This is a genomic window from Dactylosporangium sp. NPDC050588, from assembly GCF_040654975.1.
Lineage (GTDB): Bacteria > Actinomycetota > Actinomycetes > Mycobacteriales > Micromonosporaceae > Dactylosporangium > Dactylosporangium maewongense.
On the sequence record NZ_JBFAJA010000019.1, the window covers coordinates 57,448 to 114,252 of the forward strand.

The window sequence follows — 56,805 nt, forward strand, 5'->3', positions numbered from 1 at the left end:
GTGCAGGGCGGTGTCGGCCACCTGGTCGCGCACGGACGGGCCGCCGGGGACCAGGACGAGATCGGGGTCGCGGCAGTCCGCGAGGGCCCGGTCGGCGACGAGCGAGAGCGCCCCGGTGTCGGTGCGGACGGGCCCGGCCTGCACCCCGGCGAACGTGACCCGCGCGCCGGGCAGCCGCGACAGGATCTCGTAGGGGCCGATGGCGTCCAGGGCCGTCATTCCGTCGTACACCACGAAAATCAGCTGCATGAGAACCGCTCCTTGTAGTCGGTCGGTGTGACACCGAGCGTCCGGATGAACGCGCGGCGCATGGCCTCGCCGGTGCCGTAGCCACAGGCCCGCGCCGTGTCCTCCACGAACGCGCCCTCCTCGAGGTGCCGGCGGGCGGTCTCCAGGCGGACCCGGTCGACGTAGCGGCCGGGCGGCGTGCCGACCTCCGCCGTGAACGCCCGGCTGAACTGGCGCGGGGACAGGTTGGCCCGCCTCGCGAGGGCCTCGACGGTGAGGTCGCCGCCGGGGTGCTCGGCGATGTGGCGCTGCACCTCCCGCAGCGGGTCGCGGTCGGCGACCTGCGCCTCCAGTTGCGCGCTGAACTGCCGCTGCCCGCCGGGCCGGCGGACGAACATCACGAGGTGCCGGGCGATCTCGAGCGCGAGATCCCGGCCGTGGTCCTGCTCGACGACCGCGAGGGCCAGGTCGATGCCGGCGGTGACCCCGGCGGAGGTCCAGACGCCCCGGTCGTGGACGAAGATCGGCTCGGTGTCGACGGTGACGCCGGGGAAGCGGCGGGCGAGCGCCGGGGCGTAGCGCCAGTGGGTCGTGGCGCGGCGCCCGTCGAGCAGGCCCGCCTCGGCGAGCAGGAACGCCCCCGTGCACACCGACGCCACCCGCCCGGCCCGGGGCGCGGCGCCGCGGAGCCAGTCGACGAGCCGCGGGTCGCTCGTCCGGGTGCCGACGCCGCCGGGCACGACCAGCACGTCCGCCGGGTCAGCGTGGACCAGGTCGTCGTCCGGCAGCATCCGGAGTCCGCTGGACGTCCGGACGCCGAGGCCGCCGACGCTGCCGGTGCGGACGCTGTACGACCCGCTCCTGGCCTGCTCGGCGCCCGCGAACACCTCGACCGGTCCGGTCACGTCGAGGCTCTGCACCCCGTCGAACAGCACCACCAGTACCCGCCGAGCCGCCATGCCTCAGATCCTGGCTGCGTCGCGGGGATGTCCGCAACGACGCCGACCCCACCTTTCATGCCACGCTGTTCGGATCATGAGGACATGCGGAAACGCCGGCCGACCTGAGGCGGTCGACCGGCGCTGGTGGTGCTGGAGTGGTGCCGGGGCTCAGCCCGCGCGGCGGCGGGCCCGGCGCATGGCCAGCTCGTCACCGCCGGCCTGGGCGAAGTCGTCGGCGGAGACCGGGGCCTCCTCGGCGGGGGTGGCCGCCTCGGCGGGCAGGTGCGACAGCGTGCCCTCGATCTCCTTGAACGCGCCGGAGATCGCGATGCCGAACACGCCCTGACCGCCCTGCAGCAGGTCGACGACCTCTTCGGGGGAGCGGCACTCGTAGACGGTGGTGCCGTCGGAGATCAGGGTGATGCCGGCCAGGTCGGCGACGCCGCGGGAGCGCAGGGTCTCGATCGCCTTGCGGATGTTCTGCAGGGAGACGCCCGCGTCCAGGAGGCGCTTGACGACCTTGAGCACGACGATGTCGCGGAACGAGTAGAGCCGCTGGCTGCCGGAGCCCGCCGCGTCGCGCACGCTCGGCACGACCAGCGCGGTGCGGGCCCAGTAGTCGAGCTGCCGGTAGCTGATCCCGGCGGCGTGGCAGGCGGTCGGACCGCGGTAGCCGACGTCGTCGGACTTGGCGATCGTACTCACCGAAACCGTGTCAGCAGCATGACCGGATATCCCGGGATCGGGCGGCTGTTGCATTGCGACCCACCTCCAGCGTCAACACCCGCAACCCTATAGCGCACCTTGAGGGTCAGCGGGGAGGTAACGCCGCGACACGCCGCGTGCCGGTGCGTCAAATTTTCCGCGCGTCGCCATCGTAGCCATTTGTCCGATATGTCGGCGGTACGAGGAGACCCTTCGGAACCGAACCTACTACCCGGCGAAGTCCTCCGGGCGGACCTGCTCCAGGAACTCGCGGAACTTCTCCACCTCGTCCTCCTGCTCGTCCGGGATGACGATGGCGGCCTCGGTGAGCACCTGGTCCGCGCAGCGGATCGGCGCGCCCACCCGCAGCGCCAGAGCGATCGAGTCACTCGGCCGGGCGGAGACCCGCACGTTGTCGCCGATGACCAGCTCGGCATAGAAGATGTTGTCGCGCATCTCGACGATCTCGACCGCCTTCAGCGGTGCCTTGAGCGCCGCCAGCATGTCGCGCATCAGGTCGTGGGTGAGCGGCCGCGCAGGCTTGACCCCCTGCTGCTCATAGGCGATCGCGGTCGCCTCCACCGCACCGATCCAGATCGGCAGGTAGCGGTCGCCGTCGACCTCCTTGAGCAACACGATGGGCTGATTGGTAGGCAGCTCCACGCGAACACCGACCACATTCAGCTCTCGCACTGCCCGCCTCCGTGTCGACTTGCCACTCCCTGCACGGTACACGGACCAAGGGGCGGTCGTGCCACTCGCGCCACCGGCCAAGTGCGCTCAGTGGCGAAGATCGCTCCGGTCGAGGGTGCGAAGGAGGGTCTCACTTACCCAGGATCTCGCGCAGGCCCGCTCGCACCAAGGCGGCATGCACCCGCTGGGTCAGTGCGGCCAGCTCGTGGACGGTGTCCGCGGCCCGCGCCCGGGCAGCCGGCCCGCTCTGCCGGGTCATGGGCGTCACCAGCTGGCTGAACAGGCCGATCTCGCGGTCCGCGGCGGCCCGGTAGGCCCGCAGGTGGCGCGCCTCGATGCCGAACTCGGCCAGCCGCGCCGCCGCCGTCGCCACCTCGAGCGCGTCGGCGTCGAACCCGCCGCCCGGCCGGGGCTTCACCAGGCCGTGCCCCTCCAGGGCGCGCAGCGTGTCGTCGCTCAGGCCGGCCTTGTCGAGCAGCTCCTGGCGGTTGAGCCGCACCTCGGGGGTGGCCTCGACCGGCAGCGCGGACTGCGACACGTCGGTGAGCGGGTCGCCCATCGTCGCGAGATGCTCGCGGATCACCCGAAGCGGGAGATATTGGTCACGCTGGGCGGTCAGTACGTAGCGCAGCCGGGAGATGTCGGTCCAGGTGTACTTGCGATAGCCGGCCGGCGTCCGCCGCGGCTCCACGAGACCCTCGGTCTCCAGGAACCGCAGCTTCGAGATCGTCACGTCCGGGAAGTCGGCGCGCAGCTGCGCGAGCACCTCGCCGATGCTCATCAGGCGCTCACCCCGGGCAGCACCTTGAGGACCGCCACGGTCGTGCCCGTCGCGGTCCTGCGGTGTGTCCCAGGCGGCTGCCGACGCCGTCATCGCCTCAGCTCTCGTCGGGGCGCGGTCCTGCCACGAACACGAGGCGGAACTTGCCGATCTGGACCTCGTCGCCGTTGCTGAGGGTCGCGGCCTCGACCCGCTCGCGGTTCACATACGTGCCGTTGAGGCTGCCGACGTCGCGGACCGTGAACGTGCCACCCTCGCGGTGGAACTCGGCGTGGCGACGCGACACCGTGACGTCGTCGAGGAAGATGTCACTGTCGGGGTGCCGACCGCTGGTCGTCACGTCGTGGTCGAGCAGGAAGCGGGCACCGGCGTTGGGCCCGCGGCGGACCGCCAGCAGGGCCGTGCCGGGTGGCAGTGAGCCCGACACGCGGGTGGGGACCACGTCGTCGTCCTGCCCGGCGATGGCATCCTCAATGGCGCCAAGGTTAAGCGTGGACGTGACGTCGAGCGGGGGGAACTCGTCGTCTGGGCGCGTCATGGAACCACCTCACGGTCGTCTGTTCGGGTGTCCTCCGATGCGACAGGCCGATGCATACGGTTGACTGAGCGAGCCTAGTCACGCCCGAAATCACGGGTCAACCAGACGCGCGGCAGCCAATTGCCGTATTTCCTGTCAGTCTCTTCGGACGTTGTCTGCTGGTGCGCTGTTTCAGTTCGCGGTGCTGCTCAGCTGTTCTCGGTCAGTTCCCGGTACGCCGCGGCGTCGAGCAGCGCGTCGACGGCCGCCGGGTCGTCTGCCTTGAGCTCGACCAGCCAGCCGGCGCCGTACGGGTCGGAGTTGAGCACCTCGGGCGTGGCGTCCAGGGCGGCGTTGACCGCGACGATCTCACCCGACACCGGAGCGTAGATCTCCGACACGCTCTTGGTCGACTCGACCTCGCCGAACGACTCGCCGGCCTGCACCTTCGCGCCGACCTCCGGCAGCTGCACGAACACGATGTCGCCCAGCGCTTCCTGGGCGAAGTCGGTGATGCCGACCTTGAAGGCGCCGGCGTCCGCCGGTGCGAGCCACTCGTGCTCCGCCGTGTAACGCAGATCCTCGGGAATCACGTCGGTCCTTCGCTCGTGCTGGCCGGTCCGTCGTCGGGTGCCGGGTCAAGCTGGCTTTGCGTATCGCAACTCACCGGCGGCGTGCAACGCTGTCACGCGCACCGGGTCCGCTTCGCGCACCAGAACCGTACCGCCGTGCTGCCGCACGCTGTCCACCACCCCTCCGGGGATGTTCAGCGCAGTGCGCATGGTGTCAGGCCCTCCGATGACCATGATCGTATACGGCGCCGTGAGACTCGACCCGGCGACCACCAGCCGGTCGTTGTCCCCGTCCACGAAGTAGGTCGCGGCGACGACGCGGACCGTGCCGCCCTCGCGCCCGCTGATCTGCATCGCCTCGGCGCCGGCGCCGCGCAGCTCCTCGATCGCGTCGAGGATGACCTCGGCCTTGACCTTCTCCGTGCCCGGGGTGATCTCGATCGACAGCCCGGGCCCCTCCGCCGGCAGCGTCCCGGCCAGGATCCCCAGCTCGTCGGCCCGTTTCCGGGCCTCGGCGAGCGCCGCGTCGCGCCCCTGCGCCCCCGAGTCCAGCTGCCGCCGCGTCTCCTCCAGGTCGCTGATCTCCCGCCGCAGCCGATCCTGCTGCGCGTCGAGATCCGACAGGATCCGCACCAGGTCCTCGGGCCTGGCGGCGGCCAGCTCGGCGTCGGAGTTGCCCGCCTTGAACTGCACCGAGATCCCGAACCCGAGCAGCCCCAGCAGCAGCGCGATGACCAGCCCGGTCCCGCCCCACCGCCGCCTGCCGCCGGCATCCGTCGCCTCACCCGGCGGGGGAGTGCCCTCGGACTCACCCGGAACTGCTTCCGCGGGGGTCGTCCCGTGTGCAGTTTCGGGTTCTTCGCTTCCGGCCCGTTCCGCCGATTCCCCTCTTCCGGACATTTCCGAAATGTCGCCCGTACGGGGGAGCTGGCGGGGTGATGGAGGGCGCCGGCGGGGAGGCGTCGAAGGGGAGCGCCCGGCATCGCCCTCGCCCGTGAGGGAGGGACGGTCACCCTCGGCCGGCGAGGAGGGCTGCGCACCGTCCTCAGGTGTGAGGTGGAGGTGGTCGCCGTCGGCCGGCGGGGTGTCGTCGGTGGGGGTCATGCGCGGAAGAGGTGACGGCGGATGGCGGCGGCGTTGCTGAAGATGCGCACGCCCAGGACGACGACGACACCGGTGGAGAGCTGGCCGCCGACGCCGAGCTGGTCACCGAGGTAGACGATGAGGGCGGCGACCAGCACGTTGGAGATGAACGAGATGGTGAACTGCTTGTCGTCGAAGATGCCGTCGAGCTTCGCCCGCACGCCCCCGAACACGGCGTCCAGGGCGGCGACGACGGCGATCGGCAGGTACGGCTGCAGACCCAGCGGCACGGTCGGCTCGAGGAAGATTCCCGCCGCGACGCCGATGGCGAGTGCGAGCACCGCGATCACCGGTGACCTCCAGTGGGTGATGGCGACACCGAGGGTGCCGGCGGGTGGGCGTACCGCAGCGGGGGCTCGGGGGCGGCGGCGAGGACGAGCCCCTTGCGGGCCTTGACGGTGAACTGCATGCGGTAGTTGTCGACGTACCGGCGGAACCGGCGGGCGGTCGTGGACGAGGAGAACCGGTCGGCGATGTCGGGGGAGCCGATGGCGGCGACGTCGTACGGGCCGGTGACGGGCTTGAAGTCGACGAGGATCACGCCGCCGGCGGCGCGGATGGTGCTGGTGGCGGTGAGGCGCTGGCCGTTGACGGCGATGGCCTCCGCCCCGGCCTGCCAGAGGCCGTTGGCGACGTCCTGCAGGTCGCGGTCCAGCACGATGCCCAGGTTCTCCTCGGCGGTGTGGCCGGTGACCGGGTCGACCTGCGGGGGAGCGTCGACGACGCGGACGACGACCCCGTCGCCGGTGACCTTCGCGGTGCCGGCGCCGGCGGCGAGGCCGCGCAGCGTGGCGGCGCCGGAGGCGTCGGCGAGGGCGTCGTCGCGGGCCTGGTCGACCTGGGTGCGGAGCACGTCGACCTGGCGCTGCAGGTCCTCCGCCGTGCGCTGCCGCGAACGGACGTCGGCGACCAGGTCGTCGCGCGCCCGGCTCGCCGACGGCGCCTCGGCGACCACCTGGTGGTATGCCACGGCCAGCAGGAACCCGACGGCCGCGAGCGTCACGGCCCGGGCGGCCGGCCCCCACCGGGGCGGCGGCGTGCCCTCCCGGCGGCGGGCGGCGGCCTGCGCGTAGCCCGGGTCGAGCGGCGTGCGGAACAGGTCGCCGAGCAGGTCGTCGCGGCGAGCGAACGTCACGACGCGAGCCGGCCGGCCCGCACGTGGATCGCGGCCTGGATGAAGTAGAAGACGGCGGCCACCCAGTACAGGACGATCCCCCACCACAGGAGCGCCCAGCCGCTCGGCAGCGCCCACGGCCGGGCGGCCTCGCTGAACTTGGCGAGCAGCATCATCGGGAAGCCCATCAGCAGCACCGCGGTGGCGGTCTTGCCGACATAGTGCACGGGCGGCGGGCCGTGCCCGAGGACGCGCAGGACGACGAGGCACAGGATCATGACGGCCTCGCGGGCCAGCAGCGCGATCGTGAACCACCACGGCACGACGTCCTTGAACGTCAGCGCGAACAGCGTCGCCAGGATGTACAGGCGGTCGGCGAGGGGGTCGAGCAGCTCGCCGAGGCGGCTGACCTGCTTGAGGCGGCGGGCGGCGAAGCCGTCGACCCAGTCGCTGAGCCCGCCGACGACGAGCACGCCGATCGCCCAGCCGGTCGCGTCGGTGGCGAGGAACAGGTACAGGAACAGCGGCACGCCGAGCAGGCGGGCGAAGCTGATCAGGTTCGGCACCGTGAGCACCGGACCCAAGCTCTGCCGCTGGTCCACCGTCCGCCCGCTCTCCCCGATCAGCTGTACGACGACCGGAATGCTAGCAGCACCCGATCGCGTGCTCGCGCAGGCGCGGCGGGAGGTGGGACGATCGTGCGATGGTGGAGGCTTCCGGGGTACGCATCGGCTGGGACGACCTGCCGCCGTCGGTGCACGCGGCGGTCACCGCGATCCTGGGCGGGCCGGTCGTGGAGGCCGTGTCGCAGGTCGGCGGGTTCTCGCCCGGCACCGCGGACAGGGTGCGCCTGGCCGACGGCTCGCGGGCGTTCGTCAAGGCGGTCAGCGCCGCGCACAACGAGCACAGCGTCGCCCTGCACCGCGCCGAGGCCCGGGTCACCGCGGCGCTGCCGGCGGACGTGCCGGCGCCCCGCCTGCTCGGGTTCCACGACGACGGCACCTGGGTGGCGCTCGTGTTCGCCGACGTGGAGGGCCGGCAGCCGCTCGTACCGTGGCAGCAACCGGACCTCGAGGCCGTTCTGGACGCGCTGCGGCGGCTCGCGGTGCCGGCGACGGGGCTGCCGGCGCTGCCCTCGCTGCTCGCCCACAACTTCGCCGGCTGGCGGCGGCTGGCGGCCGATCCGCCGCCGTCGCTGGATCCGTGGGCGGCGGCCAACCTGGACCTGCTCGTCGAGCTCGCCGACCGGGGGACCGCGGCCCTGGCCGGGGACCGTCTGGTGCATGTCGACATCCGCGCCGACAATCTGCTGATCCGCCCGGACGGTTCGGTGATGGTCGTCGACTGGCCGGGCGCCGCGGTGGGTGTCTCCTGGTTCGACACCCTCTCGCTGCTGCTCAATGTCCGTCTGTACGGCGGGGAGATCTCCGACGATGTGCTGGACTGCTTCTCGCCCGACCCCGGTGACGTGACCGCGGTGGTGGCGGGCCTGGCGGCGTTCTTCACCGACGGGGCCCGGCAGCCCGCGCCGCCGGGGCTGCCGACGCTGCGCCGCTTCCAGCAGGACCAGGCCGACGTCATGCTGCCCTGGCTGCGGGCCCGGCTCGACGCCGGGCTGCGCTAGCTTCCGGGCCGGCTTTCCGGTCTTGCTTTCCGGGCCGGCTTTCCGGGCCGGCTTTCTGGTCTAGCTTTCGGGGCGCTCCTCGCGGCGGCGCAGTTCCTCCTCGCGGCGGCGGAGGTCGGCCTCCCACTTGCTGAACATCTCCTCGTCGTCGCGGCGCGAGCGGGCGAGCTCGCGCAGGAACGCGGGGTCGTCGTCGGGCGCGACGGACCGGGGCCGCTCGCTCTCCGGGAAGCCGCTGCCCGGCCGCCACGTGCCGCCCGCCCGGACGGCCTGCGGGCGCCCGGCGGCGTACCAGGCGATCCACCCGACCGGGGAGAACAGCAGGATGATGAAGACCCAGGCGACCTTCGGCAGGTTACGCACCCGGTCCTCGTCGGAGGACAGGCAGTCGATGAGCGCGACGACCAGCATCACCAAGTCGATCAGGAACAGCAGTCCATAGAGGCGAATCACGCCGGACATCATGGCAGCCCCCGGCGCCGTTGTCTGTCCCCGCCGATGGGATCCTTCAACCTTGTGGAAACCGCTGACCTCGCCGCGATCATCGCCGAGCGCTGCCGCCTGACCGGCTCGTTCGTCCTGCGATCGGGGCGCACCGCGACGCACTACTTCGACAAGTACCAGTTCGAGGCCGATCCGGTCCTGCTCGACGCCGTCGGCGCCGGGCTCGCCCGGCTCGTGCCCGCCGGCACGGAGGTCCTCGCCGGGCTGGAGATGGGCGGGATCGCGGTCGTCGTCGCGCTCGCCCGGCACGCGGGGCTGCCGTGCGCGTTCGTCCGCAAGGCCGCGAAGCCCTACGGCACCGGCCGCCTCGCCGAGGGCGCCGACCTCACCGGCCGCCAGGTCCTGCTGGTCGAGGACGTCGTCACCTCGGGCGGCCAGATCGCCCTGTCGGCCGCGGCGCTGCGGTCGGCCGGGGCGATCGTCTCCGACGCCGTGTGTGTCATCGACCGTCAGGAGGGCGGGACCGAGGCGCTGGCGGCCGAGGGCATCACCCTGCACCCGCTGTTGCGTTTTTGATCTGCTGCGCTCTCGTCGCTAGATGCCGGACTCGGCGGCGATGGTGGTGTCCGTGCCGTGGCCGGTGTGGACGACCGTGTCGCCCGGGAGGGTGAGCAGGCGGGTCCGGATCGACTCCAGGATCGTCGGCTTGTCCGAAAATGATCGGCCGGTGGCGCCGGGGCCGCCCTGGAAGAGGGTGTCGCCGGTGAAGACGACGCCGAGCTCCGGCGCCGACAGGGACACGGCGCCGGGGCTGTGGCCGGGCGTGTGCAGGACCGTCAGGTCGGTGCCGGCGACCGTGATGACCTGACCGTCGGCCAGGGTCGCGGACGGTTCGAGGTCGGGGTGGCGCATGTGCCACAGCGGCAGATCCTCCGGGTGCAGCAGGATCGGCGCGCCGGTGCGCAGCGCCACCTCCGGGGCGGCGTCGATGTGGTCGTCATGGCCGTGCGTGCAGACGATCGCCAGCAACCGCCGGGAGCCGACGGCGTGCAGGATCGCGGCGGCGTCGTGGGCGGCGTCGATGACGATCGCCTCCTCGTCGTCGCCGACGATCCACACGTTGTTGTCGACGTCGAACGTCTCGCCGTCCAGCGAGAACGTGCCTTCGGTGACGATTCGTTCGATTCGCGCGGCCATACTCGTATCTTTACAGGCCCGGGAACTTCCCGTTGTCTACAGGCCCGGGAACTTCCCGTTGTCTACAGGCCCGGGAACTTCCCGTTGTCTTACAGGCCTGGGAACTTCCCGTTGCGGAAGAGGTCGACGAAGATCTGGTGGTCTGCGCGGGCGCGGGCGCCGTACTCGTGCGCGAAGTCGGCGATCGAGGCGACGAACCCTTCCTCGTCGCGGTCGATCGCGGCGACGATCGCCTCCTCGGTGGAGAAGTTCACCAGATCGTGGCTGGACTCGTCGTCGGCGACCGAGTGCATCCTGGCCGTCGCCCGGCCCAGGTACTCGACCACGCTCGTCAGGTCCGCCAGCTCGTTGACGTCGCTCCAGTCGAGGTCCGCGGCGTACGGCGACACCTCCGCGACGACCTGCCCGACGCCGCGCAGCTCCGTGTAGCCCGCCCACGAGTCCGCGTGCGCCTGCAGGGCGTGCTGCGACTCGCTCGTGCGGTGGCCCTGGTGCTTGAAGTACGCCTTGACCTTCGGGTCGGTGATCCACCGCGACACCGCCGGCGTCTGGCCCTGCTTCATGTAGATGATGACGTCGTTCTCCAGCGCCTGGGTGTGGCCCTCGAGCAGCACGTTGTAGGACGGCAGGCCGGCCGAGCCGATCCCGACGCCCTTGCGCATCACGACGTCCTTGATCGTGTACTTGGGCGACCGCGACCCGTCCCACGACGGCAGCGTGTGCAGGTACGCCGCGAACGCCGCCTCGACCTCCGCGCGGGTGTCGGCGTCCACCGCGTACACCCCGTCGCCCATCGCGAACCGGCGGTCGTAGTCCTCGATCACCGTCTGCTCGTCGAGCAGCGCGACCCGCGTGTTGAGCCGGGCCCGCTGCAGCACGTCGCGCAGCACGCCCTCGGTCGTGTCCAGGGTCAGCGAGCCGATCGCCTCCTCGCCACCGGCGGCGATCGCGCGCAGCTCCGACACGTACGTGCGGCTGTACTGCTTGACGAGATCGCTGATCACCGCGTCGGACAGGGCCTTCGCATAGCCGATGAGCGCGATGCTGGCGGCGAACCGCTTCAGGTCCCAGATGAACGGCCCGACGTACGCCTCGTCGAAGTCGTTGACGTTGAACACCAGGATGCCCTCGGAGTTCAGGTACGTGCCGAAGTTCTCGGCGTGCAGGTCGCCGTGGATCCACACCGACGAGGTCCGCTCGTCGAGGAACGGGTCGGCGACGCCGTTGAGGTCGGCGTAGTAGACACAGGCGCTGCCCCGGTAGAACGCGAACGGCGTCGCCGCCATCTTGCGGAACTTCCGGCGGAACGCGGCGGGGTCCTGGGCCATCAGCTCACCGAACTCGGTGACGAGCACGTCGACCAGCTGATCGGCGCGCTGCTGGGAGTCGTTCATTGATCAACCGTATGCACACCCGACCTCCGGCGGACACGCATTGGCGCAATCACGACAGCCTGTCGCCCTGCGCATCCGGTACGTTCGGCGGTCGGCACACCACGCACCCATCGTCTACGCTGCCGCTCTTGTGACCGCCGTGCCGATGCCCTGTGCGCGCTGCGACCTGCCCGGTTACCCCACCGGCGCCGAACTGCTCTGCGCCACCCACGGCGCCGTCCCAGACGCGGCGGCGGTCGAGTCCCTCGTCACCGCCGGCGGCACGCAGTCTCTTCCCGGCGGCGCTTCGCTGAGCCCCTTCCTCGGCGGCGCTCCACGCTCCTCCGGCGACACCCGCCCCGCGGCCGGCGGTGCCCCACCATCTCCCTCCGCCCCTCCCCCTTCTCCAGGTCTGGCTGGCGACACTTCGCTGGGGCCTGTCCCTGGCGGCGCTGGCCCGTTGCCTGGCGGCGCTGGCCCGTTGCCTGGCGGCGCTGGCCCGTTGCCTGGCGGCGCTGGCCCGTTGCCTGGCGGCGCTTCGTCTTCTCCTTCTCCGGGCGGCGTTCGGCCGCTGGCCGGCGGTGGTTCGCCGGTCGCCGGCAGTGGTTCGCCGGTCGCCGGCGGTGCTTCGCTGTGGCCTGTCGCTGGTGGCGGATCGCACTGGCCGGTCGTCACTGGTGCATTCATCGCCGCCGGCCTCGCGCACGCCGCCCTGCAGGCCTTCTCGATCTGGGCCCTCCTGCGCGCGGACGCGGCGCTCGACGACCCGGCAATCACCCCGCCTCTCGATGACGCCCTCCGGACTGCCGCCGACGCCGTGTCGCTCGCGCGGACCGGCCTCTGGTCGTACCTGGCCTGCTTCCTGCTCTGGCTCCTCCTCACCGGCGCCACCGCCACCCGTCTCGGCCTGGACCGGCGCGCCGCCCTCCGCCACTGGACGATCCTCGTGTGGCGCGTCGCCCTCGTGCCGACGCTGACGCTCGCGATCCTGAACGACCACCTGTCGCCCACCTGGCCGGCCGCCCACGCGGCGCTCGCCTTCGCCGTCTTCCACCTTCTGACGACGGCCCTCCTGCTCGCCTACACCATCGTCGTCCGCCGGCGCCTCCGGCCGTTCTTCCCGGGCCCTTCGTGACTCCTGTCGCTCGCTGGCTGCTGTACGTCGTCGCCGCCTACCTGGGCCTGCTCGGCCTCACCTACGGCATGGGCGTCGCCTCCACCTGGCACCAGCCGCCCGCGGTTGCCCTGGACGGCTTCCCCGCCCGAGTCGACGCACCGTGGCCGTGGACACCGACACTCGACTCGGCGCCCGTCACCGCGGTGCCGGTCGCGATCGGCGGCAGCACACCCGGCCTGCACAACATCCTGACCGACACCGAGGGCAGCGTGTCGTTCGTCGACGCCCGCGGCGGCCAGCACATCCTCGACGTGGCCTCCGAGGGCGCCGCAACCCCCGGCGAGTCGCTGCTCCTGTCTCCCGACGGCACCATGGTCGCGTACCCCACCGACGCCCTGGACTTCTCCCAGGACTCCTCGATTGCGGTGCGCACACTCGGCGACGGCCACATCCGCCGGCTCCCAGTCCCCGCACCGGCCGGCGGACACGCCACGCCGCTCGCCTGGTCGCCGCACCAGGACCGCCTCGCCGTATACATCGAAGGCTCCTCCATCGGCGTCCTCACGCTCGACACCGGCACGTACCGCACAGTCCTCCCCTTCCCCGCAGGCCTCGCCGCCACGCCCCGGACGCCGATCGCCGCCGCCTTCTCCTCCGACGGCGACCTCGCCGTCCAGCTCGACACCACGGTGTGCGTCAAGCAGGGCTGCTTCCCCCTCCCCGCCGGCCAACGCCTCGCAGGCAAGGGCGCCTACACGCCCGCTAACAACTCCCTCGCCGTCGTCACCGACGCAGGCCGCGACTCCACCATCACCTTCATCTCCGAAACCAACGGATCCCCCCTTCCAGGCACCATCCACCTGTACGGCGTGACCACCCTCCGCCTCATCGGCTGGTGGGCCGGCCGCGCCCTGGTCGTCGCCTTCCGCCCCGAGCCCGTGACCGACCTAGGCCCCCTCGATGACGAACGCAACTACCCCCCGACCGCCTACGCCCTGGTCCAACGCCTGTCGATCCTTGCCATCGCCCCCTCTCTGACGACGCCCCCGCCGCCCTCGCCGCAGTCCCAGCCCTCGCCGCAGCCTTCGTCACCCGCCCAGGTCACGTCCCTGCCGCCCCCTCCATCCCAAGCCTCGCCTTCGCCGCAGGTCTCGCCTCTGGCTGCGTCGCGGTTCTCGGCTCAGGCTTCGGCCTCGTCGCAGGTCTCACCTCCGACTCCGTCGCAGTTCTCGGTCCAGGCTTGGGTCTCCTCGCAGGTCTCACCTCTGGCGGCGTCGCAGCTGTTGGCTCAGGCTTCGGTCTCGTCGCAGGTCTCGCCTCTGGCTGCGTCGCAGCTGTCAGCCCAGGCTTCGGCCTCGCCGCAAACGTCGCCCCAGGCGCAAGTCGCACCCCCGTCCTCGTCGCGGTCCCAGCCCCCGTCGTACCCCGCGGCCCAGGTCCCTGCTTCGGCGTCGTCGCAGGTCTCACCTCCGACTCAGTCGCAGTTCTCGGTCCAGGCTTCGACTTCGGCGTCGCCGCAGCCCTCGGCACGGGCCGCTGTCTCGATGCAGGTTCAAGAGCTGATGGTCCTGCCCGATCAGATCCTGTCCATCGATATCGCGGATCGTGCCCTCCTCGCCGGACACACCAGCCCCGGCCGCCCGGCACCCGCCTGGCCGGCCCGCCCTGGTGTGCTCACCGCGCTGGTCGGTCTTCCCGCCGCCCCGGTCGCGTTCATCGTCTTCCTCGTCGGCGCGGTCAGGCGCGAGCTGGCTGCTGCATCCACCACTCGGTGAACTCCCGGCACTGTCCCACGGTGTCGAGCCGGATCAGCCACAGGTTGCTGAACACCCGTTTCGGATACACGGTCACGCCCTGCACAACGCTTAACTCAGACCCGACCGTCACCGGATGCCACGTGAACGTGGTCTCGCCCGGCCGGTCCCGGCGAGCCAGCCACTGCTTCACGATCGTCCCCCGCCCCCGCCACGGCTCCTCGAACGGCGCCGGGTAGTACGCGGCATCCTCGGCGAACAGCCCGCCGATCTCGGCGGGATCGTTGCTGTTCCAGGCCCTGACGTAGCCCGAAACCCAGTCGGTCACAGCCTCCAGATCCGTCATGCCCTCTTCCTACTCCTTCCCCGCGCGGCGTGCTCCGCTCATCACCGAGAGTCGACGATGTGTAGCGAATCGGTGTCTCTTCGTAGATGTTGGCACTCGCGGCTGGACGTCGATCGGTGCACCCACGACGATGGGTTCAAGCCGCTTTCGGGCGGCGCAAGCCACCGGGACGGGGGTCGGGTGTGCGCCATCAACAGCTCTGTTTCGCCTTTCCACGAACCACTTCGAGTGCCGACCGGTCACCGGCGGCCGCGGTGGCCGTCGAGCCCACCGAGGGACGCGCCCGGCCTGCTGCGACTCTCGCTGTCACTGGCCGGCGGTGGGCGCAAGACGGGCGCGCCCAGGCCCGGGCGGAGTTCGCGGAGGCCCGCCGTCACGGCCTGGCTGCCCGGCATGCGACCAAGCTCACCCGGCTCCGCAACGCCAGGCTGATCGCCGAGCTGGACCAGGCCGCCGCCCACACGCCCGAGGCAAGCAAGGCAACTGTCCACGCGCCCGAGGTGGACGAGTCCACTGTCCATGCACCCGAGGTGGACGAGTCTACTGTCCGAGCGCCCGAGGTGAACTCGGCAACTGTGCGAGCGTCGGAGGTGGACAAGTCCACTGTGCTGGCGTCGGAGGTGGACAAGTCCACTGCGCTGGCGTCGGAGGTGACGGTTGTGTCGGAGCCGCGACCCGCGTCCGCCCCTGATCGGTGCGGGGTCGAGGGGGAGCGACGGGGTGGTGCGGTCGAGAAGGAGTGTTTCGAAGGGCGGCCTGCGTCGGGCGGGCCGGGCGCTGGTAGTGGGAAGGGCAATGGCCGATCGCCGCGTCGGCTTGGCAGGGGGACGGGACCGAGGGTCTGCGGTTGGGTTCGGTGTGGGGTGGGGCAGCGGTCTGCGAGTCGGGTCGCGGCGGTAGTGGGTCGTGGCGCCGTTCAAGATCGGCAGGGGGCAGTGTCGGGCGAGGTCGGCAGGGGGCGCAGTGTCGGGCGAGGGCCGCCGGGGTGTTGTGTCGGGCGAGGTCCGCTGGGGCATTGTGGCGGGATCGTGCGGTGATGTTGCGGTGAGCCGTCTGCGGGTGTCCGCGGTGCGGGTGCGCTGTAGGTGGCGGCGGGAGCTCGGCCGCGTACGCTCTGGTCGTGGCCAGATTCCTCGACGTGCATCCCGACAATCCGCAGCCGCGGCTGCTGCAGCAGGTTGTCACGGTGTTGCGGGATGACGGGTTGATCGCGTACCCGACGGATTCCTGCTTTGCGCTGGGGTGCCAGCTGGGCAGCCGGCCGGGGCTGGAGCGGATCCGGGACATCCGGAAGCTGGATGACCGGCACCACTTCACGCTGATGTGCCGGGACTTCGCGCAGCTGGGGCAGTTCGTGCAGATCAGCAACTCGGTGTTCCGGCTGGTGAAGGGGGTGACGCCGGGCAGCTACACGTTCATCCTGCCGGCGAGCCCCGAGGTGCCGCGGCGGTTGCTGCACCCCAAGAAGCGGACCGTGGGGGTGCGCATCCCAGAGCACACGGTCACGCAGGCGCTGCTGGCGGAGCTCGGCGAGCCGCTGCTGTCCAGCACGCTGCTGCTGCCAGACCAGGACGAGCCGATGACGCAGGGATGGGAGATCAAGGAGCTGCTCGACCACCAGGTCGACGCGGTCATCGACGGCGAGTGCGGCGTCGAGCCGACGACCGTCGTGGACCTGTCCGGCGACGAGCCCGAGATCCTGCGGGTCGGCGCCGGCGATCCAAGCCGCTTCGAGTAGGTCGCGGCGGGCGAGGGCGTCGAGTCGGAGATTCTGCGGGTCGGTGCTGGCGATCCAGGCTGTCGCGGTCGGGTTGCGGTGGTGGGCGGCCGGCTGGAGGTCGGTCGGGCGATTGTCTGGCGGGCGGGTGCTGCGGGCCTGGAATAAAGGGCCCTGCGGGTAAGGGTTGCGGGCTCGGCATGGTGCCGCGGGGTGGGGTCTGGCAGTAGTGCTGCGGATGGGATTGCGGCTCTGCGATCTGGTCCAGCGGCACGTCCTTGCGGTTCTCGTGGCGTGGGGATTGCGGCCCTGGCATAAGTCCTGTGGCCCTGGGGTGGGGTCCTGCGGGCGTGGCGTGGGTGCGGCTGGGAGGGCTGGGCCTGATGGGCGCTGCGGGTGGGTGCTGGGAGTTGAGGGTTGTGGGTCTGGCTTGAGCGTTGCAAGGGGAGGGGTTGCGGGTTGCGGTTCTGGCGGTGGGGGCGGTCGGCTAGGGGTTGCGGTTCTGGCGGTGGGGGCGGTCGGTTAGGGGTTGTGGGCCTGGCGGGTGGGGCGGTCGGTGGGAGGTTGTGGGCTGGTGGGTGCTGTGGGGTGAGGGGCTGCTGGTTGCGAGCGGTGGTCGACGGATGGGGAGGGGTGTGCGGTGTTGCATCACGTTGAGGTTTGGGTGCCGGATCTGGGGCGGGCTGTGCGGAGTTGGGGGTGGTTGCTGGAGGAGCTTGGGTGGGAGGTGTACCAGGAGTGGGAGGTCGGGCGGAGTTGGCGATTCGAGCGGACGTACATCGTCTTCGAGCAGTCGCCGGGGTTGACGGGGGAGAAGCATGAGCGGTGCAGGCCTGGGGTGAACCATCTGGCGTTGTGGGTGGACAGTCGGGAGCGGGTGGAGGCGATCGTCGCCGAAGCGGGGGCGCACGGGTGGGTGTTGATGTTTCCCGAGCGGCATCCGTATGCGGGTGGGGCTGGACACTACGCGGCGTATCTCGAGGATGCGGACGGGTTTGAGGTGGAGCTCGTCAGTGGTCGGTGAACTGTCGGGGACCCGACAGTTGCGGGTGGTGGAAAGCGCTGCACGAAAAGAAGAACGGCGCTAGCGGTATTGGTCGAAAAATGGCTGACCATTTTTGGTTTATCGCCCGTTCGGCCAGGTGCGGCGGCATACTTGAACCGTTCGCAAGGATGGCGGAGTTGCCGGGCCCGCTTGCGATCAATCCCCTTTCTGAACGTCGCCGCCGCCGAATGCAGTCGGGTGGCGGTTCAACCGTGTCAATCGGCGCCGAATGCGTGATTGGAAGCAAACAAATGACCCTGCTGGAATCCATCGGATCGAATGCGCAAGGCAATGACGAGCAGGAGCAGCGCAGGCTGAGCCTGAGCACCGGTGCGGCGCGGAACCTCGCGACGACCACCAAGTCGGTGCCGCAGATGCAGGAGATCACCTCGCGGTGGCTGTTGAAGATGCTGCCCTGGGTGCAGGCGGGCGGCGGCGCGTACCGGGTCAACCGCCGGCTCAGCTACGCGGTCGGCGACGGGCGGGTCACGTTCGTCTCCACCGGCTCGCAGGTGCAGGTCATCCCGCAGGAGCTGTGCGAGCTGCCGGCGCTGCGCGGGTTCGAGGACGTCAACGCGCTGCGGAGCCTCGCGGACCGGTTCGTGCAGCAGGAGTTCGCGCCCGGGGACGTGATCGTCACCAAGGGGCAGCCGGCGGACCGGGTGTTCCTCATCGCGCACGGGAAGATCAACAAGATCGGCGCGGGGGAGTACGGCGACGAGACCGTCCTCGGGGTCATGGCCGACGGCGACTACTTCGGCGCCGAGGTGCTCACCGGCGTCGCGACGAACTGGGAGTTCACCGCCAAGGCGCTGACCAGCTGCACCGTGCTCGCGCTGTCGTGGCAGGCGATGCAGCAGCTCAACGGGCAGGCCGACGCGTTGCGCGAGCACATCCGCCGGATGCGGGACCAGCCGCAGAAGCCGCAGAACAAGCACGGCGAGGCGGCGATCGAGATGGCGTCGGGGCACGAGGGCGAGCCGGCCCTGCCGGGCACGTACGTCGACTATGAGACAAAGCCGAGGGAGTACGAGCTCAGCGTCGCGCAGACCGTCCTGCGCGTGCACACCCGCGTGGCGGACCTCTACAACAAGCCGATGGACCAGGTCGAGCAGCAGCTGCGGCTGACGATCGAGGCGCTGCGCGAGCGGCAGGAGCACGAGCTGGTCAACAACCGCGACTTCGGCCTGCTCCACAACGCGGCGTACGACCAGCGCATCTACACCCGCACCGGCCCGCCGACCCCGGACGACATGGACGAGCTGCTGTCGCTGGTGTGGAAGGAGCCGACGTTCTTCCTCGCCCACCCGCGCGCGATCGCCGCGTTCGGCCGTGAGTGCAGCCGGCGCGGCGTCTACCCCGGCAACATCGACTTCGGCGGGCACCAGGTCCCGGCGTGGCGCGGCGTGCCGATCTTCCCGAGCAATAAGATCGAGGTCAGCGACACCCGCACCACGTCCATCATGTTGATGCGCGTCGGCGAGCAGCAGCAGGGTGTCGTCGGCCTGCACCAGACCGGCATTCCCGACGAGTACGAGCCCGGCCTTTCCGTGCGTTTCATGGGCATCAGCGAGCAGGCCATCATTTCGTATCTGGTGAGCGCCTACTATTCCGCCGCGGTATTGGTGCCGGACGCGCTCGGCATTCTCGAGAATGTGGAAATCGGCCGTGAGAACTGAAACCGCGCAGGAGCAACCAAGGAGTCTCAGTACCCGCGCCGCACGTACCATTGCGACCACCACCAAATCCGTCCCGCAGATGCAGGGCGTCTCGCCCCGCTGGCTGCTGCGGATGCTCCCGTGGGTCGAGGCCGAGGGCGGCACGTACCGCGTCAACCGCAGGCTTACCTACACCGTCGGCGACGGCCGGGTCACGTTCACCAACCAGGGCGCCGACGTGAAGGTGATCCCGCAGGAGTTGCGCGAGCTGCCGGCGCTGCGCGAGTTCCCGGACGACTCGGTCCTGCACCAGATGGCCGAGCGGTTCGAGCAGCTGGAGCTCGGCCCCGACGAGACGGTTGTGACCGCCGGGCAGCCCGCCGACCGGGTGTACCTGCTGGTCAAGGGCAAGGTCCGGCAGCTCGGCGTCGGCGAGTACGGCGACGAGACCCTCCTCGGCGTGCTCACCGACGGCGACTTCTTCGGCGACGGCGTCTTCGAGGGCACGCACCACAGCTGGGGCTTCACGATCCGCACCAGCACCCCGACGACGCTGCTCGCGCTGCGCCGGCAGGAGATCGACCGGTTCAGTGACACGATCGGCGCACACATCACGAAATATCAGCAAAAAGCGGACAAAAAGCAGAACAAGCACGGCGAAGCGGCGATCGAATTGGCGGCCGGGCACGAGGGTGAGCCAGTCCTGCCGGGCACCTTCGTCGACTACGAAACCACGCCGCGCGAGTACGAGCTCAGTGTCGCCCAGACGATCCTGCGCCTCCATACGCGCGTCGCGGACCTCTACAACCAGCCGATGAACCAGTTCGAGCAGCAGCTGCGGCTGACGATCGAGGCGCTGCGCGAGCGGCAGGAGCACGAGCTGATCAACAACCGCGACTTCGGGCTGCTCCACAACGCGGACCTGAAGCAGCGTATCGCCACCCGCACCGGCCCGCCGACCCCCGACGACCTCGACGAGCTGCTCTCCAGACGGCGCAAGTCGCGGCTGCTGCTCGCCCACCCGAAGGCGATCGCCGCGTTCGGCCGGCAGTGCAACAGCCGCGGCCTGTACCCGCCGACGATCGCCATCGAGGACCGCCAGGTCCAGTCGTGGCGCGGGGTGCCGCTGCTGCCGTGCGACAAGATCCCGATCAGCGACCGGGGGACCAGCTCGATCCTGGTCCTGCGGACCGGCGCCGACGACCAGGGCGTGATCGGGCTGCGCCGCACCGGCATCCCCGACGAGGTCGAGCCGGGGCTCAACGTGCGGTTCATGGGCATCGACGAGCACGCGGTCAGCTCGTACCTCGTCAGCACGTACTACTCCGCCGCCGTGCTCGTCCCGGACGCGCTCGGCATCCTCGAACACGTCGAGATCGGAGGCTGACCGGATGGTCGCCGCCCACGTCGTCAGTCCCAGCGCCATCCAGCCCAGATCCGCGGGCGCGGTCCTCGCGCAGAGCCGGGACGCCGTCATGCCGGCGCTGCGGGCCGCCGTCGACACGTTGCCGGCGTCGATGCGGCACGTCGCGGGGTACCACTTCGGCTGGTGGGACGAGCACGGCCGGCCCGTCGAGGCGGACCCCGGCAAGGCGCTGCGGCCCGCCCTGGTGCTGCTCAGCGCTGCCGCCGTCGGCGGCGCCGGCCAGGCCGTAAGCGGCGCCGGCCAGGCCGTAGGCGGCGCCTACGGCCAGGTCGTGACGGGCGCCGTCGCCGTCGAGCTGGTGCACAACTTCTCGCTCCTGCACGACGACGTCATGGACGGCGACGCCACCCGCCGGCACCGGCCGACGGCGTGGAGCGTGTTCGGCACCAGCGCCGCGATCCTCGCCGGCGACGCGCTGCTCACCCTCGCGATGGACACGCTGCTCGCGAGCGGGCACCCGGCCGCGACCAGGGCCACCGGCATGCTCGGCGCCGCGGTACAGCGGCTCATCGACGGCCAGAGCGCGGACCTCGACTTCGAGCGCCGCGCGGACGTCGACGTCGAGGCGTGCCTGGCCATGGCGCAGGCGAAGACCGGGGCGCTGCTGGGCTCGGCGTGCGCGATCGGCGCCCTGCTCGGCGGCGGCCGGCCCGCGCAGGTGCTGCGGCTGGCGCAGTTCGGCGAGGACCTGGGCCTGGCGTTCCAGTTCGCCGACGACCTGCTCGGCATCTGGGGCGACCCGGCGACGACCGGGAAGCCGGTCCACTCGGACCTCCGCAGCCGCAAGAAGTCCCTGCCGGTGGTCGCTGCCCTGACCTCCGGCACCCCGGCCGGCCTGGAGCTCGCGGCGTTCTACACGGGTGCCAGCGCGCTGCCGGAGCCCCAGGTCGGCCGGGCCGCGACCCTCGTGGAGGCGGCCGGGGCGCGGATGTGGAGCCAGGCGCAGGCCGACCAGCTCCTCGTCCGTGCCCTCGACGCCCTCGCCGCCGCCGAGGCCGACCCGCTCGTCGAGGCGGAGCTGTGCGAGCTCGCCCGGTTCGCGACGCGGCGGGACCGGTGACGGTGGCGGCGATGCGACGGACGGTCCTGCTGGCCGCCCCGAGGTCCTTCTGCGCGGGCGTCGAGCGGGCGATCGAGGTTGTGGAGCGGGTCCTCGACGCTGCCGATCGTCCGGTGTACGTGCGGAAGCAGATCGTCCACAACCGTCACGTCGTGGCCGATCTGGAAGCCCGGGGCGCCGTCTTCGTCGAGGAGCTCGACGAGGTGCCGGACGGGGCGACCGTCGTGTTCTCCGCGCACGGCGTCGCCCCGCAGGTCAGGGCCGAGGCCGAGGCCAGGTCGCTGCGCGTGGTCGACGCGACCTGCCCGCTCGTCACCAAGGTCCACGCCGAGGCCCGCCGGTTCGCCGCCCGGGGCGACACGGTCGTGCTCGTCGGGCACGCCGGCCACGAGGAGGTCGACGGGACCCTCGGCGAGGCCCCCGAGCGGACGGTCCTCGTCGAGTCCGCCGGCGACGTCGCGCGGCTGCGGGTCGAGGATCCGTCGCGGGTGTCGTACCTGACGCAGACCACGCTCGCCGCGGACGAGGTCGGCGAGGTGGTCGACGCGCTGCGGGCACGGTTCCCGGCCTTGCGGGGGCCCGGATCCGACGACATCTGCTACGCCACGACCAACCGGCAGGAGGCGGTGGCGGCGGTCGCCCGCGACGCCGACCTGGTCCTGGTCGTCGGCTCCGCGAACTCGTCCAACTCGCTGCGCCTGGTCGAGCTGGCCCGCCGCCTCGGCACGCCGGCCCACCTCATCGACGACGCGTCGGAGATCGACCCGGCGTGGCTGGCCGGAGCCCGCGTCATCGGCCTGTCCGCGGGCGCCTCGGCCCCGCCGCACCTGGTCGACGAGGTCATCGCCGCCCTGCGTGCCCTCGGCCCGCTGACCGTCGAGGAGCGCCGCGTCGCCGTGGAGCAGCTGCAGTTCTCCCTCCCGTCGACGGTCCGCTCATGAACCGGCGGACGGCGGCCCGCACCGCCGCGGGCGAGGACCCGCAGCGGCGGACGGCGGCCGAGGGCCAGGGTCAGCGGCGGTGGACGTCGGCCGAGGGCCAGGGTCAGCGGCGGCGGCGGAACAGGCGGGTCATCGCCACGGCGGCGATCATGAACCCGGCGGCGACGGGGATGAACCGCTTGCCGACCGGTGACGACGCCGAGGCCGGGACGGCGACGGGCTCGGCGGGACGCACGTTGGACCGGTGGGCCGGCGTCGACGGCGGCGGGGGTAGGGACGCCGGTCGGGGCGAGGACGCCGGCGGGGCCGGGGTCGCCTTGCGCACCTGGGGCCGCGGCGGCGCCGTCGTCACCACCGGGGGCGGCGCCTCCGCGACCACGGCCGGCGGCGCCGTCGTCACCACCGGCGCCGGCACCTCAGCGATCGCGGGGGACGGCGTGGGCGACGGCACCACCGGATCCGGCTCTCCGGCGATGGCAGGGAGCGGCGGGGCCGGGCACGCCGTGGCGTCCGACGACGCGACCGAGCCGAGGTCCGCGAGCTTCACCGCCCGCGACGGGTCCGACAGCGGGATCCGGAACAGGGCGCTGCCACCCGGCGCGTGCCCCGTCCCCGGACCCGCGCCCGGGCCGGACGCCTGGTTGAACAGCGCGGTCAGCGTGCCGTCCGGGTGCAGGGCCACGCCGCCGTACGCGGACCGGCCCGGCAGCACCGCCGGCAGCGGCGTGAACGACACGCGCGAGCCCAGCCGCACGAGCTGCGCCCGGCCGCCGCGGGCCGCGACCGTGAGCAGGTCACCGCTGGACGGCTCGACCGTCCAGTCCCCGGCGTACGGCAGCGACGGCAGCGGACGCGACGGCAGCAGCCGGGGCGCGCCCGGCGAGACCTGCACGGACCGCACCGAGGACGCCGTCCCGACCAGCAGCCGGACGCCACCGCCAGCGGCGACGACCGTGCCGCCGTACGCGTCGGCGAGCGGGTATCCGGACGCGCGCCGGGTGCCGGGGACCGCGCCCAGGTCGGTGACGCGGCCGTCGCCGCCGATGCGGACCACGTGCGGGCCGGCGCGCAGCTTCCGCCCGGCGCGGGCCGTGGCGAGCGCGAAGAGTGTGCCGTCGCCGGCGCAGCCGATGGCGTTGACCGCGTACCCGAGCGGCGTGCGGGCCACGGTGCCGCCGGCGGTGACCCGGTGCAGCGTCGAACCGGCGTCGCCGGGCCCCCGCGACACCCACACGAGCCCCTCGGGCAGCGCGGCCGCGGGTGCACCGACCGCCGGAGGCGCCGGCAGTGCGGCCCAGCACGTCAGGAGCGCGGCGCCGGCCGTACACCAGCGGAAACGACGCATCGCAACCTTCTCCTCAAATGCCGTGAAACGCAAAAATCACCCTAGCCGAGGGAGGGGTCGGTGAACGCCGAGATCCTCATCGGCGGCCTGATCGTCACGGTCGTCGCGGTGGCCGTCGCGCTCGCCGCAGGCCTTGCGGTGCAACGGTTCGTGCCGGTCGAGGACCGGCAGGAGAACAACGACGTGGCCGGCATCGCATTCGCGATCATCGGTGTCCTGTACGCCATCCTCATGACGTTCGTGATCGTGAGCGTCTGGGAGGCGGGCGACGGCGCGCAGGACAGCAGCCGCGCCGAGGCCCGCGCCGTCGTCGACCTCAACCACTACGCCGACACGCTGCCCGCCGCCGAAGCCGCCGCGATGCGGGAGCTGACCGGGGAGTACATCCACATCGTCGAGCAGCAGGAGTGGCCGGCGATGGCGGGCGGGCAGCCGGTCGGCAGGGCGGGCAGCGCCGTGATCTCCAAGCTGTGGAAGTGCGTCGACGCGCCGCTGCCCGACGGCGCCGACGCCGCCGCGAACCGGCAGTCCGAGGCCCGCGCCGACCTGCGCGCCCTCACCCTCAACCGGGACGCCCGCCTCGCCGCCGCCGACGCCGGCCTGCCGAAGGTCATGTGGCTCGCCCTGATCGTCGGCGACGTGCTCACCCTCGCCAACGCCCTGATGTTCGGGGTCAAGGGCAGCGGCGAGTACCTCACGATCATCGCCCTGCTCGCCGCCATGTCGGCGCTGATGCTCTTCGCGGTCTACGAGCTGGAGTTCCCGTTCCAGCGCGGGGAGAGCGTCACCGTCGACGTGTTCACCGATGTCGTCGACGACGGCACAGCACGATAGGACAACAGTGAGCCCGTTTACGCTTCCCGACTTCTACCAGCCGTACCCGGCCCGCCTGAACCCGAACCTGGAGGGCGCCCGCACGCACACCAAGGCGTGGGCGCGCGAGATGGGCATGGTGGAGGGCTCCGGCATCTGGGACGAGCGCGACCTGGACGACCACGACTACGCGCTGCTGTGCGCCTACACGCACCCGGAGGCGTCCGCGGCCGCGCTCGACCTGGTCACCGACTGGTACGTGTGGGTGTTCTTCTTCGACGACCACTTCCTCGACGTCTTCAAGCGCACCCAGGACATGCGCGGGGCGGAGGCCTACCTTTCGCGGTTGCGCTCCTTCATGCCGCTGCACGGCCCGATCACCGACGAGCCCACCAACCCCGTCGAGAAGGGGTTGAAGGAGCTGTGGGAGCGCACCGTGCCGGCGATGTCCGCCGACTGGCGGGAGCGCTTCGTGCACAGCACCCGAAACCTGCTCGACGAGTCGCTGTGGGAGCTGGCGAACATCAACGCCGGCCGCGTCTCCAACCCCATCGAGTACATCGAGATGCGTCGCAAGGTCGGTGGCGCGCCCTGGTCGGCGAATCTCGTCGAGTTCGCCGCGGGCGCGGAGATCCCGGCGCGCGTCGCGCACAGCCGGCCGCTGCGGGTCCTCAAGGACACCTTCGCCGACGGGGTGCACCTGCGCAACGACCTCTTCTCGTACGAGCGCGAAACGCAGCAGGAGGGTGAGCTGGCCAACTGCGTGCTGGTCCTGGAGCGCTTCCTCGGCTACCCGCCGCAGGAGGCCGCCGACGCCGTGAACAGCATCCTGACGTCGCGCCTGCAGCAGTTCGAGCACACGGTGCTGACCGAGCTGGAGCCGCTCTTCGCCGAGCACACCCTGGACCCGGTCGAGCGGCTGCGGGTCCTCAAGTACGCCCAGGGGCTGCAGGACTGGCAGGCGGGCGGGCACGAGTGGCACCTGCGCTCCAGCCGGTACATGAACGCCGACGTCCGGCCGGCGGGGCAGTTCACGCTGGGCGGGCCGATGGGGATCGGCACGTCCGCGGCGCGGCTGGGCCTGTCCGCGCGGGCCCGTCAGCACGACGTCCGCCCGGCCCGCACCACCGGCCCGCTGCCGGTGCCCGAGCTGTACATGCCGTACGCCTCGCGGCAGAACGGGCACCTGGAGTCGGCCCGTCGCAGCGTCATCGAGTGGTCCCGCGCGATGGGCTTCTTCGATGCGGTGCCGCGGCCGGGTTCCTCGTCGTCGGTGTGGACGGAGCGGAAGCTGGCCGGCTACGACTTCGCGGTCTGCGCCGGCGCGCTCAACCCCGACGGCACCGCGGCGGAGCTGGAGCTGGGCACCCAGTGGCTCAGCTGGGGCACGTACGGCGACGACTGGTTCCCGCAGGTCTACGGCCCCACCGGCGACCTGACCGAGGCCCGCGCCATGGTGGCCCGACTGAAGTCCCTCATGCCTCTGGATCTGGTTTCCGCGTCGGTACCGGTGAGCCCGCTCGAACGGGGCCTCGCCGACCTGTGGCCCCGGACGGCAGGCCCCATGGGCGCCGCGCACCGGGAGGAGTTCCGCGCGGCCGTGGACGTCATGCTGGACAGCTGGGTGTGGGAGCTGCAGAACCAGCGCGAGCGGCGCATCCCCGACCCTGTCGACTACATCGAGATGCGTCGGCGCACGTTCGGCTCCGACCTGACGATGAGCCTGGCCCGCTTCCGCCAGGGCCGCCAGGTCCCGCCGGACGTCTACGGCACCCGCCCGATCCAGAACCTCGAGGCCGCCGCCAGCGACTACGCCTGCTTCGTCAACGACCTGTTCTCGTACCAGAAGGAGATCGAGTTCGAGGGCGAGCTGCACAACATGGTCCTCGTCGTCGAGAACTTCCTCGACATCTCCCGCGACCAGGCCGCGCTCGTCGTCCGCGACCTGATGACGGCCCGCATGCAGCAGTTCGAGCGGATCGTCGCGGTCGAGCTGCCCGCCCTCTACGAGCACCTCCGCCTCCCCGAGGCGGCCCGCGCCGGCATCGACACCTACGTCGTCCAGCTGCAGAACTGGATGTCGGGCATCATCGCCTGGCACGAGGCCACCGACCGCTACCCCGAGTCCGCCCTGCTGCGCACCGAGGACCCGGCCTCGGTGCTGGCGACCACCATCCGCATCCCCACCGCCCCGAAGGGCTTCTCCTTCCAGCGCCCCGTTGCGACCACCGGAGGATCGGCCTAGGTTCGTGCTGAGCGGCGGCAGGGTCGGATCCGATCCGGCCCTGCCACCAGGAGCTGACCGACCCCGCCATCACCCGCTGCGCCGGGTGACCGGGCGGACCGGGCGGCGGTGGCGAAACCCGGGTGACACGTCCGGGACACTGGGGGGCATGACACCGGAGAATGTGCTGCTGGCGGGGATCGTGGGCTCGACCGCGTACGGGCTGGCGGGGCCGGGGTCCGATGTGGACCGGCTCGGGGTGTTCGCGGCGCCGACGGTGGCGTTTCACGGGCTGCACCAGCCGGTCGAGTCGGTGGTGTCGACGCACCCTGACGTGACGCTGCACGAGGCCCGCAAGTACTGCAGCCTGGCGCTCGGCGGCAACCCGACGGTGTCGGAGCTCATGTGGCTGCCGCAGGAGCTGTACGAGACGCGCACGCCGCTCGGAGACGAGCTCATCGAGATCCGGGCGTCGTTCCTGTCGTCGAAGCGGATCCGGGACGCGTACCTCGGCTACGCGACGCAGCAGTTCCGGAAGCTGGAGTCGCGCGGCGACGGGTCGTTCTCGTCCGAGACGCGGCACCGGACCGCGAAGCACGCCCGGCACCTGCTGCGGCTGTGCTGGCAGGGGTACACCGCGTACACGACCGGCGTGATCCACATCCGGCTGGAGGAGCCGCAGCGGTTCCTCGACTTCGGGGAGCGGGTCGCGGGCGGTGACGTGGACGCCGCGCGCACGATGCTCGCCGACTACGAGGCGAAGTTCGACGCGACGCCCGGCGTGCTGCCGGCGACGCCGGACGAGCGGGTCGCCGAGGACTGGCTGCTGCGCGTCCGGGCCGCGTTCCTGCCTCAGAGGTCGTGAGCGCGGAGCAGGGCGCGCAGGCCGAGCGCCGTCCGTAACGCGTCGCCCTCCGGCGTGTCGGCGATGTCGTCGACGACGCACGCCGTGCCGACGAAATCCGCACCGACCTCGAGCACCATGTCCCGGGTCGCCTCGGCCTGCGTGCCGCTCTCCACCCAGTCGTCCACGCAGAGCACCCGGTCACCCGGCCGGACCAGGCCGCGGCGGAAGCTCATGACACCGCCGCCGCCATGGTACGAACCGGGCAGCGCTCGACGCACGAAGCCCGGATCGGGGCCGGACGCCGCCCGGTCGTTCTTGCGCACCTCGACGAGCCCGACGCCGAGGTGCGCCGCGACGAGCGCGCCGAGCAGGCTGCCCCGCGAGACGGGCCCGGCGACCAGCGTCGGCGACCCGGGCACGAGCCCCGCGACGGCGGCGGGCAGGTCCCGCAGCACCACCGGGTCCCGCCACCACTCCGTCACGTCTGCCCAGGCCACATCCGAGTACGGCGCGCGCCGCCAGTGGAAGCCGACCTGCAGCCGGCCCACGAGATCAACCACGCGGCTACCGTACGGCAGCGACCGCCGCGTCAGGTCCGCCGCGCCACAGCGTGCCCGACTCGGTGAAACCGGCGTCGCGCAGGGCCTCGAGGTGCCAGCTGACCGGCGGCAGGAACTCCGCGCTCGCGCCCTTGGGGTGGATGACGGCCCGGTCCGCCGCCAGCGGGCCGAGCACCGGGTCGGCGGCGGCGAGGTCCCACCACGCGGACCAGGTCGGAGCGGCGCCGGCGGCGTACCTGGCGTCCCGCCGCGCGTCGGCGGAGGTGACCAGCTGCTTGGTGAGGCCGGGCAGCTGCGGGTCCGGCATGTGGTCGGCGTTGACGAGCAGGCCGCCGGGGCGCAGGACGGTCCGGATCTCGCTGTACAGCACGCGCAGCCGCTCGGCCGGCAGCCAGTGCAGGGCCGTCGCGGCGAGCACGGCGTCGTATCCGGCGTGTGGCAGCGCGCCGGTCCAGGCCGGGTCGCGCAGGTCGGCGGTCACGATCTGGGCCCGGTCGCGCAGTGACGCCCGGGCGATGCACAGCAGCACGGGATCGACGTCGAGCAGGGTGACCTGGGCGCCGGGCAGGCGGCGCAGCACCCGGAGCGTGATCGATCCCGTGCCGCCGGCCAGGTCCAGCACCCGGGGCGGATCCTCGGTGACCGCTTCCACGGCGTCGATCATCGCGGCGATGCGGTGCTCCCGGTCCGGCATGAACGCGGACTGCTGCAGGTCCCAGCTTTCCTGCCACGCACCGGGGTCGGCGACGTAAGGAGTCATACTCTTCACGCTAGTTACCGGACGGATCGATGTCCAGCGTTACCCGGCGACCGTGCTCAGCGCCCGCTCCGGCTCCGCCGGCGTGTGCATCCGCCGGTCCACGGCGAACACCAGCCCCGCGGCGGCCGTCGCCGCGACCGCGAGCACCAGCCAGAACGGGACGGGGGTGCTGAGCAGGTACACCGCGACCGGCGGCCCGATCGTGTTGCCGACCTGGAACGTCGCCCACGCGGCGCCGGTGGCCCGGCCCAGGGTGCCGGGGGGTGCCAGCCGCTCCACGAGCGTGTAGAACGCCGGGCTGTAGGCGCACTCGCCGAGCGCGAACGTGACCATCATGACGACGAGCAGCGCGGTCCTGGCCCCACCGCCCACGGCGCCCGCGGCGTAGCCGAGCAGCCACGCGCCGGCCCACGCGAGGCTCATCGCGATCAGCGCACGGGTCTTGTGCACCCGCTCCACCCAGCGGGACACCGGCAGCTGCCCGGCCAGCACGACGAACGTGCCGACGGCGTACAGCACGCCGACCAGCGTCGTGGAGCCGCCCAGGTCGGTGCGCACGGCGAGCGGCACGCCGCTCTCCAGCTGCGCCATCCCGAACGTCACCAGCAGCAGCTGCGCGACCAGCAGCAGCACGTAGCTGCGCCCGGGCCGGAACCGGGCCAGGGTCTTGCGCTGGGACCCGACCGCGTCGGCGTCCTCCGGCAGTGGGACGAACACGGCGATCACCACGGCGTACAGCGCGCAGCTGACGCCGTCGGCGGCGAACAGCCACCGGTAGGTGGCGTCGGTCGCGCCACCCAGCAGCAGGCCGCCGAGCCCGCCGCCGACGCCCAGGCCGACGTTGAGCAGCAGGTACCGCATCGACATCGTGCGGACCTTGACCTCCTCGCTGCCGCTGAGCCTGGCGATGATCGGGACCACGGCCGGCAGGAACAGGCCGGTGCCGACGCCGATGACGAGCAGCGCCGCCAGCTGGGCGGCGTAGCCGCGCCCGGCCGCCAGCAGCAGCCACCCCGCCGTCTGCACCAGCAGCGCACCGACTGCCACCGCCCTGGGCGAGCGCCGGTCGACGAGCGCACCGCCGTACACGGACATCGGCACCGCGGCGCCGGCGAGCACGAGCAGCAGCACCGCCGTCTCGCCCGCCGGCAGCCCCTGGAACTGGTGCAGGTAGATCGCCAGGAAGGGGTAGCAGAGCCCGGTGCCGACGGCCGACAGCCCGTATCCGCCGACGAACCACCACGCGGGGCGGCTGAGCCGCCGGTCCGCGCGGCCGGGTCGAGCCTTGCCCATGCCAGCTCCTTCGCTGCTCGTCTCTGCTGCTCGTCTGGGCCGCTTTTCAGCCGGTGCCCCGGACGTGCCGCACCATGTGGTCGAGACGGTCGAGGACCTCCGACTCGGTCGCGCCCTCCACCGTGACGGCGGCGACGGCGTCGCTCCACCGGGTCGGCGCCGGCAGCACGTCGCCCGGGCGCCGCAGGTACGCCAGGTCGACCAGCCACGGCACGTCCGGCGCCGCGGGGGTCGCCTCCAGCACGCCGCCGGGCTGGTAGACCATCACGTAACCGATCAGCGGCACCGGGTCCGCCGACGGGTCCTTCGCCGGGACCGGCAGGGCGTCGCCCAGCTGCGCCATGACGGCGGCCTCGTCGAGGTCGACGCCCGTCTGGTGCAGGAAGCCGGGGATGATGCCGCCGCCGCCCGGACGGCCCGCGATCTCGCAGAACACCACCTCGCCGGCGCGGTCGAGGAACATCTCGTGGTGGGTGACCCCGCTGAACCACGGGAGACACTTCAGCACCGCGGCGTTGAACGCCAGCAGCGCCTCCCGGTCCGGCCCGGGCCCGATGTTGTGGTCCCGGCAGGGCGCCGCGTCGTGAAAGCTGGTGGTCGGGTCGACCGTCCTGGACACCGTGGCGACGACGGGCTCGCCGTCCCGCACGACGCTGTCCACATGGTGGAGATTACCATCGATGAACTCCTCGACCTCGTAGTTCGCCCGATCGAGGCCCGGGTTGGCGTCCAGCACCGGCCGCAGCTGCTCGATCCGGTCGAGGAAGAACACCCCGGTCGACGCCATCCCCTCCGTCGGCTTGAGCACCACCCGGCCGTGCCGTTCGAGCAGCGTGGCGACGGCCTCTGGGCTGAAGGGCTCGTGCCGCGGCACCCTGACGCCGAGCCCGCCCAGGTGCTCCTTCATCCGCAGCTTGTTGCGCACCAGCAGGGTGCGCTCCTCGCTCAGCCCGGGGATCCCGAGCCGGTCGCGGAGCCGGGCGGCGGGCAGCAGCAGCCGCTCGGAGATGGCGACGACGAGGTCCAGGGGGCGGTGGCGGTGCACCATCTCCCCGGCCTTGAGCATGAGCGGCACGTCGTCGAGGTCGATGCCGATCACCGCGTCGATCTCGGCGCCGGACACCTCGCCGACCTTGGCGCGGTCGGTCAGGACCGTCACCGCGAACCGGTCGGCGGGCATGAACGGCGAGCCGTCGCGGCGGCGGTAGTGGCTGTAGCCGATCCGGTCGATCAGCAGCACCCGCCGGCGGTCGTCTGCGGACATGGTCTTCTCCTTGCCTGGGAAGGGTTTCAGCCGACCGCGGTCGGGGCGGCCGTCCGGTCCTGGCCGCTGCGGGCCGCGTACTCCTGGTACCGGGCGCCCAGCTCCAGCGCGTGGTCGGCGCAGTCCGCCAGCCGCATGGTGCGGCAGTCGTACCCGAGCGACTCCCGCATGATCCCGGCCGACTCCTCGGTGAACTCCACCGTGCCGTCGGGGCGGATCCGGTCGATGCCGTCGCGGCGCTGCCCGGCCTCGTTCACCGCGACGGCGTCGCCGAGACCGACCGACGCGGGCAGGTCGAGGACGACCGCGCCGTGGCCGATGCGCACCGGATATCCGCCCGGCAGCCCGCCGACCCCCGGCGCGTGGGCCTGCGCGGCGTCGCCGTGCAGCAGCGGCCGCAGCACGCTGAGCGCCGACGCGGCCGTCATCAGCTGCCCGGCCATCCCGCCGAGCCGGCGGTGGCTGCTGGTCAGCGGCAGGAACAGCGTGCCGGCGTCGACGTCGGCGGTGCGGTCCGCACCCTTGACGGTCACCTGCAGCCGGAACGTGTCTGGTTCGGCGTCGCCGGTACGGGAGACGTGATGGCTCACGTAGTGGTGCGCCACGAACCGCACGCCGACGTCGCGCACGGGCACGCCGAGCCGCTCGGCGGCGATCAGCCGCAGCGCCGGCACGTTGTTGGCCACGTTCCCGATGCCGGCGTCGGGCGCCAGCCCGGCCGTGTGCAGGACCGGGTGGACGGCGTCGGGGTACGCGGCGTTGACCACGACGGGCCTGACCCCGGACCGGCGCACGGCCGTCATCAGCCGAAGCGCCGGCGTCAGGTGCATCGGCAGCCAGGGGCCGAAGTTCGCCCGGTACAGGCGCTGGAACGCCGCGGGCGGCAGGGTGCCGATGACCCACCACGACTGCAGGCTCGCCGTGTTGAAGATGACGTCGGGGCGCAGCGCGGCGATGGTCTCGGCGGTGGCGTCGACGTCGTCGAGGTCCACCCTGCGGCCGTCGACGACGGGCTGCCGGCCGACCTGCAGCGCGGCCAGCCGGGCGAGGTTGACCTTGCCGCGGACCTCTGCGTCACGACGGCCGCCGAGCGTGACGGCGACCGGCCGGAGGTCGCGGGCCAGCTGGTACAGGACCTGACCGGCGAGGTCGCCGGCACCGACGATCAGCAGGCGGGGCATCGGCTCCGTCACCGGGCACCTCCGGTCTCGCCGAGTCCCGTTCCGGCGGGTGCTGTCCCGGCGGGTTCTGGTCGGGCGGGTTCTGGTCGGGCGGGTGTGGACACCAGTCGTGGCAGCTGCCGCATGTCGTCGAACGTCGGCACGCCTTCCGCGGCGAGCAGGTCCGCGTACGGCCCGTCCGCGTACCCGAGCGTGCGCATGCCGGCGGCGAGCCCGGCCCGCACACCGACGAGGCTGTCCTCGACCACCACGCACGCCGCGGGCGCCACCCCGAACACCGCGGCCGTGTGCAGGAACAGGCCCGGGTCCGGCTTCCAGCTGCCCACCTCGTACGCGGAGAAGGCCCGCCCGGCGAACCGCGCCCACAGCCCGGTGGCGCGCAGCCGCTGCTCGATGATCGCCGCCGGGCTGCTCGACGCGACGCACATCGGCAGGTCGATGCGTTCGAGCGCGTCGGCGACCCCGTCGACGGGGCGCATGCTCTCCCGGGTCAGTTCTTCGCAGCGCGCCCGTACCGCGGCCACGAACCCGTCCTCGACGGGGGCGCCGATCAGGCCTTCGACGAAGGTGACGCAGTCGGCCATCTTCTTGCCGCGGAACTCGACCTCCGCCTCCTGGAGCGTCAGCGCCGCCCCGGCCCGGCACGCCAGCTCCCACAGCGCCCGCGACTCCGCGCCCTGGCTCTCCACGAGGACCCCGTCGAGGTCGAGGACGAGCAGCTCGGCGGCGGTCATGCCACGTCCCGCAGGGTCGCGACGATCTCCCACCGGCGCAGCAGGTCCGCGTCGTGGTACGCCAGGAACTGCTCGAACATCCCGATGTAATCGGCGCCGTCCTCGTCGCCCATCTCCGCGCGCAACGCCGCCTCCCGTTCGCGGAGCCGGCCGAGGTACGCCCGGAAGTACAGGCCGTCGATGTCGGTGCGGTCGGCGGTCGCGACGGTGAACCCGGCCTTCTCCAGGACGCCCTCCCAGTCGGCGTGCGGCAGGAACAGGCCCGGCTGCAGGTCCACCTCGCGGTCCCGGTCGGACCGGTCGGCGAGGATCCGGGTGAGCAGCAGCACCGCACTGCCGGAGCCGCGGAGGACCCGCCGCCACCGCGGCACCGCGGTCTCGGGGGCCGACCAGTACCCGGAGCCGAACGCCAGCACCGCGTCGAACTCGTCGCCGAACCCGCTCAGCTCGCCCAGGTCCCCGACGACGAACGTGGTCCGTGGGCCGCCGGGGTGCCCCGCGGCCCGTTCGGTGGCCACCTCGACCGCCGCCGGGCTCAGGTCGACGCCGACCACCTCGCAGCCGGTGGCCGCGGCCAGGGCGAGGCTGAGCCCGCCGGTGCCGCAGCCCGCGTCGAGCACGCGGGAGCCCGGCCCGAGCCCGAGGCGCTCCGCCAGGGCCCGCACGTAGTGCGGGGTGACGTTGCTGTGCTGCCCGACGAAGCCCGGCCCGAGCACGGCCGCCCGCGCCTCGTCCATGGCCCGCACGCGTTGCAGCCGGTCCCAGCCCGCGGCCACCTCCTCCAGCGTCTCGTCCCGCCCCGGGTCGCGCAGCCGCACCCGCAGGTGGTCGCAGGCGGCGACCAGGTTGGCGCGCAGCTCCTCGCGGTCGCCGGCCTGGGCGATGACGGTCGCGACCCGCTGGCTCATGAAGTCCTCGGGCGGGAGCTTCACCCGGTCGCCGGCGCCGAGCAGCACCGCGACCTGGACGACGCCGGGCACGGCGAGCGCGGCGCCGTAGCCGGTGACCTCGTCGATCTCACCGGCGGTCCGGGCGAAGGCGGACCGGACCCCGGCGACGATGCCGGAAGGGGCGCCGGCGGGGGCCATCGGGCTCCCCGTCGCGACGCGGACGATGTCGGCGCAGTAGTCCACGCCGGTGGCGAGCGGCACCAGGTGCGAGGCGATCATGCCGCCGCCGGCCCGCCCGGCGATCTCCACGAGGCGGGCGCGGCCCCGGCCGTCGACCTTGCACTCCAGGTGGAACGCGCAGTCGTCCATCCCGAACGCGGCCACGACCGCCCGGGTCAGCTCGCCGACCGAGGCCAGCGCGGCCGGGCCCAGCGCGCTGGGCTGCACGTGCTCGACCTCGATGTGGTGCGGCGCGGTCGTGACCTTGTCGGTGACCGCGACGAGGCGGACCTCCCCGTGCTGGACCAGGCCCTCGACGCTGTGCTCGGTGCCGTCGAGGCACTCCTCGTACAGCCAGCGGCGCTCGGTCCCGGCGAACATCGGGTCTCCCGACCCGGTGGTGTACCGCCGCAAGACGTCCCACGCCCGGCGGGCGCCGGCCTCGTCGGCGACCTCGAAGATGCCCTTGCTGCCGGATCCGGTCAGCGGCTTGAGCACCGCCGGGAAGCCGATGCGCGCGATCGCCCCGGCGAGGCTCTCCTCGCCGTCGACCAGCTGGAACGCGGGAATGAGGTCGGGCCGGTCGGCGAGGGCCCGCCGCCCGGCGTGCTTGTCCCGCACCAGGCGGGCCGCGCTGTCCCGCAACCCGGGCAGGCCGTGGTCCTCCGCGATCCGCGCGACCAGCCGCACGTCCCGGTCCGACCAGGTCACGACGCCGCGCACGGCCGCCCGCTGGACGAGCGCCGCGGCCGCCCGCCGGGCCGCCGGCACGTCGAACGTGTCCACCAGCTCGACGTCGTCGACCAGCGACATCACCGTGCCGCGCGGGATCCGGTCGGCGAGCAGCGCCACCCGCAGCCCGGCCCGCCGGGCCGCGAGCAGCACCGCGTTGGCTTCGAGCTGGTACGGCCTGAGATTGACGAACATCACGCTGGATGTCACTGCGGGACCGCCTTTGCATCGGATGGCGTCGGGGCGTCCGGGTAGCCGCCCAGGGAGGGGTTGTCCATCAGGAACCGCACCGCGGCCTCGGCCGGCGGGCGCAGGCCGGTGTACCGCCCCGGCCGCCAGCACGCCTCGCCGGACGTGGTGTGGACGTCCGGGTCGCCGGCGAGCCCGAGCGCGGCCCAGAGCCGTCCCGCCCAGCCCGGTGCCAGCGGTGCGGCGAGGACCGCGAGCGTCCACAGCTGCGACCAGGCGGTGCCCGGGTCGTGCGGTCGCCCACCGGTGCCGCCGCCGGACGCCGCCAGCCGGTCGACCCAGTCGCCGAGCACACCCACCGCCGCGGCCGGGTCGGTGACCGGCAGGCGCAGGCAACGGTCCTGGGCGGCGAGCGCCTCGACGGCACCCGGCGTCTCCGCGGGGGTCGCCGGCGGTCCCTCGACCAGCGCGGCCGAGCGGTCCGCCACGACCCGGTCGAGCCGCTCCGCCCACCCGGCGGCGAACGGGGCGAACGTGTCGCAGCGGAAGTCCTGGCTCTTCGTCAGCGGGCTGAGGCTCGCCAGGTACAGCCGGGCACAGTCGACGTCGAGCCCGGCCGCGACGTAGTCGCCGACCCAGATCGTGTGCCGCCGGGACGTGGAGAACTTCGCCCCGTGCAGGTCCAGGAACTGGTTGAACAGGAAGAAGTCGAACGGCCGGAAGTCCAGCCCGCGGGTCGTCAGCCCGAGCAGCACCAGCCACGGCATGACGGCGTCCAGCCCGCCGGCGGCCACCGTGATCACGTCGGAGCCCGCCGACATCGGATTCGGCACCCCGTGCCGGCTGGCCGCGAAGTCACCGATCACCTTGCTCGCCGCGACGAGGCCGGTGCCGTAGCTGTAGTGCACGGACCCGTGATCCGGGCCGGCGAGGGGCCACGGCACGCCCCAGCCGATCGGGTACGTCAGCCGGATGCCTGCCGGGTTCCACCGCTGGTACTCCTCCACGATCGGCAGGTACGTGTCGACCTGGCCGATCCGCTCGGCGCACCGCTCGGCCCGCATCCCGGCCGCCGGGGCGGCGAACGCGCTGGTGACGGTGACGGCCGAAAGCGTCGCCCCCTGGCCCGGCCGCAGGCCCGGCACCGCTCGCGGCGCGGGCTCGCGCAGGTCCGCCGGGCCGAACCAGGTCCCGCACTCCTCGCACGAGTTGCCGGTGGCCGGCGCCGCGCACTTCGGGCACTTCCCGCTCAGCCAGCAGCCGACGAGCGGGCGCCCGGCGGCGGCGTCGAACCACAGCCGCTCCGCCCGCAACCGCAGCCGTCCCTCGGCGTCCAGGGCATGGACCAGCGCGTCGCTGTAGCGCCGGTGCTCGGCACGGTGCGGCGCCGCGTGTACGTCGAGGTAGTCGTCCTGCACGACACCGAAGTCGGCCAGTGCCGCGGTGATCCGGCCCTGGTAGTCGCCGGCCACGACCATCGGGTCGCGCCCTTCCTTCGCCGCGGTGAAGAGGATGTTCGACTCCCACGAGTCGGACGTGCCGACCGCGAGCGCGTCGTGCCCGCGCGAGCGCAGGTACCGTCGCAGCACATCACCTCGCAGGAACGGCCCCGCGATGTGCCCGAGGTGCAGCGGCCCGTTCGGCGTCGGATACCCGGCCAGCACCAGGTGCCGCGACCGGCTCGCGTACTGGCGGCGCAGCTCACCGAACATCCCGAACCCCCACAACGATCCCGGCCGCGCCACCGCCCACCGCTCCGACGCCCACCTCGCCGATGCCCACCGCGACTGTGGCGGCCGAAGCGACCGGGGGCGGCACAACAAACCCCGCCGCAGCGCCGGTCGAGGGGACGGGTGACTGCGCGGTGGCGGCCGGCACGGCGGGAGTGACCGGCAGGCTTGCTCCCGGTGCGGCGGTGGTTGGCCCGACGGCCGCTGCGACGGGCGACTGAGTGATGGCGGCCGGCGCGATGGGTGTGGCCGGCAGGCTTGCTCCCGGTGCGGTAGTGGTTGGCCTGACGGTTGCTGCGACGGGCGACTGAGTGATGGCGGCCGGCGCGATGGGTGTGGCCGGCAGGCTTGCTCCCGGTGCGGTAGTGGTTGGCCTGACGGTTGCTGCGACGGGCGACTGAGTGATGGCGGCCGGCGCGATGGGTGTGGCCGGCAGGCTTGCTCCCCATGTGGCGGTGGTTGGCCCGACGGGCGTCTGTGTGGTGGCGGGTGTGGCCGGCAGGCTTGCTTCCGGTGCGGCAGTGGTTGGCCCGACGGTTGCTGCGACGGGCGTCAGTGTGGTGGCGGCCGGCACGGCGGGTGTGGCCGGCAGGCTTGCTCCCCGTGTGGCGGTGGTTGGCCCGACGGGTGTCTGTGTGGTGGCGGCCGGCACGGTGGGCGTGGCCGCCGACCGGACTGTTTCCGGTGTGGCGGTGGTTGGAACGACGGCCGCCGGGACAGGCGCGGACGCGGTCGGCACGGCGGGCGGCGGTGCGGCGGGCGGCGGTGCAGCGGCCCACGGCATGGCAGGCGGCGGTGCGGCGGGCGGCGGTGCGGCGGGCGGCGGCGCAGGTGGCGGGAAGGCGCCGGTCAGGGCGGCGACGACCCGGTCGGCGACCGCTGGGCCGAGGCGGATGCCCGAGCCGCCCATGCCGCGGGCGTCGACCACCCGGCCCGCCGCGGTGACCGTCACCACCGGTGCGCCGTCATGCGGATAGGCGTCGTGGCCGACGTGGGCGCCCACGATCGCCGCGGCCAGTGCCGGGCTGCGCCTGGTGAGGGCGCGCCGGCCCTCGTCGAGGTCGGCGGCGGTGACCGTCGGGTCGAGCGGGGCGCCGGGGACGGCGAACGACTCCCGCCGGAAGCTCACCGTCAGGCCCGCTTCGCCGGGCAGGATGAACAGCTCGTCGTCGATGAAGTCGAGCATCGGCAGGCCGTCGCCGGGGTGGTCCACGGTGAGGGCGGCGACGCGCTTCACGGGCTGAGCCGGTGCCGCGCCGGGCCACACCGGGCACCAGCCGCCTGCTGCCACGGCCACGGCCCGGGCGTGCACGGCGTGCCCCGAAGCCAGGACCACCCGCACCGCGCCCGGCTCCGGCGAAATGGCGACCACCTCGCTCCCTTCCCACAGCGCCGAACCCGGACCGTTCAGATGGAGGTCGAGCAGCGCACGTGTGAGCCGGGCGGCGTCCACGGCGTAGCAGTCGCCGGAGGAGGCGAGCACCGCCTCGTCGGGGTCGACGCGCAGGTCGCCGGCGCGCTCGCGGACGGTGGCGACCCGCTGCGCGGCGACCGGCCGCAGCGGCCCGCCCTGCCACGCGTCGAGGAAGGCCGGCACGTTGTGGCGTCGCAGCACGAACCAGACCTCGAGCGGACGCACGAGCCCCGTCTCCCGCCACCGGGCCGCGCCGGCGAAGTACGCCTGGGCCGGGCCGACCAGCGGCGTCCTGCCCGGCACCCCGCCGAGCGGCACGCACACGCCGGCCGAGCGGCCGGTCGCCCCGGCCGCGGCCGTCGAACGGTCGAGGACCAGCACCGACGCGTCAGGGTGGATCCGCCGGTACCGCTCGAGCACCAGCGCTCCCGTCATGCCCGCACCGACGATCACCAGGTCCCGGTGGCCGCGCACCGCTCAGCCCCACCAGACGGAGTAGACGCTGAGCACCTCGGTGCCATGGTTCTCGATGCGGTGTGCGGTGTCCGGCGGGATCCTCAGCACGTCTCCGCCGCGGACCTCGGCGGTCTCGTCGCCGCAGGTGAAGCGGCCCACGCCGGCGCTGACGAGCCAGATCTCGTGGGCGTCGTGCCGGTCCACCTGGGTCGCGCTGCCCGGGCTGACCGTCCACCAGGACGCCTGGAACGGCGCGGTGGGCAGGTCGGTCGCGGACGTCAGGTCGATGAGGTGCAGCTCGTCGCCCTCGTCGGTGCGCTCCGTCAGCTCCTTGGCCAGTGACACGATCAACGGTGCTTCCTTTCCGTCTGCGGATGAGCCCGCGGCACCGGCGGCCGGCCAGAGGGCGGACTCCGCGGCGCCGGTGCGGTAGACCTCGCGGCCCAGCAGGCTGTTGACGATGGTGGCGCTGCGCCACGGCCCCAGGCTGAGGTTGGGATCGGCGATGCCGTGCGTGTGCTCGGCCCCGTTCTGCAGGTAGATCGCGCCGAGCGCGGCGCCCTTCCAGCGCACGCTGTAGTCCAGGTTGGTCTTGACGTCGGCGAGGTCGTCGGCGCCGAGCAGCGGTCGCAGGAAGTCGGGCACCACATGCTGGTAACCCGTCGCCAGGACCACCAGGTCGGCGTCGAGGGTCTCGCGCTGCCGGGAGATCAGGTCGTCGAGCGTGACCCGCAGGCCCTGGCCCGTCCTGGTCAGCCCGACGAGCTCGGTCGAGGTGCGCAGGCGATACGCGACCCGTGCCGCGCTGAGGTAGTCGACCTCGTAGAGGCGGCGGTAGATGCGCTCCAGCAGTCCTTCGGAGATGCCGTTGCTGGCGGTGCGCTGCCGCTCCAGCAGCCGCCGGCGCACCTGGTCGGGCAGCTGGAAGTACTGGTGGACGAACTGGGGGTTGAACCACTCGTTGGCGAAGGCGGAGTCGTCCAGCGGCAGGAACCCGTGCTGGCGGGCGACCCACGTGATGTGCACGGGCAGCTCGTCCCCGCGGCCCAGCAGGTGGTCGACGATCTCGGCGCCGCTCTGGCCGCCGCCCACCACGACGACGCGCCGGCCCGCCGTCGGCGGGTCGGCCGTGCCGAACTCGCTGGCGTGGATCACCTGCGGCCCGAGCCCGGTGGCGCACGCGGGCACGAACGGCTGGTGGCCGACGCCGACGACGAGGTTGCGGGCGCGGACCTGCCGCTGCTGGCCGACGCGCACGACGAAGCTGTCGCCGTCGTGCTCGACCGCGCCGACCCGCTGCCCGAACCGGACGAACGGCAGGCTCCGCGCCACCCAGGCGTAGTACTGCTGAAACTCCTCCCTGGTGACCGGTGCGTCGCGCCGGGCGATGAGGAAGCGGTACATGCGCTGGTGCTGGGCGAGGAAGTTCAGGAACGAGTAGCGACTGGTGGGGTCCACCGTCGTCACCAGATCCTTCAGGAACGACACCTGCAGCTGCGCACCGGGCAGCAGCATCCCGGGATGCCAGGAGAAAGACGGCCGGGCCTCGAGGAAAACCTTTTCCACGTCGTCCAGCGGTGCGAGCAGTGCGGCCAGACTCAGGTTCGAAGGCCCGAGCCCGATACCGCAGAGATCTAATACATCACTATCGATAGACATCAATGTACTATTGCCGAATCTTGGCATGCGGTCAGGCCCTTTCGCGCACGTGAATACACCGCGCCACTGCCCGCCATCAGGGCAACAGTGAGCGGAACCTCGACACGGAGTGCAGGAGGTCGATCAAGAAATCACGGGACGCGGAAGCTCCACGGAGACTGCGGCGGCTTCTCGGCGCGCAACGTCAGCGCCGGCACAAAGATCCGAAAGGCAGACACGCGATATCCCCCGATACTTTCGCTGGTGTCGAGGCCATCCTCCTACCGTCACCGCCCGCCACCAACTGTCTCGGAGCGGTTTTCATATCTCGAACCACCAGCGGTGGGGCATTGACAGCTCCCACATGTGTGAGTAAGGCAGGTCAGCGGAAGGCGCGGCGGTACGCGGCCGGGGTGGTGTTCACGGCGCTGCGGAAGCGGCGGCGGAGGTTGACCGCCGAGGAGAGGCCGACGCGCTCGGCGATCGTCTCCACGGGCAGGTCGGTCTCCTCGAGCAGCGCCCGGGTGCTCGCGATGCGCCGGTCGAGCAGCCACCGGCCCGGTGAGATGCCGAGCTGCTCGCGGAAGTGCCGGTTCAGCGTACGGGCGGACATCCCGGACTTCGTGGCCATGTCGGCCAGGGTGAGTGGGCGGTCGAGGTTGGCGGCGATCCAGTCCAGCAGCGGCGCCAGGGAGTCGGGGACGGGGCCGGTCGTCGGCAGGGCCGGGAACTGCCGCTGGTGACCCTCGCGCTGCGGGGCGGCGGCGAACTGGCGGCCGATGCGCATCGCGAGGGCCGCGCCGTGCTCGCGGCGGACCTGGTTGAGGCACAGGTCGAGCGTGGTGGCGGTGGCGCCGGCGGTCGCGACGTCGCCGTGGTCGACGTAGAGCACGGTGCCGTCGGCGCGGACCTTCGGGTAGTTGCGGGCGAGCCAGCCGGTGATCTCCCAGTGCGCCGCGGCGGTGCGGCCGTCGAGCAGGCCGAGGTGGGCCGGCAGCTTGATGCCGGAGCTCACCGCCACGATGCGGGCGCCCCGCGTGTGGGCGGCCAGGACGGCGTCGCAGGTGGCGGGGGTGAGCGACGGGGAGGGGCAGCCGGCGATGAGGATCGTCCCGGCGTCGTCCAGCGCCTCGAGACCCCGCTCGACGACGATGTCGACGCCCATCGTGGTGCGGACCGGGCCGGGGTGCTCGGTGCACAGCTCGAACTCGTAGTGCCGCGGGATGTCGGGCCCGTGGTCGCCGAAGACGGCCGACGCGCAGGTCACCGGATACAGCTCCTGCCCTTGCCCGAGGAGGGCCACCACCCGCTGACGCATGGCACGAATGTACCCAATGATGTCGCGCCGGACGCCTGTGCACCCGTGGCGCCGCGGCAAGAATGGGTGATCATGGAGTGCTACCGATGACCGCCGTCCTGGCGGAGCCCGTCCTCACGAAACCCCTTTGGAACAGGGATTTCACGTACTACTTCGGCGCGCGGGTGGTGTCGCTGCTGGGCGACGCGATGATGCCGGTCGCCGCCGCGCTCGCCGTCGGGGCGATCTACGGCGTGTCGGGTGTTGGGTACGTTCTTGCCGTCTGGACGGCGCCGTTCGTGCTCTTCGTGGTGTTCGGCGGCGTCTTCTCCGACCGGATCGGCGCACGGACCATGATGGTGGGCGCCGACGTGGTGCGCGCCGCCACGCAGGGTGTGGTCGCCATCGCGTTCTTCGCCGGTACGCCGCCCCTCTGGCTCCTGCTGGCGACCTCGGCCCTGGCCGGCCTGGCGGCCGCGATGTTCCAGCCCGGCGTCAACGGCATGGTCCCGCTCGTCGCGACGGACCCGCAGCGCGCCAACGGTACCCTCAAGATCGCCGACGCGGCGACGCAGCTCGGCGGCCCGGTCCTCGCGGGCCTGCTGATGACGCTGACCGGCCCCGGCGCGGTCTACGCGGTCGACGCCGCGACCTTCGTGCTCAGCGGCGCGTGCCTGGCCCTGATCGGCCGGGCGCCCACCGGCGCCGCCGGCCGGACCATCGGCTCGACGGTCCTGCACGACCTGCGCCGCGGCTGGACCGAGTTCCGCTCCCGCAGCTGGATGTGGTCGGTCATCGTGGTCTGGCTGTTCTTCGGCGTGTTCGTGTTCGGCCCGTACATCCCGCTCAGCTCCCGCCTGATCGGCGACCGCCTCGGCGACGCCGCGTACGGCTGGACGATGGCGGGCCTCGGCTGCGGCACCGTCCTCGGCGGCCTCATCGCCATCCGCCTGCGCCCCGCCCGCCCGCTCGCCGCGGGCGCCGCCGGCCTGATCGGCTTCGCCTGCATCCCGCTGTCGGTCGCCCTGCAACCACCGTTGCCGCTCCTGATCGCGGGCCACCTCCTGGGCGGCGTCTCATGGGCCTTCTGGTCGGTGATGTGGTCCACCAGCGTGCAGACCCTCGTCGCCCCCGAGGTCCTCAACCGCGTCACCGCCTACGAGGTCGCCGGCTCCGTCTCCGGCGTGGCGGTCGGCCAGGCCCTGGTCGGCCCCGTCTCCACCGTCGTCCCCCCGCTGGACCTGCTGTACCTGTCGACCGCGGTGACCGTCTGCGTCTGCGCCGCCCTGCTCCTGATCCACCCGGTCCGCCGCCTCCACCGCGCCTGAGCGTCCACCGCAAGGCGTCGCGCCCGGCGTCCGGGGAAGGGCGGGCCGCTCAGGCGCCGAGGGCGGGGGCGGGTTGCCAGCGCCAGCGGGGGGCGCAGTCGGGGTCGTTGGCGGCGAGGACGGCGCGGAGGACGCCGTCGGGGTCGCAGCTGTAGAGGCCTGAGCTCCAGACGTTGTTGACCTCGAGGACGGCGAAGTCGCCGGCGTCGGTGCGGCCGACGTCGATGACGGCGGTCGGGGGCACGTCGCCGTCGGGGAGGGCGGCCAGCATCAGGGCGACGAACGTGGCGGCCTCGTCGTGCCAGGAGGCGCGGTGGTGGCGCAGCGTCGGGCTCCACTCCTCGCCCTCCACGACGTACGGCGACCAGGCGACCGGCTCGCGGCCGATGGTGAAGACGCGGTACTCGGAGGCGAGATCCAGCCAGTGGTCCATGATGATCAGCGTGCTGTCGGCGGGCAGGCGGGCGCTGCGCAGGCGGTTGCGCAGGTCGTCGGCGTCGCGGACCCAGGCGGCGGAGAAGGCGGGGTGCTTCTCGTCGGCGAGCTTCGCCACCGCGGGGCGGGGGCCGACGAGGTCGGGGGCCTCGCCGACGGTGACCAGGCTGACGTCGCGGCCGGTGACGTCGCGGGGGAGGCCGGCGAACCAGCTCGGGTTGGCGCCGTGCAGGCGGATGTCGACGCCGCCGGCGATGAGGGTGGTCAGGTAGCCGCCGGCCGCCCGCCAGGCCACGCCGTCGGCGGAGCGCAAACCGGTCACCTCGGCGGGGTCGCCGGGGAGCTGGGCGACGGGCAGGCCGATCCGGCGCGCGGCATGGGTCATCGCGGCACTCGCCTCAGGCGAGCGCACACGCATGGCCAACGTCCGGAACTGCCGCACCCGTACATCCTGCCAGCGAGGCCCATCAGTGTCGCTGCCGGTCGGCGACCCGGGCCGAGATCGGCATATCCGCAGTACGCGCCGCCATCACAGTGACACGTTGGGGGACATCGGGGCCGATCGAGCCAGACAGACAGTACAAATCGGGCATTGTTCGTTGTATGGCAACGGACCTGCTGTCCCGGCTGCGCCGGCTGGCTCCCACCGCGCCGCAGGAGCGCCCCGTCGTGCCGCCGATCGTGCGGCGCGCGCGGGCCCGCCGGCGGCGGCGTCTCGCGGCGACCCTGACCCTCGTGGTCGTGGTGCCGGTGGTGACGGCGGTCAGCACGTACGCGAAGGACGTCGACCGCGGCGTGCACGTCCTCGGCGTCGACCTCGGCGGCCACTCCCGCGGCGAGGCGGTGCGGCTGCTGCGCGACACCCTCCGGCAGCGGGTCACCGCCCCGGTCGCGGTCCGCGTCGGCACGGCCGGCGCCACCGTCGACCCCGCCGCCGTCGGGCTGGCGCTGGACGTGGAGGCGACCGTCGACCGCGCCGTCGCCGCGACGCCCGGCCCGTTCGCGTGGCTGCACGGCGGGATCAGCGTCGCCCCCGTCGTCCGCACCGACGCGACCCGCCTCTACGAGGCGCTGATGGCGCACCTCGGCACCCAGGGCGACGCCCCGGTCCTGCCCGCGGTCCGCTTCGACAAGCAGCAGCCCGTCGCCGTGTACCCGGTCAGCGGCCGCGGCATCGACCGGCACAAGGTCGGCGCGATCATGGAGGCGGGCTGGCTGCGCCGCGGCACCGTCGACTTCCCGGTCGTGGACCTCGTGCCACGCAGCACCAAGGCCGACGTCGACCGGCTGCTCGGCGAGCTGGCGACGCCCGCCGTCGCCGCACCGCTGGTCGTGGCCACGCCAAGGGGCGAGGTCACCGTCCCGGCGACGGCGATCGCGGCGGCGCTGAAGCTGGAGTCCGACGCCGACGGGCTCATCCAGCCGTCGCTGGACGTGGCCGCCCTGCGCAAGGCGGTGCCGGCCTTCGGCAAGGTCGAGGTCGCCGCGACCGACGCCACGTTCACCGTCGAGCGGGGCCGGCCGGTCGTGCGGCCGCAGGTCGACGGCCAGCAGGCCGACCTGGTGGCGGCGAGCCCGGCGATCCTGGCGGTCCTGCGGACGTCGGCGACACCACGACGGGTCGAGGTGGGGCTCACGGCCAAGCCGGCCGCCGTGACCGCGGCGCAGCTGGGCGCGCTCGGCGTCAAGGAGCAGCTGTCGACCTTCACCACGAAGTTCGTCGCCGGGCAGCCCCGCGTCGTCAACATCCGCACCATGGCCGAGGCCCTGCGCGGCGCGGTCGTCCTGCCGGACCAGACGTTCTCCCTCAACGGCCACGTCGGCCAGCGCACCCACGCGAAGGGCTACGTCGACGCCCCCGGCATCGAGGACGGGAAGATCAAGAACTCACCGGGCGGCGGCGTGTCGCAGGTCGCGACCACCCTGTTCAACGCGGTCTTCTACGCCGGGCTGCAGGACGTGGAGCACCGCCCGCACACGTACTGGTTCGACCGCTACCCGTCGGTGATCGAGGCGACCGTCGTGTACCCGTCCCTGGACCTGCGCTTCCGCAACGACTCCCCGACCGGGGTGCTCATCGACACCGCCACCACCGACACGTCGGTCACGGTCACCCTGTACGGCACCAAACGCTACGACATCGCCCTCGAGTACGGCCCGCGGACGAAGATGGTCCAGCCGCCCACGACGTACCTCCGCGAAACCGACTGCAATCCCACCGACGGCCTGCCGGGCTTCACCCAGGAGGCGTGGCGCGTGTTCAAGCAGGACGGCAAGGAGCTGCGCCGGGAGCGCTTCTCCTGGCGCTACGACCCGGAGCCGCACTTCATCTGCGGCACCGCCCCGGTCGCACCCGCGGGCTGACCGGCCGGCCGCCGCCTGGCCGGTCAATCAGAGGTCAGTCAGGCAGGACGGCCGTGACGGCGGCCAGGGCGGTGGCGGACTGGCGGCGGCCGGCCTGGGCGGCGGTGGCGCGCTTCGCGGGATCCAGGACGTTGCGGCCGATGGAGGCCCTCGCCTCGGCGTCGAGGGTGACCACGGCGGAGCGGACGGCGGGGCCGAGCCCGGCGAGCTCGGTGGCGACCCGCCCGGAGCGGCGCAGCGACGTGGTCGTCGGGGCGAGGACGACCACGCGGTCGTACCCGCGCGCGAGGTGGGCGTTGGCCGCGGAGCGCGAGCCGCCGTCCATGTACCGGCGACCGGCGATGGTGACGGGTGGCCAGACGACCGGCACGGCGCAGCTGGCCGTCACGGCGGAGACGAGGTCGACGCCGCTGTCGCGGTCGAAGACGACCTCCTCGCCGGTCTCGGTGTCGACGGCCGTGATGAGGAGCCGGGGGCTGTCCGGCCAGTCGTGGCTGGGGAGCCGCCCGGCGATCACGTCCCTGCGGCTCTGCTCGGGCACGGTGTCGGCGGCACGGGCGGCGTGCCCCAGCCGTCGCAGGGCCTGCCGGTCGTCGCCGGGGCGCAGGCCGGCCGACGCGTAGCGGAGCATGGTGCCGACGCCGAAGTGGGCGGCGATCTCACCCGTGGCGGGGGCGAGCTGGCGCTCGTACAGCTCCTCGAGCGGCCTGCCGCTGGTGATCTGGGCGCCGGCGACGGAGCCGGCGGAGGTGCCCACGACCAGGTCCGCCCCGGTGAGGTCGACCCCGGCGGCGGCCAGCCCGGCGATCATCCCGATCTCCCAGGCGACGCCCGTGACGCCGCCCCCGCCCAGCACGAGCGCAAATTTGGAGTCATCGACCATCCGCCAACTGTAAGGTCCCCAGATGCGTGAGCTCGTCGTGCTGGGGACCAGCAGCCAGGTGCCGACCAAGGCCAGGAACCACAACGGGTACTTCCTGCGCTGGGACGAGGAAGGCATCCTGTTCGATCCCGGTGACGGGACCCAGCGGCAGATGACGAGCGTGGGGGTGGCGGCGAGCGACATCACCCGCATCTGCGTCACGCACTTCCACGGCGATCACTGCCTCGGCCTGCCGGGGGTGATCCAGCGGATCTCCCTGGACAACGCGGCCCGGCCGGTGGAGGCGTACTTCCCGGCGAGCGGCCAGGTGTACTTCGACCGCCTGCGGCACGCGTCCGTTTTCTACGACGCCGCTACGATAAATCCGATCAAGGTGGACAAAAGCGGACAAATCGCCACCGGGAAGAACTGGGTGCTGGAAGCGCGGCAGCTGGACCACGGGATCGAGACCTACGGCTACCGGCTCGTCGAGGCGGACGGCCGGCGGATGCTGCCCGACCTGCTCGAGCGGCACGGCGTGCGGGGGCCCGCGGTCGGGGCGCTCCAGCGCGACGGCAGCGTGACGGTCGACGGCCGGGCGGTGGCCGTCGAGGACGTCAGCGTGCCGCGACCAGGTCAGCGCTTCGCGTTCGTCATGGACACCCGCCTGTGCGACGGCGTGTACGCGCTGGCCGACGGCGCCGACCTGCTGGTGATCGAGTCGACGTACCTGGACGCCGACGCCGGTCTGGCCGCGGCGCACGGGCACCTGACGGCTGGTCAGGCGGCCCGGGTCGCGGCCGAGTGCGGGGTGCGCACGCTCGTGCTCACCCACTTCTCGCAGCGGTACGACGACCCGACGCGCTTCGCGGAGGAGGCGTCGGGTGTGTTCGATGGTGAGGTCGTGGTGGCGGAGGACCTGACCCGGATCCGGGTGCCGGCCCGCCGCCCCTGAACGACCAGGGACCTCACTCGCAACTGTCACGCCCTTCCGGCAGCTCCGGACTCAGTCGCACTCGCGGCAGACGGGAGCGCCGTTCTTCTCGCGGGACAGCTGGCTGCGGTGGTGCACGAGGAAGCAGCTGGAGCAGCGGAACTCGTCCAGCCGCATCGGCACGACCGGCACGGTGAGCTCCTCGTCGGGAAGCTCCGCCCCGGGCAGCTCGAAGCCGGTGTCGCTGTCGTCGACGTCGACGGACGGCGACTGGGCATTGGCCCGCCGGGCGGTGAGCTCCTCGAGGCTGTCCTCGGCGAGGTCCGTGCCGACGGGGTGGCGTGGCGCGTCGTAGTCGGTGCTGATGGCCATGGCGTTCACCCTCTCTTGGTGACTGTGGTTGTGTAACGAACGCCGCCGGCCTCGGATGTGTTCCCCGACCGACATGAATGAATAATGCCGGGACCAAATCGGTCCACTGTGGACATATCAACAGCGTTGGCGCCCACGAGGCTACCTCGGCCGGCTGGCCGTTCGTGGAGTTTTCGGATTCTGGTTTCCGACTGTCGCGGCGGCAACCGCGCGGCCGGACAGCCAGGCCGCCTCGACCCGCGGCCGGCCGAACCCGTCGCCGGCCAGGAACACGCCATCCACCTGCGCAAACGCGGACTCCGAGGGCCGGGTGGGGCGGGCCGCCGGCCAGCGCCGAGCGGCCACGGAGACCGCGGCGTCGGGCAGTTCCAGCAACTCCCTCACGGCCGCCTCAACGTCCGCGACGGCCGATTCGATGGCGAACGCCGGTGTGGTGTGCGCCACCAGCACCGGAGCCCCGTCGCCGCGACGGGACCCGTCGTCGCACACCGTGGTGAGGACGGGGTGATCGTTGACGAACGCGCCGGTCAGCGGCTTCCAGCAGCGGCGGCGGTAGCGCAGCGCGACGGCCAGGGACGGCTGCCAGTCCTGGGCCTCGGCGAGCGGCGCGGCGGCCGGCAGGAGCAGGGCCGCCTGCGGCGCCGGCATCGCCAGGACGACCGTGCCGCCGAGAACTGTCAGGTCTTTGACAGCTTCCCCACAGGTGACGTTAAGCCCCACGGCGAGATCCGCCGCGAGCGAGGCCAGCCCGCCGGGGGCGGCCCACCGCACCGGCGCCGGCCGCGGGGAGGCGGGCGGCGTGCCGTACACCGTGAAATCCCCGGACCAAGGGTGCAGCAGACCGGCGCGATGCCACCGCGAGACGACCGCCGCGAACCCGGGGTCGGACACTGTGAAGTAGGCGGCGCCGAGGTCGACCGGCCGCCCGTCGAGGACGTCGCCGCCGAGCCGCCCGCCCGGGGCCGCGGCGCGCTCCAGGACGCGGACCGCGACGCCCGCGTCGTGCAGCGCCCGGGCGCACGCCAGCCCGGCCACGCCCGCCCCGATCACGACGACCACCATCCGCTTAGTCTCTCAGGATGCAGCTTCCACAGCGGGCCCGCGTCGTCGTGATCGGCGGTGGGGTGATCGGCACGTCGGTCGCCTACCACCTGGCGAAGGAGGGCGTCACCGACGTGCTGCTGCTGGAGCGGGACCGGCTGACCGCCGGGACCACCTGGCACGCCGCCGGGTTGATGGTGACCTTCGGGTCGCTGTCGGAGACCTCGACGCGGATGCGGCAGTACACCCGCGACCTGTACGCGTCGCTCGAGGCGGAGACCGGCCTGTCCACCGGGCTGCGGCAGTGCGGGTTCATCGAGCTGGCCGCCGACCCCGGCCGCCTGGAGGAGTACCGGCGGGTGGCCGCGTTCAACCGGCACCTCGGCGTCGACGTCCACGAGATCTCGCCGAAGGAGGTCCTCGACCTGTTCCCGCTGGCGCGGGTCGACGACGTCCTCGCGGGCTTCTACGTCGCCGAGGACGGCCGCGCCAACCCCGTCGACGTCACCATGTCCCTGGCGAAGGGCGCCCGGCAGCGCGGCGTGCGGGTGCTCGAAGGCGTCCCGGTGACCGGCGTGCTGCGCAAGCGCGACACCGTGACCGGCGTGCGGACGCCGTACGGTGACGTCGAGGCCGAGGTCGTCGTCAACTGCGCCGGGATGTGGGCGCGGCAGCTCGGCGAGGAGGCCGGCGTCAGCGTGCCGCTGCAGGCCGCCGAGCACTACTACCTCATCACCGAGCCGATCGACGGCGTCCACGCCGGGCTGCCCGTGCTGGAGGACCCCGGCGCCTACGGGTACTTCCGCGAAGAGGGCAGCGGGCTGATGATCGGCCTGTTCGAGGGCGAGGCGGCGCCGTGGAGCGTCGATCGGGTGCCGGACGACTTCTCCTTCGGCACGCTGCCGCCGGACTGGGACCGGATGGCGCCCTACCTGGAGGCGGCGATGAACCGCATCCCGGTGACCGCGACCGCCGGCGTCCGCACGTTCTTCTGCGGGCCGGAGAGCTTCACCCCCGACCTGGCGCCGATCTTCGGCGAGGCCCCGGAGCTGCGCGGGTACTTCGTCGCGGCCGGACTCAACTCGATCGGCATCCTCACCGGCGGCGGGATCGGCCGCGCCCTGGCGCACTGGATCGCCGCCGGCGAGCCGGACGTCGACGTGACCGGCATGCACATCGACCGGCTGCAGCCGTACCAGCGCAACCTGCGGTACCGCTCGGAGCGCACCGTCGAGGCGCTGGGCACGGTGTACAAGACGCACTACCCCGACAAGGCGATGCGGTCGGCCCGGGGCGCCCGCCGCTCCCCGCTGCACGACCGGCTCGCCGGGCTGTCGCCGCACCTGCGCGACGTCTCCGGCTGGGAGATGCCCGACGTGTACGGCGTCACCGCGGAGCCCGTGCCGTCCTGGTCCCGCCCGTCGTGGTTCCCGCAGTGGGCGGCCGAGCACCGGGCGGTGCGCGAGGGGGTGGCGCTCATGGACATGTCGTTCATGGCGAAGTTCCTCGTCCAGGGCCCCGACGCCGGCGCCGTGCTGGAGCGGCTGTCGGCGAACCGGGTCACCGGCAGCGGCCTCGTCACCTACACCCAGTGGCTCAACGAGCGCGGCACGATCGAGGCCGACCTCACCGTCACCGAGCTGGCCGAGGACCGCTTCTGGGTGGTCGCCTCCGACACCGCCCACCGGCACGTCCTGACCCGCCTGCGGCGCCACGGCGCGGTCGTCACCGACGTCACCTCCGGGTGGGCCCAGCTCAACGTGCAGGGCCCGCGGTCGCGCGACCTGCTGGCGGCCGTCAGCGACACGGACGTGACGATGCCCTTCCGCGGCGCCCGCGAGCTGGAGATCGGCTACGCCCGCGTGCTGTGCCTGCGCATCACGTACGTCGGCGAGCTCGGCTACGAGCTCTACATCCCCACCGAGCAGGCCGTGCACGTCTACGACCGGCTCGTCGAGGCCGGCGCCGAGTTCGGCCTCCGGCACGCGGGCCTCAAGGCGCTGGCCAGCCTCCGCCTGGAGAAGGGCTACCGCGACTACGGCCACGACATCGACAACACCGACGACCCGCTGTCGGCGGGCCTCGGCTTCGCGGTCGCCTTCGACAAGCCGTCGTTCATCGGCCGCGACGCGCTGCTCGCCGTGCGCGACGCGGGGCCGCCGTCGCGCCGCCTGGTGCAGATCCTCGTGACCGACCCGTCCGCGCTGCTCTTCCACGGCGAGGTGGTCCGCCGCGACGGCCGGGACGTCGGCTACGTGCGCGCCGCCTCCTACGGCCACACCCTCGGCGGCGCCGTCGGCCTCGCGTTCCTCGACGCGGGCACCTCGCCGCTCGACCAGGCCTGGCTGGACGCCGCCCCGCTGACCGTGGTGGTCGCGGACCGCGAACACCCCCTCAAGGCGTCGCTGCGGCCACTGTACGACCCGGCGAGCGCCCGCGTCCGCGCCTGACGCCGTCCTCCGTCAGGCTGTGGGGGAGGCGCGCTCCTCCTGATCCGCCCACGGGTATCAGGTGGAGTCCCAGCGGACCTCGACGGTGCCGGAGGTGCCGGCGGTGGATGCGGGTGGTCAGGTCAGGTGTCGCGGCGGCCGGCCGCTGGATGCCGCGTGAGCGGGTCCCAGCCAGCGCGTAGCGAGCATTGGGGGTCCGGGGTGAGAATCCCCCGGCGGGACCCGCCGCGCAGCGGTGGGGCGGCGAGCCTATGGCCGTAGGCCAAAGGCGGGAAACCGCGTCCGCGCCGGATCACGGCTTGGCGAAGGCCTCGATCTCGTCCAGGTGGGCCGGGGTGAGGCCGCGGCGGGCCTCCGGCCGGATCAGCAGGGCGCGGCCGGCGGCGGTGAGCTCGTCCAGCAGCGGCCCGCCGGCCGGGACCTCGTCGTCGTCGGTCCAGACCAGGTGGTCGCCGCCGGCCAGGACCGCACGGGCGGCGGCCAGCTTCGCGGCGGGCGCGTCGGCCGCGGTGGTGAACGCGCACGCCAGCGGCGGGAGGCGGAAGAGGCGCTCCAGCTGGTCCGCCCACGGGCACCAGGTGGAGCACCAGCGGACCTCGACGGCGCCGGAGGTGTGCAGGCGGCGGATGCGGGTGGTCAGGGCCGGCGCCCAGCGCATCGGCCAGCCGACCCCGTCGGCGTACGCGCGCCCATGAAACGGGGCGGCGTGCCACGGCGGCTTGCGGGCGTTGACGACCCCGTCGACGTCCAGGAGCCAGACATACGCCACAGCGGCCAGTATGGCCCTTCTGTCCCGCCTCCCATCCCCGCCATGATCGAAGGCCGGCTCTGGCCGCGTGGCCGGCCCGATCCGTCCTTCGATCTTCGGGGTTCGCGGCGTGGTTCGGCTCCGTGTGTGGCCGCGGTGGTGGTCTCCGGTCGCCTTCGTCGCTGCCGTCTGCTGTGATCCAAGTCGTGTGGTGGTCGTCCGGGCGGCCAAGGTCGTCCTTCGATCTTCGGGCTCGGGGTTCCCCTGCCCTTGGTTGCTGAAAGCTGAAAGCAGTATGGGCAGTCTGGTATATATCGATGCTGAGCGATGTAACCTAGCCTGAGCGGCATGGTCAGACGCAGATTCGCCACCGTGCTGCTCGCCATTGCGGCGCTGGTCGGCGTCCAGTTGGTCGGCGCGGTCCCCGCGCACGCGGCCACCCGTACCCTCTACTACGACGCGAGCCAGGCGCAGGAGTTCGTGGCCGTGGTCAACCAGGCGGCCACCCTCTGGAACGGCAAGGTCAGCAACGTCCGGCTGGTCCCGGTCACCGCCGGCCGGACGCCCAACATCCGGGTCTACGCCGACAACGGCTGGCCCAGGACGTACACCACCAGTCTCGGCAACGGGCGCTGGTACATGGGGCGTGAGGCGGTCAACGACGGCTATTACCAGCTGCGGATCGCCACGCACGAGTTCGGCCACATCCTGGGCCTGCCGGACCGCAGGACCGGGCTGTGCTCGGACCTCATGTCGGGCAGCAGCGCGCCGGTGTCCTGCACCAACGCCAATCCGAGCGCGGCCGAGGCGGCGCAGGTCCAGCGCAACTTCGCCTCTGGAGTGACCGCCGAAGTCCAGGAAGTCCTCTTCGTGGGCTGAACGATTGAAGATCGAGAGCCTAGGATGTGCCTGGGCTCTCGATCTTTTACCGCGGAGGCGTGCGTGCTGGCGAGGTTCCTGCAGGTCTGGCTCGGCGCGTGGCCTGCACCGGACCAGGGGATCACGGTCGTCGGGCACCCGGCGCGGGACAAGCCCCGCTGGGACGGCGCCGAGCAGCTCATGCTCGGGGTGACCGACGCCGCGGGACGCGGGGTGCTGTCCGTGCCGCCCGTGCATCGCGACGAGGTCGCCGCGCTGCTGGCGCGGATGCCCCTCGAAGACCTTCTGGCGCGGCTGCCGGGGCTGCTGGGGCGCCCGGAGCAGGTGTGCTTCACCGGGGTGTTCCGCTGGTCGCAGGCGCCGGCCGAGCTGCCCGACGCGGGGGAGTGGGAGCCGGCGGACGGCCCGGGCATCCCCGACTGGCTGCGGCCGTTCCCGGGCGAGGTGCTCATCGCCCGCGACGCCGGCGGCGCCTACCTGGCCGGGGTCGGGCTGAAGCCGCACGACGTCTCCGGCGTCGAGATCTCCGTCGGCACCGACGAGCGGGCCCGCGGGCAGGGCCTGGCCCGGCGGCTCGTCGCCAAGGCCACCCGGCGGATCGTCGCGGGCGGCGCGGTCGCGACCTACCTGCACGACCCGGCGAACACGGCCAGCGCCCACGTCGCCGACGCCGCCGGCTTCCCGGACCACGGCTGGAAGATCCACGCCATGGCCGGCGCGGCCTGAAGCGGAACATTTCCGCGGCAAAGGGGTCAGTGTCGCGCCGCCGGAGTCGATGAGTGCGGTATGTTCCCCCCTTCCGGCGCAGTGCACGTCGGACGTCAGCCGATCTTCGACCGGCACGGTGACGTCCACGGCTACGAGTTGCTCTTCCGCGGCGACGCCGGGGCGGTGGCGGCCGACGAGCGCGGCGCGTACGCCACCAGCCGCGTCCTCATCACCGCCTTCACCGAGATCGGGATCGAGCCCCTGTGCGGGCGCGGGCTGTGCTTCGTCAACCTCACCCGCGAGTTCCTCGTCGGCGACCTGCCCCTGCCGTTCGACCACGAGCAGGTCGTGCTGGAGATCCTCGAGACCGTCACGATCGACGACGTCGTGGTGGAGGCCGTCGGGAAGCTCGTCGCGCAGGGGTACCGCATCGCCCTGGACGACTACGTGTTCGGGCTGGGCCACGAGCCGCTGCTCGAACTGGCCGCGTACGTGAAGATCGACGTGCTGGAGACGCCCCCGGACGAGCTCGTCGCGACCGTGGAGCGCTGCCGCAAGTACCCCGGCCTCACCCTCGTCGCGGAGCGCCTGGAGACGCAGGAGCAGCTGGAGCACACCAGGGGGCTCGGGTTCGACCTCTTCCAGGGGTACGTGCTGGGCCGCCCGCAGGTCGTCTCGACCACCGCGCTGTCGCCGTCGCGGCTGGCCCGGGTCGAGCTGCTCAGCCTCCTCGTCGGCCCCGGCATCCCGCTGAACCGGGTGGTCGGCCTGGTCACCAGCGACCCGGCGCTCAGCCTGCGGCTCATGGCGGCCGCGAACGCCGACGCGCTCGGCCTGCCGGTGAAGGTGTCCTCCGTCCACGAGGCGGTACTGCTGCTCGGCGTCGACCGGCTTCGCGACTGGGCCACGCTGATGCTGGTCAGCGACCTCGACGACCCCGGCGCGTCGCAGCTGAGCGGCGCGATCACCCGGGCCCGCATGTGCCAGAACATCGCCGAGCGGATGGGGGTGCCGCCGGAGCCCGCGTTCACCGTCGGCCTCGTCTCCGCCGTCGCCGAGCTGCTCGGCCAGCGCGCCGCCGAGCTGGCGCTGCGCCTGTCGCTCAGCCACGAGGTGACCGAGGCCCTCGTCGACGGGGTCGGGCCGCTCGGGGAGCTGCTGTCGCTCGTCGCCGCATACGAGGCGTCCGACCTGCCGATGCTGCTGGCCGCGCCGGTGCCGGTGGAGGAGACCGCCCTGGCCTACCTGGACGCCGTCGCGTACACCGGCCACATCATCGCGCCCAGGACCCGCCCGGCGACGCCGTAAAACGCGCAACCGGCGGCGCGACCTGCCGATAGGCGGACGTGGACAGCACGCGACCCGTACACATCGGCCGGCAGGCGCTCTACGACAGGCACGGCCACGTCGCCGCCTACGAGCTGCTGTTCCGCGACGGCCCGGAGGCGATGCACGCCTCGGTCCGCGACAGCGCCGCGACGAGCCGGGTGATCGTGGAGGCGTTCACCGCGTTCGGCATCACCGAGCTCGTCGGCGACCGGCGCTGCTTCATCAACCTGACCCGCGAGTTCATCGTGGGGGAGCTGCCGCTGCCGTTCCCGCCGGGGTCGGTCGGGCTGGAGCTGATGGCGGACGTCGCCGTCGACGACGAGGTGCTCGACGGCGTCGGGCGGCTCGTCGAGCAGGGCCACCGCATCGCGGTCGACGACTTCGCCGGCGACGCGTCCCGGGCCAGGCTGCTGCCGTTCGCGCACTACGTGAAGGTCAACATGCTCGCCGGTGACCGGGCCGCGATCGGCGCGATCGCCGGGCAGTGCCGCCGGTTCCCGCGGATCCGGCTCGTCGCCCAGCGGGTCGAGACGCAGGAGCTGCTCGACCTGGCGCGCAAGCTGCAGTTCCAGCTCTTCCAGGGGCACGTGCTCAGCCGGCCGCACCTCATCACCACGCACACGCTGAGCCCGTCGCGGCTGGCCCGCATGCGGCTGCTCGCGGAGCTCGCCGCCGACGAGGTCGACCTCGACCGGGCCGTGGAGACCATCGAACGCGACCCGGCGCTCGCCGTCCGCGTCCTGCGCGGCGTCAACGCCGTCTCCAACGGCCTGCCGCAGCCGGTCTCCTCGATCTTCCAGGCCGTGGTCATGCTGGGCATCCCGCAGGTGCGGCAGTGGGCGACGCTGATGATGGTCGCCGACTTCGCCGACGGCGACGAGGCACAGCTCACCGACGCCGTCCTGCGGGCCCGCATGTGCCAGACGGTCGCCGAGCGGCGCGGCGCACCCGGCCCGGCGGCGTTCACGGTCGGCCTCCTGTCGGCGATCGGCGACCTGCTCGGCCGCCCCGCCAGCGAGCTCACCGACCAGCTGCCGCTCACCGAGGACGTCGCGGAGGCCGTCGTGCACGGCCGGGGGCAGCTGGGCGCGGTGCTCACGGAGGTCCGCACGTATCAGCGGGACGCCGCGACCGCCGTGGTCCCCGACCTGGCCGAGGACATGCTGTCGGCGCTGCGCTGGACGAACGCGTCGCTGGCCGAGCCGGAGAGCGAGGACGCCGCCGCGCGCCGGGGCTGACCCGAGGTGCGCGCAGATCAGCGCGGTGCGAAGATCACCTGCGATGAGGCGGCTGCATGCGTTGGACTGGGTCGGGATCGGGCTGTTCGCCGCCGGTGGCGTCGCGGTCGCGACCGGCCTGCTGCCGGTGACCGA

Annotated in this window: 54 protein-coding genes (2 of these 54 cut by a window edge); 22 read left to right on the forward strand and 32 right to left on the reverse strand. The window is 72.6% G+C overall.

What is annotated here, in order from left to right; genetic code table 11:
* The 11 genes from AB0I21_RS15385 to AB0I21_RS15435 form a co-directional block, all read right to left on the reverse strand.
* A protein-coding gene (locus AB0I21_RS15385) for a DJ-1/PfpI family protein (protein ID WP_360561548.1) crosses the window boundary here: on the reverse strand, positions 1-249 show its 5' portion. It extends 390 nt beyond the left edge of the window; only the first 249 of its 639 coding nucleotides appear in the window; the start codon lies at positions 247-249; its stop codon lies beyond the left edge, outside the window.
* Entirely contained in the window at positions 240-1,187 is a 948-nt protein-coding gene (locus tag AB0I21_RS15390) for a GlxA family transcriptional regulator (protein ID WP_360561549.1), read from the reverse strand. The genes AB0I21_RS15385 and AB0I21_RS15390 overlap by 10 nt, the downstream gene beginning before the upstream one ends.
* A 150-nt stretch (positions 1,188-1,337) precedes the next feature.
* On the reverse strand, positions 1,338-1,928 hold the full coding sequence (locus AB0I21_RS15395; protein WP_360561551.1) for a MerR family transcriptional regulator: 591 nt from the start codon (positions 1,926-1,928) through the stop codon (positions 1,338-1,340).
* A 174-nt stretch (positions 1,929-2,102) separates the two neighbouring features.
* Positions 2,103-2,567: a bifunctional nuclease family protein gene (locus AB0I21_RS15400; RefSeq protein ID WP_033358824.1), complete on the reverse strand. Its 465-nt coding sequence runs from the start codon at positions 2,565-2,567 to the stop codon at positions 2,103-2,105.
* 130 nt (positions 2,568-2,697) lie between these two features.
* Positions 2,698-3,348 (reverse strand): MerR family transcriptional regulator, encoded by a 651-nt coding sequence (locus tag AB0I21_RS15405; protein ID WP_360561553.1) that lies wholly within the window; start codon positions 3,346-3,348, stop codon positions 2,698-2,700.
* A 97-nt stretch (positions 3,349-3,445) separates the two neighbouring features.
* Positions 3,446-3,886, reverse strand: coding sequence for an FHA domain-containing protein (locus AB0I21_RS15410; protein ID WP_344498174.1), 441 nt, complete (start codon positions 3,884-3,886; stop codon positions 3,446-3,448).
* A gap of 188 nt (positions 3,887-4,074) precedes the next feature.
* Positions 4,075-4,458, reverse strand: a complete 384-nt coding sequence (gene gcvH, locus AB0I21_RS15415) for a glycine cleavage system protein GcvH (protein WP_360561555.1) — start codon at positions 4,456-4,458, stop codon at positions 4,075-4,077.
* A 45-nt stretch (positions 4,459-4,503) separates the two neighbouring features.
* A complete protein-coding gene (locus AB0I21_RS15420; RefSeq protein ID WP_360561556.1) occupies positions 4,504-5,337 on the reverse strand; it encodes a DUF881 domain-containing protein in 834 nt (277 codons plus the stop codon).
* 200 nt (positions 5,338-5,537) lie between these two features.
* Positions 5,538-5,870, reverse strand: a complete 333-nt coding sequence (locus tag AB0I21_RS15425) for a small basic family protein (RefSeq protein WP_344498180.1) — start codon at positions 5,868-5,870, stop codon at positions 5,538-5,540.
* Positions 5,867-6,715 carry a DUF881 domain-containing protein gene (locus AB0I21_RS15430; RefSeq protein WP_360561559.1) on the reverse strand — a complete coding sequence of 283 codons (849 nt, stop codon included), beginning with the start codon at positions 6,713-6,715 and terminating at the stop codon, positions 5,867-5,869. Before AB0I21_RS15430 ends, AB0I21_RS15425 begins: the two co-directional genes overlap by 4 nt.
* Positions 6,712-7,278 carry a CDP-alcohol phosphatidyltransferase family protein gene (locus tag AB0I21_RS15435; protein WP_360561561.1) on the reverse strand — a complete coding sequence of 189 codons (567 nt, stop codon included), beginning with the start codon at positions 7,276-7,278 and terminating at the stop codon, positions 6,712-6,714. Before AB0I21_RS15435 ends, AB0I21_RS15430 begins: the two co-directional genes overlap by 4 nt.
* A gap of 119 nt (positions 7,279-7,397) precedes the next feature.
* Between AB0I21_RS15435 and AB0I21_RS15440 the strand changes: the two genes are divergently transcribed.
* Positions 7,398-8,318 carry an aminoglycoside phosphotransferase family protein gene (locus AB0I21_RS15440; RefSeq protein WP_360561563.1) on the forward strand — a complete coding sequence of 307 codons (921 nt, stop codon included), beginning with the start codon at positions 7,398-7,400 and terminating at the stop codon, positions 8,316-8,318.
* A gap of 60 nt (positions 8,319-8,378) precedes the next feature.
* Here AB0I21_RS15440 and AB0I21_RS15445 read toward each other — a convergent pair whose 3' ends face one another.
* Positions 8,379-8,771, reverse strand: a complete 393-nt coding sequence (locus tag AB0I21_RS15445; RefSeq protein WP_360561565.1) for a PLD nuclease N-terminal domain-containing protein — start codon at positions 8,769-8,771, stop codon at positions 8,379-8,381.
* A 63-nt stretch (positions 8,772-8,834) separates the two neighbouring features.
* Between AB0I21_RS15445 and pyrE the strand changes: the two genes are divergently transcribed.
* Complete coding sequence (gene pyrE / locus AB0I21_RS15450) at positions 8,835-9,338, forward strand: orotate phosphoribosyltransferase (RefSeq protein ID WP_360561567.1); 504 nt, start codon at positions 8,835-8,837, stop codon at positions 9,336-9,338.
* A gap of 18 nt (positions 9,339-9,356) precedes the next feature.
* On the opposite strand, the gene AB0I21_RS15455 is transcribed toward pyrE, so the two are convergent.
* Positions 9,357-9,959, reverse strand: a complete 603-nt coding sequence (locus AB0I21_RS15455) for an MBL fold metallo-hydrolase (protein ID WP_360561569.1) — start codon at positions 9,957-9,959, stop codon at positions 9,357-9,359.
* Positions 9,960-10,048: 89 nt separating this feature from the next.
* Entirely contained in the window at positions 10,049-11,353 is a 1,305-nt protein-coding gene (locus tag AB0I21_RS15460) for a DUF2252 domain-containing protein (RefSeq protein ID WP_344498192.1), read from the reverse strand.
* 502 nt (positions 11,354-11,855) lie between these two features.
* Here AB0I21_RS15460 and AB0I21_RS15465 point away from each other — a divergent pair.
* Positions 11,856-12,467, forward strand: coding sequence for a hypothetical protein (locus AB0I21_RS15465; protein WP_360561571.1), 612 nt, complete (start codon positions 11,856-11,858; stop codon positions 12,465-12,467).
* Positions 12,464-14,224 carry a hypothetical protein gene (locus AB0I21_RS15470; RefSeq protein ID WP_360561573.1) on the forward strand — a complete coding sequence of 587 codons (1,761 nt, stop codon included), beginning with the start codon at positions 12,464-12,466 and terminating at the stop codon, positions 14,222-14,224. The genes AB0I21_RS15465 and AB0I21_RS15470 overlap by 4 nt, the downstream gene beginning before the upstream one ends.
* Here AB0I21_RS15470 and AB0I21_RS15475 read toward each other — a convergent pair.
* A complete protein-coding gene (locus AB0I21_RS15475) occupies positions 14,187-14,549 on the reverse strand; it encodes a nuclear transport factor 2 family protein (protein WP_360561575.1) in 363 nt (120 codons plus the stop codon). The two genes, AB0I21_RS15470 and AB0I21_RS15475, sit on opposite strands and share 38 nt — an antisense overlap.
* A gap of 1,120 nt (positions 14,550-15,669) precedes the next feature.
* On the opposite strand from AB0I21_RS15475, the gene AB0I21_RS15480 reads away from it, so the two are divergent.
* From AB0I21_RS15480 to AB0I21_RS15505, 6 genes are all read left to right on the forward strand, one after another.
* On the forward strand, positions 15,670-16,287 hold the full coding sequence (locus AB0I21_RS15480; RefSeq protein WP_344498200.1) for an L-threonylcarbamoyladenylate synthase: 618 nt from the start codon (positions 15,670-15,672) through the stop codon (positions 16,285-16,287).
* A gap of 619 nt (positions 16,288-16,906) precedes the next feature.
* The gene (locus AB0I21_RS15485; RefSeq protein ID WP_360561577.1) at positions 16,907-17,290 is read left to right on the forward strand and encodes a VOC family protein; all 384 of its coding nucleotides are present in this window, start codon (positions 16,907-16,909) and stop codon (positions 17,288-17,290) included.
* Entirely contained in the window at positions 17,287-18,990 is a 1,704-nt protein-coding gene (locus AB0I21_RS15490) for a family 2B encapsulin nanocompartment shell protein (protein WP_360561579.1), read from the forward strand. Before AB0I21_RS15485 ends, AB0I21_RS15490 begins: the two co-directional genes overlap by 4 nt.
* Positions 18,965-20,356 carry a family 2B encapsulin nanocompartment shell protein gene (locus tag AB0I21_RS15495; RefSeq protein WP_360561580.1) on the forward strand — a complete coding sequence of 464 codons (1,392 nt, stop codon included), beginning with the start codon at positions 18,965-18,967 and terminating at the stop codon, positions 20,354-20,356. The genes AB0I21_RS15490 and AB0I21_RS15495 overlap by 26 nt, the downstream gene beginning before the upstream one ends.
* Positions 20,357-20,360: 4 nt before the next feature.
* Complete coding sequence (locus AB0I21_RS15500) at positions 20,361-21,455, forward strand: family 2 encapsulin nanocompartment cargo protein polyprenyl transferase (RefSeq protein WP_360561582.1); 1,095 nt, start codon at positions 20,361-20,363, stop codon at positions 21,453-21,455.
* An 11-nt stretch (positions 21,456-21,466) separates the two neighbouring features.
* Entirely contained in the window at positions 21,467-22,396 is a 930-nt protein-coding gene (locus AB0I21_RS15505; protein WP_360561584.1) for a 4-hydroxy-3-methylbut-2-enyl diphosphate reductase, read from the forward strand.
* Positions 22,397-22,499: 103 nt separating this feature from the next.
* Here AB0I21_RS15505 and AB0I21_RS15510 read toward each other — a convergent pair whose 3' ends face one another.
* Positions 22,500-23,741: a hypothetical protein gene (locus AB0I21_RS15510; RefSeq protein ID WP_360561585.1), complete on the reverse strand. Its 1,242-nt coding sequence runs from the start codon at positions 23,739-23,741 to the stop codon at positions 22,500-22,502.
* 60 nt (positions 23,742-23,801) lie between these two features.
* Here AB0I21_RS15510 and AB0I21_RS15515 point away from each other — a divergent pair, with 60 nt between their 5' ends.
* From AB0I21_RS15515 to AB0I21_RS15525, 3 genes are all read left to right on the forward strand, one after another.
* Complete coding sequence (locus AB0I21_RS15515) at positions 23,802-24,575, forward strand: hypothetical protein (protein WP_360561587.1); 774 nt, start codon at positions 23,802-23,804, stop codon at positions 24,573-24,575.
* 7 nt (positions 24,576-24,582) lie between these two features.
* The gene (locus tag AB0I21_RS15520; RefSeq protein ID WP_360561589.1) at positions 24,583-26,799 is read left to right on the forward strand and encodes a germacradienol/geosmin synthase; all 2,217 of its coding nucleotides are present in this window, start codon (positions 24,583-24,585) and stop codon (positions 26,797-26,799) included.
* A gap of 148 nt (positions 26,800-26,947) precedes the next feature.
* The gene (locus AB0I21_RS15525; RefSeq protein WP_360561591.1) at positions 26,948-27,643 is read left to right on the forward strand and encodes a nucleotidyltransferase domain-containing protein; all 696 of its coding nucleotides are present in this window, start codon (positions 26,948-26,950) and stop codon (positions 27,641-27,643) included.
* On the opposite strand, the gene AB0I21_RS15530 is transcribed toward AB0I21_RS15525, so the two are convergent.
* The 11 genes from AB0I21_RS15530 to AB0I21_RS15580 form a co-directional block, all read right to left on the reverse strand.
* Positions 27,631-28,185: a phosphoribosyltransferase family protein gene (locus AB0I21_RS15530; protein WP_344498222.1), complete on the reverse strand. Its 555-nt coding sequence runs from the start codon at positions 28,183-28,185 to the stop codon at positions 27,631-27,633. The genes AB0I21_RS15525 and AB0I21_RS15530 overlap by 13 nt on opposite strands.
* 4 nt (positions 28,186-28,189) lie before the next feature.
* The gene (locus AB0I21_RS15535) at positions 28,190-28,945 is read right to left on the reverse strand and encodes a class I SAM-dependent methyltransferase (RefSeq protein ID WP_360561592.1); all 756 of its coding nucleotides are present in this window, start codon (positions 28,943-28,945) and stop codon (positions 28,190-28,192) included.
* A 39-nt stretch (positions 28,946-28,984) separates the two neighbouring features.
* Complete coding sequence (locus AB0I21_RS15540) at positions 28,985-30,238, reverse strand: MFS transporter (RefSeq protein ID WP_360561594.1); 1,254 nt, start codon at positions 30,236-30,238, stop codon at positions 28,985-28,987.
* A 46-nt stretch (positions 30,239-30,284) separates the two neighbouring features.
* Positions 30,285-31,502 carry an ATP-grasp domain-containing protein gene (locus AB0I21_RS15545; RefSeq protein ID WP_360561595.1) on the reverse strand — a complete coding sequence of 406 codons (1,218 nt, stop codon included), beginning with the start codon at positions 31,500-31,502 and terminating at the stop codon, positions 30,285-30,287.
* Between the two features lie 26 nt (positions 31,503-31,528).
* A complete protein-coding gene (locus AB0I21_RS15550) occupies positions 31,529-32,695 on the reverse strand; it encodes a hypothetical protein (RefSeq protein ID WP_360561596.1) in 1,167 nt (388 codons plus the stop codon).
* Positions 32,692-33,417 carry an HAD-IA family hydrolase gene (locus AB0I21_RS15555; protein ID WP_360561598.1) on the reverse strand — a complete coding sequence of 242 codons (726 nt, stop codon included), beginning with the start codon at positions 33,415-33,417 and terminating at the stop codon, positions 32,692-32,694. Before AB0I21_RS15555 ends, AB0I21_RS15550 begins: the two co-directional genes overlap by 4 nt.
* Positions 33,414-35,468, reverse strand: a complete 2,055-nt coding sequence (locus AB0I21_RS15560; protein ID WP_360561600.1) for an ATP-grasp domain-containing protein — start codon at positions 35,466-35,468, stop codon at positions 33,414-33,416. Before AB0I21_RS15560 ends, AB0I21_RS15555 begins: the two co-directional genes overlap by 4 nt.
* A complete protein-coding gene (locus tag AB0I21_RS15565; RefSeq protein WP_360561602.1) occupies positions 35,465-37,159 on the reverse strand; it encodes a class I tRNA ligase family protein in 1,695 nt (564 codons plus the stop codon). Before AB0I21_RS15565 ends, AB0I21_RS15560 begins: the two co-directional genes overlap by 4 nt.
* Complete coding sequence (locus AB0I21_RS15570; protein WP_360561603.1) at positions 37,149-39,026, reverse strand: hypothetical protein; 1,878 nt, start codon at positions 39,024-39,026, stop codon at positions 37,149-37,151. Before AB0I21_RS15570 ends, AB0I21_RS15565 begins: the two co-directional genes overlap by 11 nt.
* Before the next feature lie 42 nt (positions 39,027-39,068).
* Complete coding sequence (locus AB0I21_RS15575; RefSeq protein WP_360561605.1) at positions 39,069-40,733, reverse strand: SidA/IucD/PvdA family monooxygenase; 1,665 nt, start codon at positions 40,731-40,733, stop codon at positions 39,069-39,071.
* A 334-nt stretch (positions 40,734-41,067) separates the two neighbouring features.
* Positions 41,068-42,003 (reverse strand): helix-turn-helix domain-containing protein, encoded by a 936-nt coding sequence (locus AB0I21_RS15580; protein WP_360561607.1) that lies wholly within the window; start codon positions 42,001-42,003, stop codon positions 41,068-41,070.
* An 86-nt stretch (positions 42,004-42,089) separates the two neighbouring features.
* On the opposite strand from AB0I21_RS15580, the gene AB0I21_RS15585 reads away from it, so the two are divergent.
* Complete coding sequence (locus AB0I21_RS15585) at positions 42,090-43,310, forward strand: MFS transporter (protein ID WP_360561609.1); 1,221 nt, start codon at positions 42,090-42,092, stop codon at positions 43,308-43,310.
* 49 nt (positions 43,311-43,359) lie between these two features.
* Here the strand turns inward: AB0I21_RS15585 and AB0I21_RS15590 are convergent, their stop codons facing one another.
* Positions 43,360-44,130, reverse strand: coding sequence for an ATP-grasp domain-containing protein (locus tag AB0I21_RS15590; RefSeq protein WP_344498246.1), 771 nt, complete (start codon positions 44,128-44,130; stop codon positions 43,360-43,362).
* Positions 44,131-44,348: 218 nt separating this feature from the next.
* Between AB0I21_RS15590 and AB0I21_RS15595 the strand changes: the two genes are divergently transcribed.
* The gene (locus tag AB0I21_RS15595) at positions 44,349-46,109 is read left to right on the forward strand and encodes a VanW family protein (protein WP_360561611.1); all 1,761 of its coding nucleotides are present in this window, start codon (positions 44,349-44,351) and stop codon (positions 46,107-46,109) included.
* A gap of 34 nt (positions 46,110-46,143) precedes the next feature.
* Here the strand turns inward: AB0I21_RS15595 and AB0I21_RS15600 are convergent, their stop codons facing one another.
* Complete coding sequence (locus AB0I21_RS15600; RefSeq protein ID WP_360561612.1) at positions 46,144-46,992, reverse strand: patatin-like phospholipase family protein; 849 nt, start codon at positions 46,990-46,992, stop codon at positions 46,144-46,146.
* 22 nt (positions 46,993-47,014) lie between these two features.
* Between AB0I21_RS15600 and AB0I21_RS15605 the strand changes: the two genes are divergently transcribed.
* On the forward strand, positions 47,015-47,926 hold the full coding sequence (locus AB0I21_RS15605; protein ID WP_360561613.1) for a ribonuclease Z: 912 nt from the start codon (positions 47,015-47,017) through the stop codon (positions 47,924-47,926).
* A gap of 51 nt (positions 47,927-47,977) precedes the next feature.
* Here AB0I21_RS15605 and AB0I21_RS15610 read toward each other — a convergent pair whose 3' ends face one another.
* Entirely contained in the window at positions 47,978-48,271 is a 294-nt protein-coding gene (locus AB0I21_RS15610; RefSeq protein ID WP_344500656.1) for a DUF4193 domain-containing protein, read from the reverse strand.
* A gap of 147 nt (positions 48,272-48,418) precedes the next feature.
* On the reverse strand, positions 48,419-49,339 hold the full coding sequence (locus tag AB0I21_RS15615; RefSeq protein WP_360561615.1) for an FAD-dependent oxidoreductase: 921 nt from the start codon (positions 49,337-49,339) through the stop codon (positions 48,419-48,421).
* A 17-nt stretch (positions 49,340-49,356) separates the two neighbouring features.
* Here AB0I21_RS15615 and AB0I21_RS15620 point away from each other — a divergent pair, with 17 nt between their 5' ends.
* Positions 49,357-51,768 carry an FAD-dependent oxidoreductase gene (locus tag AB0I21_RS15620; RefSeq protein ID WP_360561617.1) on the forward strand — a complete coding sequence of 804 codons (2,412 nt, stop codon included), beginning with the start codon at positions 49,357-49,359 and terminating at the stop codon, positions 51,766-51,768.
* A gap of 292 nt (positions 51,769-52,060) precedes the next feature.
* On the opposite strand, the gene AB0I21_RS15625 is transcribed toward AB0I21_RS15620, so the two are convergent.
* Positions 52,061-52,537, reverse strand: a complete 477-nt coding sequence (locus tag AB0I21_RS15625) for a hypothetical protein (RefSeq protein WP_360561618.1) — start codon at positions 52,535-52,537, stop codon at positions 52,061-52,063.
* 327 nt (positions 52,538-52,864) lie between these two features.
* On the opposite strand from AB0I21_RS15625, the gene AB0I21_RS15630 reads away from it, so the two are divergent.
* The 5 genes from AB0I21_RS15630 to AB0I21_RS15650 all read left to right on the forward strand — a co-directional run.
* Positions 52,865-53,395, forward strand: a complete 531-nt coding sequence (locus tag AB0I21_RS15630; protein WP_360561620.1) for a snapalysin family zinc-dependent metalloprotease — start codon at positions 52,865-52,867, stop codon at positions 53,393-53,395.
* Positions 53,396-53,458: 63 nt separating this feature from the next.
* Positions 53,459-54,121 carry a GNAT family N-acetyltransferase gene (locus tag AB0I21_RS15635; protein WP_360561621.1) on the forward strand — a complete coding sequence of 221 codons (663 nt, stop codon included), beginning with the start codon at positions 53,459-53,461 and terminating at the stop codon, positions 54,119-54,121.
* 60 nt (positions 54,122-54,181) lie between these two features.
* The gene (locus AB0I21_RS15640; RefSeq protein WP_360561623.1) at positions 54,182-55,411 is read left to right on the forward strand and encodes an HDOD domain-containing protein; all 1,230 of its coding nucleotides are present in this window, start codon (positions 54,182-54,184) and stop codon (positions 55,409-55,411) included.
* Positions 55,412-55,449: 38 nt separating this feature from the next.
* Positions 55,450-56,670: an HDOD domain-containing protein gene (locus tag AB0I21_RS15645; RefSeq protein WP_360561625.1), complete on the forward strand. Its 1,221-nt coding sequence runs from the start codon at positions 55,450-55,452 to the stop codon at positions 56,668-56,670.
* A 43-nt stretch (positions 56,671-56,713) separates the two neighbouring features.
* On the forward strand, positions 56,714-56,805 hold the start of the coding sequence (locus AB0I21_RS15650; protein WP_360561627.1) for an SLC13 family permease. Its footprint extends 1,072 nt past the window's final position; only the first 92 of its 1,164 coding nucleotides appear in the window; the start codon lies at positions 56,714-56,716; its stop codon lies off the right edge, out of view.

Bases quoted from the DNA above. Each gene is read 5' to 3' on its own strand.
- AB0I21_RS15390 (WP_360561549.1), bottom strand. From the start codon at position 1,187: ATGGCGGCTCGGCGGGTACTGGTGGTGCTGTTCGACGGGGTGCAGAGC.
- AB0I21_RS15395 (WP_360561551.1), bottom strand. From the start codon at position 1,928: ATGCAACAGCCGCCCGATCCCGGGATATCCGGTCATGCTGCTGACACG.
- AB0I21_RS15405 (WP_360561553.1), bottom strand. From the start codon at position 3,348: ATGAGCATCGGCGAGGTGCTCGCGCAGCTGCGCGCCGACTTCCCGGAC.
- AB0I21_RS15410 (WP_344498174.1), bottom strand. From the start codon at position 3,886: ATGACGCGCCCAGACGACGAGTTCCCCCCGCTCGACGTCACGTCCACG.
- AB0I21_RS15420 (WP_360561556.1), bottom strand. From the start codon at position 5,337: ATGTCCGGAAGAGGGGAATCGGCGGAACGGGCCGGAAGCGAAGAACCC.
- AB0I21_RS15440 (WP_360561563.1), top strand. From the start codon at position 7,398: ATGGTGGAGGCTTCCGGGGTACGCATCGGCTGGGACGACCTGCCGCCG.
- AB0I21_RS15455 (WP_360561569.1), bottom strand. From the start codon at position 9,959: ATGGCCGCGCGAATCGAACGAATCGTCACCGAAGGCACGTTCTCGCTG.
- AB0I21_RS15460 (WP_344498192.1), bottom strand. From the start codon at position 11,353: ATGAACGACTCCCAGCAGCGCGCCGATCAGCTGGTCGACGTGCTCGTC.
- AB0I21_RS15475 (WP_360561575.1), bottom strand. From the start codon at position 14,549: ATGACGGATCTGGAGGCTGTGACCGACTGGGTTTCGGGCTACGTCAGG.
- AB0I21_RS15495 (WP_360561580.1), top strand. From the start codon at position 18,965: ATGTGGAAATCGGCCGTGAGAACTGAAACCGCGCAGGAGCAACCAAGG.
- AB0I21_RS15500 (WP_360561582.1), top strand. From the start codon at position 20,361: ATGGTCGCCGCCCACGTCGTCAGTCCCAGCGCCATCCAGCCCAGATCC.
- AB0I21_RS15505 (WP_360561584.1), top strand. From the start codon at position 21,467: ATGCGACGGACGGTCCTGCTGGCCGCCCCGAGGTCCTTCTGCGCGGGC.
- AB0I21_RS15510 (WP_360561585.1), bottom strand. From the start codon at position 23,741: ATGCGTCGTTTCCGCTGGTGTACGGCCGGCGCCGCGCTCCTGACGTGC.
- AB0I21_RS15525 (WP_360561591.1), top strand. From the start codon at position 26,948: ATGACACCGGAGAATGTGCTGCTGGCGGGGATCGTGGGCTCGACCGCG.
- AB0I21_RS15535 (WP_360561592.1), bottom strand. From the start codon at position 28,945: ATGACTCCTTACGTCGCCGACCCCGGTGCGTGGCAGGAAAGCTGGGAC.
- AB0I21_RS15540 (WP_360561594.1), bottom strand. From the start codon at position 30,238: ATGGGCAAGGCTCGACCCGGCCGCGCGGACCGGCGGCTCAGCCGCCCC.
- AB0I21_RS15545 (WP_360561595.1), bottom strand. From the start codon at position 31,502: ATGTCCGCAGACGACCGCCGGCGGGTGCTGCTGATCGACCGGATCGGC.
- AB0I21_RS15555 (WP_360561598.1), bottom strand. From the start codon at position 33,417: ATGACCGCCGCCGAGCTGCTCGTCCTCGACCTCGACGGGGTCCTCGTG.
- AB0I21_RS15565 (WP_360561602.1), bottom strand. From the start codon at position 37,159: ATGTTCGGTGAGCTGCGCCGCCAGTACGCGAGCCGGTCGCGGCACCTG.
- AB0I21_RS15570 (WP_360561603.1), bottom strand. From the start codon at position 39,026: ATGACGGGAGCGCTGGTGCTCGAGCGGTACCGGCGGATCCACCCTGAC.
- AB0I21_RS15575 (WP_360561605.1), bottom strand. From the start codon at position 40,733: ATGCCAAGATTCGGCAATAGTACATTGATGTCTATCGATAGTGATGTA.
- AB0I21_RS15580 (WP_360561607.1), bottom strand. From the start codon at position 42,003: ATGCGTCAGCGGGTGGTGGCCCTCCTCGGGCAAGGGCAGGAGCTGTAT.
- AB0I21_RS15585 (WP_360561609.1), top strand. From the start codon at position 42,090: ATGACCGCCGTCCTGGCGGAGCCCGTCCTCACGAAACCCCTTTGGAAC.
- AB0I21_RS15590 (WP_344498246.1), bottom strand. From the start codon at position 44,130: ATGACCCATGCCGCGCGCCGGATCGGCCTGCCCGTCGCCCAGCTCCCC.
- AB0I21_RS15595 (WP_360561611.1), top strand. From the start codon at position 44,349: ATGGCAACGGACCTGCTGTCCCGGCTGCGCCGGCTGGCTCCCACCGCG.
- AB0I21_RS15600 (WP_360561612.1), bottom strand. From the start codon at position 46,992: ATGGTCGATGACTCCAAATTTGCGCTCGTGCTGGGCGGGGGCGGCGTC.
- AB0I21_RS15605 (WP_360561613.1), top strand. From the start codon at position 47,015: ATGCGTGAGCTCGTCGTGCTGGGGACCAGCAGCCAGGTGCCGACCAAG.
- AB0I21_RS15615 (WP_360561615.1), bottom strand. From the start codon at position 49,339: ATGGTGGTCGTCGTGATCGGGGCGGGCGTGGCCGGGCTGGCGTGCGCC.
- AB0I21_RS15620 (WP_360561617.1), top strand. From the start codon at position 49,357: ATGCAGCTTCCACAGCGGGCCCGCGTCGTCGTGATCGGCGGTGGGGTG.
- AB0I21_RS15630 (WP_360561620.1), top strand. From the start codon at position 52,865: ATGGTCAGACGCAGATTCGCCACCGTGCTGCTCGCCATTGCGGCGCTG.
- AB0I21_RS15640 (WP_360561623.1), top strand. From the start codon at position 54,182: ATGTTCCCCCCTTCCGGCGCAGTGCACGTCGGACGTCAGCCGATCTTC.